General features: G+C 37.5%; 57 protein-coding genes (2 of these 57 only partly in view). 56 read left to right on the forward strand and 1 reads right to left on the reverse strand.

Annotated features, from left to right (window positions below; translation table 11 throughout):
* The 17 genes from DM800_RS15015 to spoVM form a co-directional block, all read left to right on the forward strand.
* A protein-coding gene (locus tag DM800_RS15015; protein WP_147787118.1) for a calcium-translocating P-type ATPase, SERCA-type crosses the window boundary here: on the forward strand, window positions 1-2357 show its 3' portion. It extends 367 nt beyond the left edge of the window; the window shows 2357 of its 2724 coding nt (coding positions 368-2724); its start codon lies beyond the left edge, outside the window; it ends in the stop codon at window positions 2355-2357.
* A 99-nt stretch (window positions 2358-2456) separates the two neighbouring features.
* Window positions 2457-3332: a YicC/YloC family endoribonuclease gene (locus DM800_RS15020; RefSeq protein ID WP_000563111.1), complete on the forward strand. Its 876-nt coding sequence runs from the start codon at window positions 2457-2459 to the stop codon at window positions 3330-3332.
* A 67-nt stretch (window positions 3333-3399) separates the two neighbouring features.
* Window positions 3400-3663: an extracellular matrix/biofilm regulator RemA gene (gene remA / locus DM800_RS15025; protein ID WP_001251456.1), complete on the forward strand. Its 264-nt coding sequence runs from the start codon at window positions 3400-3402 to the stop codon at window positions 3661-3663.
* A gap of 13 nt (window positions 3664-3676) precedes the next feature.
* A complete protein-coding gene (gmk, locus tag DM800_RS15030) occupies window positions 3677-4294 on the forward strand; it encodes a guanylate kinase (RefSeq protein ID WP_001257740.1) in 618 nt (205 codons plus the stop codon).
* Between the two features lie 2 nt (window positions 4295-4296).
* On the forward strand, window positions 4297-4509 hold the full coding sequence (gene rpoZ, locus DM800_RS15035; protein WP_000933965.1) for a DNA-directed RNA polymerase subunit omega: 213 nt from the start codon (window positions 4297-4299) through the stop codon (window positions 4507-4509).
* A 172-nt stretch (window positions 4510-4681) separates the two neighbouring features.
* Window positions 4682-5887 carry a bifunctional phosphopantothenoylcysteine decarboxylase/phosphopantothenate--cysteine ligase CoaBC gene (coaBC, locus tag DM800_RS15040; RefSeq protein WP_088064294.1) on the forward strand — a complete coding sequence of 402 codons (1206 nt, stop codon included), beginning with the start codon at window positions 4682-4684 and terminating at the stop codon, window positions 5885-5887.
* Window positions 5884-8289: a primosomal protein N' gene (gene priA / locus DM800_RS15045; RefSeq protein WP_088064293.1), complete on the forward strand. Its 2406-nt coding sequence runs from the start codon at window positions 5884-5886 to the stop codon at window positions 8287-8289. Before coaBC ends, priA begins: the two co-directional genes overlap by 4 nt.
* Window positions 8290-8300: 11 nt before the next feature.
* A complete protein-coding gene (def, locus tag DM800_RS15050; protein ID WP_000279468.1) occupies window positions 8301-8771 on the forward strand; it encodes a peptide deformylase in 471 nt (156 codons plus the stop codon).
* Window positions 8772-8794: 23 nt separating this feature from the next.
* Window positions 8795-9739, forward strand: a complete 945-nt coding sequence (gene fmt / locus DM800_RS15055) for a methionyl-tRNA formyltransferase (protein ID WP_000598793.1) — start codon at window positions 8795-8797, stop codon at window positions 9737-9739.
* Window positions 9736-11070, forward strand: a complete 1335-nt coding sequence (rsmB, locus tag DM800_RS15060) for a 16S rRNA (cytosine(967)-C(5))-methyltransferase RsmB (RefSeq protein WP_001249653.1) — start codon at window positions 9736-9738, stop codon at window positions 11068-11070. The genes fmt and rsmB overlap by 4 nt, the downstream gene beginning before the upstream one ends.
* A 4-nt stretch (window positions 11071-11074) precedes the next feature.
* Window positions 11075-12163, forward strand: a complete 1089-nt coding sequence (gene rlmN, locus DM800_RS15065; protein ID WP_000450539.1) for a dual-specificity RNA methyltransferase RlmN — start codon at window positions 11075-11077, stop codon at window positions 12161-12163.
* A gap of 4 nt (window positions 12164-12167) precedes the next feature.
* Window positions 12168-12920, forward strand: a complete 753-nt coding sequence (locus tag DM800_RS15070) for a Stp1/IreP family PP2C-type Ser/Thr phosphatase (protein WP_000648694.1) — start codon at window positions 12168-12170, stop codon at window positions 12918-12920.
* Window positions 12921-12928: 8 nt separating this feature from the next.
* On the forward strand, window positions 12929-14902 hold the full coding sequence (prkC, locus tag DM800_RS15075) for a serine/threonine protein kinase PrkC (protein ID WP_088064291.1): 1974 nt from the start codon (window positions 12929-12931) through the stop codon (window positions 14900-14902).
* Between the two features lie 268 nt (window positions 14903-15170).
* Window positions 15171-16052 carry a ribosome small subunit-dependent GTPase A gene (rsgA, locus tag DM800_RS15080; protein WP_001113945.1) on the forward strand — a complete coding sequence of 294 codons (882 nt, stop codon included), beginning with the start codon at window positions 15171-15173 and terminating at the stop codon, window positions 16050-16052.
* 2 nt (window positions 16053-16054) lie between these two features.
* The gene (rpe, locus tag DM800_RS15085; protein ID WP_000589963.1) at window positions 16055-16699 is read left to right on the forward strand and encodes a ribulose-phosphate 3-epimerase; all 645 of its coding nucleotides are present in this window, start codon (window positions 16055-16057) and stop codon (window positions 16697-16699) included.
* A gap of 99 nt (window positions 16700-16798) precedes the next feature.
* Window positions 16799-17479, forward strand: a complete 681-nt coding sequence (locus DM800_RS15090; protein WP_147787119.1) for a thiamine diphosphokinase — start codon at window positions 16799-16801, stop codon at window positions 17477-17479.
* A 66-nt stretch (window positions 17480-17545) separates the two neighbouring features.
* Entirely contained in the window at window positions 17546-17626 is an 81-nt protein-coding gene (spoVM, locus tag DM800_RS15095; protein WP_001213599.1) for a stage V sporulation protein SpoVM, read from the forward strand.
* A gap of 73 nt (window positions 17627-17699) precedes the next feature.
* Here the strand turns inward: spoVM and rpmB are convergent, their stop codons facing one another.
* Entirely contained in the window at window positions 17700-17888 is a 189-nt protein-coding gene (rpmB, locus tag DM800_RS15100; RefSeq protein ID WP_000124776.1) for a 50S ribosomal protein L28, read from the reverse strand.
* A gap of 375 nt (window positions 17889-18263) precedes the next feature.
* On the opposite strand from rpmB, the gene DM800_RS15105 reads away from it, so the two are divergent.
* The 39 genes from DM800_RS15105 to DM800_RS15295 form a co-directional block, all read left to right on the forward strand.
* Entirely contained in the window at window positions 18264-18626 is a 363-nt protein-coding gene (locus tag DM800_RS15105) for an Asp23/Gls24 family envelope stress response protein (RefSeq protein ID WP_000021109.1), read from the forward strand.
* Window positions 18627-18648: 22 nt separating this feature from the next.
* Window positions 18649-20325 (forward strand): DAK2 domain-containing protein, encoded by a 1677-nt coding sequence (locus tag DM800_RS15110; RefSeq protein WP_000027123.1) that lies wholly within the window; start codon window positions 18649-18651, stop codon window positions 20323-20325.
* Window positions 20326-20608: 283 nt separating this feature from the next.
* Window positions 20609-22657 (forward strand): ATP-dependent DNA helicase RecG, encoded by a 2049-nt coding sequence (gene recG / locus DM800_RS15115; RefSeq protein ID WP_001006889.1) that lies wholly within the window; start codon window positions 20609-20611, stop codon window positions 22655-22657.
* A gap of 88 nt (window positions 22658-22745) precedes the next feature.
* Window positions 22746-23339 carry a transcription factor FapR gene (gene fapR / locus DM800_RS15120; RefSeq protein WP_048546022.1) on the forward strand — a complete coding sequence of 198 codons (594 nt, stop codon included), beginning with the start codon at window positions 22746-22748 and terminating at the stop codon, window positions 23337-23339.
* Complete coding sequence (plsX, locus tag DM800_RS15125) at window positions 23336-24328, forward strand: phosphate acyltransferase PlsX (protein WP_000684108.1); 993 nt, start codon at window positions 23336-23338, stop codon at window positions 24326-24328. The genes fapR and plsX overlap by 4 nt, the downstream gene beginning before the upstream one ends.
* Window positions 24329-24342: 14 nt before the next feature.
* Window positions 24343-25287 (forward strand): ACP S-malonyltransferase, encoded by a 945-nt coding sequence (gene fabD, locus DM800_RS15130; protein WP_048546019.1) that lies wholly within the window; start codon window positions 24343-24345, stop codon window positions 25285-25287.
* Window positions 25287-26027 (forward strand): 3-oxoacyl-[acyl-carrier-protein] reductase, encoded by a 741-nt coding sequence (gene fabG, locus DM800_RS15135; RefSeq protein ID WP_147787120.1) that lies wholly within the window; start codon window positions 25287-25289, stop codon window positions 26025-26027. The genes fabD and fabG overlap by 1 nt, the downstream gene beginning before the upstream one ends.
* Before the next feature lie 69 nt (window positions 26028-26096).
* The gene (gene acpP, locus DM800_RS15140) at window positions 26097-26330 is read left to right on the forward strand and encodes an acyl carrier protein (RefSeq protein ID WP_000786062.1); all 234 of its coding nucleotides are present in this window, start codon (window positions 26097-26099) and stop codon (window positions 26328-26330) included.
* Between the two features lie 59 nt (window positions 26331-26389).
* Entirely contained in the window at window positions 26390-27127 is a 738-nt protein-coding gene (rncS, locus tag DM800_RS15145; protein ID WP_001146867.1) for a ribonuclease III, read from the forward strand.
* A gap of 147 nt (window positions 27128-27274) precedes the next feature.
* The gene (gene smc / locus DM800_RS15150) at window positions 27275-30844 is read left to right on the forward strand and encodes a chromosome segregation protein SMC (protein ID WP_000478993.1); all 3570 of its coding nucleotides are present in this window, start codon (window positions 27275-27277) and stop codon (window positions 30842-30844) included.
* A gap of 15 nt (window positions 30845-30859) precedes the next feature.
* A complete protein-coding gene (gene ftsY / locus DM800_RS15155; RefSeq protein ID WP_000007644.1) occupies window positions 30860-31849 on the forward strand; it encodes a signal recognition particle-docking protein FtsY in 990 nt (329 codons plus the stop codon).
* Between the two features lie 133 nt (window positions 31850-31982).
* On the forward strand, window positions 31983-32315 hold the full coding sequence (locus DM800_RS15160; RefSeq protein ID WP_000891061.1) for a putative DNA-binding protein: 333 nt from the start codon (window positions 31983-31985) through the stop codon (window positions 32313-32315).
* Window positions 32316-32327: 12 nt separating this feature from the next.
* A complete protein-coding gene (gene ffh / locus DM800_RS15165; RefSeq protein WP_000863466.1) occupies window positions 32328-33677 on the forward strand; it encodes a signal recognition particle protein in 1350 nt (449 codons plus the stop codon).
* 100 nt (window positions 33678-33777) lie between these two features.
* Window positions 33778-34050, forward strand: coding sequence for a 30S ribosomal protein S16 (gene rpsP, locus DM800_RS15170; RefSeq protein ID WP_000268750.1), 273 nt, complete (start codon window positions 33778-33780; stop codon window positions 34048-34050).
* Between the two features lie 14 nt (window positions 34051-34064).
* The gene (locus tag DM800_RS15175; RefSeq protein ID WP_000737397.1) at window positions 34065-34292 is read left to right on the forward strand and encodes a KH domain-containing protein; all 228 of its coding nucleotides are present in this window, start codon (window positions 34065-34067) and stop codon (window positions 34290-34292) included.
* Window positions 34293-34413: 121 nt separating this feature from the next.
* Complete coding sequence (gene rimM, locus DM800_RS15180; RefSeq protein ID WP_000170282.1) at window positions 34414-34929, forward strand: ribosome maturation factor RimM; 516 nt, start codon at window positions 34414-34416, stop codon at window positions 34927-34929.
* Window positions 34929-35663, forward strand: coding sequence for a tRNA (guanosine(37)-N1)-methyltransferase TrmD (gene trmD, locus DM800_RS15185; RefSeq protein WP_000686894.1), 735 nt, complete (start codon window positions 34929-34931; stop codon window positions 35661-35663). Before rimM ends, trmD begins: the two co-directional genes overlap by 1 nt.
* Window positions 35664-35809: 146 nt before the next feature.
* Window positions 35810-36154, forward strand: coding sequence for a 50S ribosomal protein L19 (gene rplS / locus DM800_RS15190; protein ID WP_001186518.1), 345 nt, complete (start codon window positions 35810-35812; stop codon window positions 36152-36154).
* A 101-nt stretch (window positions 36155-36255) separates the two neighbouring features.
* Window positions 36256-36807: a signal peptidase I gene (gene lepB, locus DM800_RS15195; protein WP_087981660.1), complete on the forward strand. Its 552-nt coding sequence runs from the start codon at window positions 36256-36258 to the stop codon at window positions 36805-36807.
* Window positions 36808-36827: 20 nt separating this feature from the next.
* Complete coding sequence (gene ylqF, locus DM800_RS15200) at window positions 36828-37718, forward strand: ribosome biogenesis GTPase YlqF (protein ID WP_048546006.1); 891 nt, start codon at window positions 36828-36830, stop codon at window positions 37716-37718.
* 52 nt (window positions 37719-37770) lie between these two features.
* Window positions 37771-38544, forward strand: coding sequence for a ribonuclease HII (locus DM800_RS15205; RefSeq protein ID WP_048546004.1), 774 nt, complete (start codon window positions 37771-37773; stop codon window positions 38542-38544).
* A gap of 194 nt (window positions 38545-38738) precedes the next feature.
* On the forward strand, window positions 38739-39899 hold the full coding sequence (sucC, locus tag DM800_RS15210; protein ID WP_001020778.1) for an ADP-forming succinate--CoA ligase subunit beta: 1161 nt from the start codon (window positions 38739-38741) through the stop codon (window positions 39897-39899).
* Window positions 39900-39918: 19 nt separating this feature from the next.
* The gene (gene sucD / locus DM800_RS15215; protein WP_000115178.1) at window positions 39919-40821 is read left to right on the forward strand and encodes a succinate--CoA ligase subunit alpha; all 903 of its coding nucleotides are present in this window, start codon (window positions 39919-39921) and stop codon (window positions 40819-40821) included.
* Between the two features lie 87 nt (window positions 40822-40908).
* Entirely contained in the window at window positions 40909-41778 is an 870-nt protein-coding gene (gene dprA / locus DM800_RS15220; protein ID WP_048546002.1) for a DNA-processing protein DprA, read from the forward strand.
* 144 nt (window positions 41779-41922) lie between these two features.
* Window positions 41923-44001, forward strand: coding sequence for a type I DNA topoisomerase (gene topA / locus DM800_RS15225; protein WP_001286953.1), 2079 nt, complete (start codon window positions 41923-41925; stop codon window positions 43999-44001).
* A gap of 48 nt (window positions 44002-44049) precedes the next feature.
* A complete protein-coding gene (trmFO, locus tag DM800_RS15230) occupies window positions 44050-45354 on the forward strand; it encodes an FADH(2)-oxidizing methylenetetrahydrofolate--tRNA-(uracil(54)-C(5))-methyltransferase TrmFO (protein WP_147787121.1) in 1305 nt (434 codons plus the stop codon).
* Between the two features lie 65 nt (window positions 45355-45419).
* Window positions 45420-46319, forward strand: coding sequence for a tyrosine recombinase XerC (gene xerC, locus DM800_RS15235; protein ID WP_001101235.1), 900 nt, complete (start codon window positions 45420-45422; stop codon window positions 46317-46319).
* 42 nt (window positions 46320-46361) lie between these two features.
* Window positions 46362-46904: an ATP-dependent protease proteolytic subunit HslV gene (gene hslV / locus DM800_RS15240; RefSeq protein ID WP_000526271.1), complete on the forward strand. Its 543-nt coding sequence runs from the start codon at window positions 46362-46364 to the stop codon at window positions 46902-46904.
* Window positions 46905-46926: 22 nt separating this feature from the next.
* Window positions 46927-48318 (forward strand): ATP-dependent protease ATPase subunit HslU, encoded by a 1392-nt coding sequence (gene hslU / locus DM800_RS15245; protein WP_060488429.1) that lies wholly within the window; start codon window positions 46927-46929, stop codon window positions 48316-48318.
* A 77-nt stretch (window positions 48319-48395) separates the two neighbouring features.
* A complete protein-coding gene (gene codY / locus DM800_RS15250; protein WP_000421290.1) occupies window positions 48396-49175 on the forward strand; it encodes a GTP-sensing pleiotropic transcriptional regulator CodY in 780 nt (259 codons plus the stop codon).
* Window positions 49176-49525: 350 nt separating this feature from the next.
* Complete coding sequence (gene rpsB / locus DM800_RS15255; RefSeq protein WP_048546000.1) at window positions 49526-50227, forward strand: 30S ribosomal protein S2; 702 nt, start codon at window positions 49526-49528, stop codon at window positions 50225-50227.
* Between the two features lie 104 nt (window positions 50228-50331).
* A complete protein-coding gene (tsf, locus tag DM800_RS15260; RefSeq protein WP_048545999.1) occupies window positions 50332-51219 on the forward strand; it encodes a translation elongation factor Ts in 888 nt (295 codons plus the stop codon).
* Window positions 51220-51285: 66 nt separating this feature from the next.
* On the forward strand, window positions 51286-52008 hold the full coding sequence (gene pyrH / locus DM800_RS15265) for a UMP kinase (protein WP_000042666.1): 723 nt from the start codon (window positions 51286-51288) through the stop codon (window positions 52006-52008).
* 2 nt (window positions 52009-52010) lie between these two features.
* Window positions 52011-52568 (forward strand): ribosome recycling factor, encoded by a 558-nt coding sequence (gene frr, locus DM800_RS15270; RefSeq protein ID WP_000531506.1) that lies wholly within the window; start codon window positions 52011-52013, stop codon window positions 52566-52568.
* 85 nt (window positions 52569-52653) lie between these two features.
* Entirely contained in the window at window positions 52654-53430 is a 777-nt protein-coding gene (gene uppS / locus DM800_RS15275) for an isoprenyl transferase (RefSeq protein WP_000971311.1), read from the forward strand.
* Between the two features lie 17 nt (window positions 53431-53447).
* Entirely contained in the window at window positions 53448-54239 is a 792-nt protein-coding gene (gene cdsA, locus DM800_RS15280) for a phosphatidate cytidylyltransferase (protein ID WP_048545995.1), read from the forward strand.
* 23 nt (window positions 54240-54262) lie between these two features.
* On the forward strand, window positions 54263-55405 hold the full coding sequence (dxr, locus tag DM800_RS15285; RefSeq protein ID WP_000790363.1) for a 1-deoxy-D-xylulose-5-phosphate reductoisomerase: 1143 nt from the start codon (window positions 54263-54265) through the stop codon (window positions 55403-55405).
* 16 nt (window positions 55406-55421) lie between these two features.
* On the forward strand, window positions 55422-56678 hold the full coding sequence (rseP, locus tag DM800_RS15290; protein WP_001090238.1) for an RIP metalloprotease RseP: 1257 nt from the start codon (window positions 55422-55424) through the stop codon (window positions 56676-56678).
* 109 nt (window positions 56679-56787) lie between these two features.
* Window positions 56788-57671, forward strand: partial view of a proline--tRNA ligase gene (locus DM800_RS15295; RefSeq protein ID WP_147787122.1) — the 5' portion only. 817 nt of this gene lie beyond the right edge of the window; 884 of the gene's 1701 nt are visible here — the first part of the coding sequence; its start codon is at window positions 56788-56790; its stop codon lies beyond the right edge, outside the window.

Here is a 57671-nt window from a genome sequence, read left to right on the forward strand (position 1 = left end):
ATTGGGTAAAAGCACCGTCTAAAGCACTTGTTTTAGGTGATATCATTAAATTTTCTAGTGGTGATCGTATTGGGGCGGATGTACGTCTTGTTGAGGCATCAAGTTTATATATCGAAGAATCAGCTTTGACAGGAGAGTCAGTACCGGTGCAGAAGAAGGTAGAAGCTCTGCAGGGGCAAGATGTTTCAATTGGTGATCAAAAAAATATGGCTTTTATGGGTACGATGATTACACGAGGAGCTGGAACAGGGGTCGTTGTAGCAACTGGTATGAATACAGCGATGGGCCAAATTGCAAATATGTTACAAAATGCAGAGCAAATGGAAACACCACTGCAAAGAAGATTAGAGCAACTCGGGAAAATATTAATTATTGTGGCTCTTATTTTGACAGCGCTTGTCGTATTAGCCGGTGTGTATCAAGGGAATGAAGTGTATCATATGTTTTTAGCAGGCGTGTCGCTAGCTGTTGCTGCTATTCCTGAAGGATTACCAGCAATTGTTACAGTAGCTTTATCGCTTGGTGTACAGCGTATGATTAAAAAGAGAGCAATTGTAAGGAAGTTACCAGCGGTAGAAACGTTAGGATGCGCTTCTGTTATATGCTCTGATAAAACAGGAACAATGACGCAAAACAAAATGATGGTAACACATATGTGGTCAGGTGGGGAATTATGGAAAGTTACGGGTCAAGGATATGAACCTAATGGCTCTTTTTTGAAAGGTGAAAAAGAATGCGATCCAGCTAAAACAAAAGCACTGTATCAACTACTAACATTTGGTTCACTTTGTAATAACGCAAATATTATTCAAAAGAAAAAGGCGTATGTATTAGATGGAGATCCAACTGAGGGAGCACTTGTAGCTGCAGCAATGAAAGCGGGGATAATGCGTGAGGCACTGAAAGGGAAATTTGAAATTATTCGTGAATTTCCATTCGATTCAACTCGAAAAATGATGAGTGTTATTGTGCGAGATAGAGAGGGGAAAAAGTTTCTTGTTACGAAGGGAGCACCAGATGTCCTCCTGCAAATGAGTCAAACGATTTTATGGGGGGATAAGCAACAACCGTTAAGTGAGTTGTATAGAAAAGAAGTACAGGCGGCTATTCATAGTTTAGGTAGTCAAGCGCTCCGAACAATTGCAGTTGCATTTAAGCCATTAAAAGTAACAGATTCTATTGAACATGAAAGAGACGTTGAAAAAGATTTTATGTTGGTCGGGATACAGGGAATGATTGATCCGCCAAGACCAGAGGTAGAACAGGCTGTAAAAGAGTGCAGAGAAGCTGGTATTCGAACAGTGATGATTACAGGAGATCATAAAGTGACAGCAATGGCAATTGCGGAACAATTAGGGGTTTTACCACCTGGTGGACGTGTTGTTGAAGGAGTAGAACTCGCGAATATGGATGTAGAGGAACTAGAAAGTGTTGTAGAAGATACGTATGTATTTGCTCGAGTATCACCTGAACATAAATTGAAGATTGTTAAGGCGTTGCAAAATAAAGGGCATATAGTAGCGATGACAGGTGATGGAGTAAACGATGCTCCGGCTATAAAAACAGCGGATATTGGGATAGCGATGGGAATTACAGGGACAGACGTTGCGAAAGAAGCTTCTTCTCTTGTTTTGCTAGATGATAATTTTGCTACGATTAAATCAGCAATTAAAGAAGGTAGAAATATATACGAGAATATACGTAAGTTTATTCGTTATTTATTAGCATCGAACGTAGGAGAAATTTTAGTCATGTTATTTGCAATGTTACTTGCATTACCGCTGCCGATGGTTCCCATTCAAATTTTATGGGTGAACTTAGTGACTGACGGATTACCGGCGATGGCATTAGGATTGGATAAGGCGGAAGGAGACGTTATGAAGAGAACGCCGCGTCATCCGAAAGAAGGGGTATTTGCTAGAGGGCTTGCCTGGAAAATTATAAGCCGTGGCTTTCTAATTGGAGCAGTGACGTTAGTGGCGTTTATTATTGCATATAATCAACATCCAAATGAACTGAAATATGCACAAACTGTGGCGTTTGCGACGTTGGTACTTGCACAACTTATTCATGTATTTGATTGCCGGAGTGAACATTCTATCTTCCACCGTAATCCGTTTGGGAACGTGTATTTAGTAGGAGCGGTTATTATTTCTTTACTGTTAATGTTAGTGGTTATATATTACCCACCGCTACAACCGATCTTTAGTACAATGCCAATACAAGCGAGAGATTGGTTGTTAATTGGAGGTTTGTCATCAATTCCGACCTTCTTGTTAGTAGGTTCTTTATTAACAGGGAAAAAGGGGAAGAAGGAAAAGCCAGTATTATATAAGAAGGGATTAAACTTGAAATAGTCAATGATATGAAAATGTGATATAATTTACAGAAGGTAGTAGAGCCTTGTCTCTATTACCTTTTTCATTGAGTTATTTCATGGCTTGGATGTGATAAAAATGATTTGTAGTATGACAGGATTTGGAAGATCGAAAGTAGAAAATGATACTTTTCAAATTACAGTAGAAATGAAATCGGTGAACCACCGTTTCCTAGAGATGAGTATTCGACTTCCGAAGCAAATGATGATATTTGAAGAAAAAATTCGTAAAATAATTGCAGAACAAGTTCGGCGTGGACGCATTGAAGTGTCTATTAGTATAACGGGTGAAGGGCTTGTTGAAAGAAAATTAAGTGTGAATTGGTCGCTTCTTGAGCAGTACCAATCGATTATGGAAGATATAAAAGGAAAATTTCAATTACAAGATTCTATTACACTTCAGCAATTAATGGAAATGCCAGAAGTAACAGCGATTGAAGAAGTAGAAAATGTAAATGAACAATTTGAGAACGGTTTATATGAGGCTGTTCGCCAAGCTGCTCATATGTTAAAAACGATGAGAGATGGCGAAGGAGAACGATTACATAAAGATATAGCGTATCGTTTACAAGAGATTCACAATTGTGTAAATGCAATTATTCCGCATGTACCGATTGTTACACAAAAATATCGTGAACGATTAGAAAATCGCTTAAAAGAATTACATAATCAAGATCTAGATGAACAAAGATTGTTAACAGAAGTCGCAATCTTTGCAGAGCGTTGTGATATTCACGAAGAGTTAGTTCGTTTGCAAAGTCATTTAGAGCAATTTCGTGAAACACTGCAGATTGAAGAGCCTGTTGGAAGGAAAATGGATTTCATCGTGCAAGAGATGCATAGAGAAATTAATACGATTGGTTCTAAGGCAAATGACTTAACAATTTCAAAATATGTTGTAGAAATGAAAAATAACCTTGAAAAAATTCGTGAACAAGTACAAAATATTGAGTAGCTTTCAAAAAATATATAAAGTTATACGTGGTGGAGAAATCGGATAGACTTACTAGGAGGCGCAAACTATGGCCATGCGGTTTTTAAATATTGGATACGGAAATATTGTATCTGCTCATCGAATTATTGCTATTGTAAGTCCGGAGTCAGCTCCTATTAAACGAACAGTACAGGAAGCACGCGAACATAATGCTTTGCTTGATGCTACGTATGGGAGAAAAACAAGGGCGGTTATTGTTATGGATGATGGGCATGTGGTATTAAGTCCAATTCAGCCAGAGACGATTGCACATCGTTTGAATAATAAAGAAGATTTAAGTGAGGAAGGGTAGGTTTTACATATTTATGAGAAGTAGAAGAGGATTGCTCATCGTTCTTTCAGGACCTTCTGGGGTTGGTAAAGGAACGGTTCGAAAAGAGCTGTTTAGTCATGAGGATACACGTTTTCAGTACTCCATTTCAGTAACGACACGTAAGCCACGTGAAGGTGAAGTAGATGGTGTGGATTATTTCTTTAAAGAGAGAGAAGAATTTGAGGAAATGATTCGTAATGAAAAATTACTTGAGTGGGCTGAGTTTGTAGGTAATTATTACGGAACACCGATTGACTATGTTGAAAAAACATTACAAGAAGGAAAAGATGTATTCTTAGAAATTGAAGTGCAAGGAGCAATTCAAGTTAAGAAAGCTTTCCCAGAAGGTGTATTTATTTTCTTAGCACCTCCAAGTTTATCTGAACTAAAGAACCGTATTGTCGGCCGTGGTACAGAAACTGAAGATGTTATTGAAAATCGTTTAACGGTAGCGAAAGAAGAAATCGAAATGATGGACGCTTACGACTATGTTGTAGAAAACGATCAAGTTGAATTAGCTTGTGAAAGAATTAAAGCAATTGTGGTTGGTGAACATTGCCGCCGCGAAAGAGTAGCAAAATATTATAAAGAAATGACGGAGGGTCTATAATTATGTTAAATCCATCAATTGATTCATTATTAACAAAAATCGATTCTAAATATACACTTGTAACAGTAGCTGCAAAACGTGCGCGTGAAATGCAACTTGCTGATAACTGTGTTATCGAGCAACCTGTTTCTCATAAATGTGTAGGTAAATCATTAGAAGAAATCGATGCAGAAGTATTAAAATATGTACCAAGCGAAGGCAAAATCATCGATTAAGACATTCTTTTCGACAAATTAAAACATAGACTTTATAATTTTCTATGTAACGGTAACAACCTATTTACAAGTAGGTTGTTATTTTTTTACGATAGGGAAGAAATATTGGTACTGATGAGCTGGGAATTCTGTTTCAGTATTATAAGTTTGAAAAAGAAAGAGGACGAGCCATATGCTAAAAGGGAAAAAGATACTTCTATGTGTAACAGGAGGCATTGCGGTCTTTAAAGCGGCTGCGTTAACTAGTAAATTGACACAAGCTGGTGCTATTGTAAAAGTAATGATGAGTGGGTCGGCAATGAAGTTTGTTACGCCTCTTACATTTCAAGCACTTTCTCGCCATGATGTATATACAGATACATTCGATGAGAAAGACTCGGCTGTTATTGCACATATCGATTTAGCAGATTGGGCAGATGTAGTACTTGTTGCACCTGCTACTGCCAATTGTATTGGGAAGTTAGCTGGTGGTATTGCAGACGATATGATTACAACTACTTTGTTAGCTACTACAGCCCCAGTGTGGATTGCACCTGCTATGAATGTGCATATGTATGAAAACAAAATTGTACAAAAAAATATGATGACGTTGAAAACGTTAGGATATACATTTATTGAGCCTGGAGAAGGTTTTTTAGCGTGTGGTTATGTTGCGAAGGGAAGACTAGAAGAACCGGAAGCAATTATTGCACGGTTAGAAGAGGCTTTTTCCGAACAAAAACCGTTGCAAGGAAAAAAAATATTAATAACTGCTGGCCCAACTCGTGAAAAGATTGATCCAGTGCGTTTTATGACCAATTTTTCTTCTGGGAAAATGGGATATGCAATTGCGGAAGTGGCAGCGAACTTAGGTGCTGATGTCATACTTGTTTCGGGACCGACAGCATTAAACCCACCATTACATGTAAATACGGTACAAGTGGAATCTGCACAAGATATGTTAGAAGTAGTTCTGCAACAGTATCAAAACGTAGATGTTGTCATTAAAACAGCAGCAGTTGCAGATTATCGCCCGAAATATGTTCATGATAATAAAATGAAAAAGAAAAATGGAGATGCTGTAATCGAACTCGAGAGAACAGTAGATATTTTAAAAACGTTAGGTGAGATGAAGGATCAACAGTTACTTATCGGTTTTGCGGCTGAAACGACAAAGGTAGAAGAATACGCAACAAAAAAATTACGTGAGAAAAATGCGAATATGATTGTTGCGAACGATGTAAAGGCACAAGGAGCTGGATTTGGTACAGATACAAACATTGTAACAATGTATAGAAAAGATGGAGAAGTTATCGAGTTACCACTTTTAACGAAGAAAGAGGTTGCTCGTGAAATATTAAAGCAAATTGAAATGATGTTAGAAGATGATCGTCTATGAAATTTGCAAGTGTAATTGTTGATGTACCTGCACGTCAGACAGATCGACCATTTGATTATATTATCCCTAAAAAGTGGGAAGATATTGTCCAGACAGGCATGCGTGTAGTAGTTCCATTTGGCCCAAGGAAATTGCAAGGCTTTATTATTGGGATCAAAGATTCGGCTGAAGTAGAAAGTAAGAAGCTAAAGACAATCCATGAAATATTAGATGTAACACCAGTTTTAAACGAGGAATTATTAAAGCTTGGATATTGGCTTACAAGCGAAACGTTATGTTATATGATTTCAGCCTTTCAAGTCATGCTTCCAACGGCGATAAAAGCTACGTATAAAAAGCGTCTACAACTTCGTAAACAAGAAGTAGTAGCACCTGAACTACTGTTTTTATTTCAGGACAAAGAAGCGATAGATTGGGAAGCTATTGAGACGCAGCCGCATCTATACCGCACGATTCAACAAGAAATTAAAAATGGCACGATTGAAGTTGTTTATCAGGTAAAAGATAAAGTGCAAAAGAAGAAACAAAGAGTCGTTCAACCGGAGTTGTCAGAAGATAAATTGGAATTAGCAGCATTTGAACTGAAAAGTAAAAAACAACAAGATGTACTCTATTATTTTGTGGAAAATTATAAAAGTGTGCCGTTGAAAGTGATAACAGAAGAGTTGCAAATAACAGACGCTCCGATTAAAGCACTTGTTAAAAAGGGGCTAATTTCAGAAAAGTATGTGGAAGTGTACCGAAATCCGTATGACGATGATGATTTTGAACAAACGAAACCATTCCCACTTACGGAGGAACAAAAGCAAGTTATTGCACCGATTTTATCATCAATTACAAATGAAACTTACAATCCATTTTTACTATATGGTGTTACAGGAAGCGGAAAAACAGAAGTATATTTACAATCTATAGCAGCGGTGCTCGCGAAAGGGAAAGAAGCTATTGTACTTGTTCCTGAAATTGCACTAACGCCTCAAATGGTAGATCGTTTTAAAGGCAGATTTGGCTCGCAAGTTGCGGTTCTTCATAGTGCGCTGTCTGTTGGAGAAAAATATGATGAATGGCGTAAGATTTTAAGAAAAGAAGTGAAAGTTGTAGTTGGTGCACGTTCAGCTGTATTTGCTCCTTTTGAAAATTTAGGGATTATTATTATTGATGAGGAGCATGAATCGAGCTATAAGCAAGAAGATAATCCGAGGTATCATGCAAGGGATGTAGCTGTCTGGAGGGGGCAATATCATAAATGTCCTATCGTTCTTGGTAGTGCAACACCGACACTTGAATCGTTTGCAAGAGCGAAAAAAGGTGTGTATGAATTACTAACGATGGAAAAACGTATGAATAAACAAGCGTTACCAACAGTAGAGATTGTTGATATGCGTGAGGAACTTCGTGACGGGAATCGTTCCATGTTTTCGAAGGCATTGCATGAAAAAATAGCAGATCGATTAGAAAAGAAAGAACAGATGGTGCTCTTTTTAAATAGAAGAGGTCATTCTACATTTGTTATGTGCCGTGATTGTGGGTATGTTGTACAATGTCCGCATTGTGATATCTCGCTGACATATCATAAAATGAACCATCGTTTAAAATGTCATTACTGCAGTCACGAAGAGAATATGCCGACTGCGTGTCCTGCTTGTCAAAGTACATATATTCGTTTCTTTGGTACAGGTACACAAAAGGTAGAAGAAGAAATTACAAAACTATTTCCAGAGGCACGAGTTATTCGAATGGATGTAGATACGACAAGTCGCAAAGGAATGCATGAAAAATTATTAAAGGCGTTCGGGGAAGAAAAAGCAGATATACTACTTGGAACACAAATGATTGCGAAAGGATTAGATTTTCCTAAAGTAACGCTTGTCGGGGTTTTAACTGCAGATACGATGCTTCACTTGCCTGATTTTCGAGCGAGTGAAAAGACGTATCAGTTATTGACGCAAGTAAGTGGAAGAGCAGGCAGACATGAATTGCCAGGGGAAGTTATAATTCAAACGTATACGCCAGAACATTATAGTATAGAGTTAGCAAAGAACCAACAATATGATGTGTTTTTTGACCAAGAAATGCAAATGAGACGAACAAGACAATATCCACCTTATTACTATGTTGTACTTGTAACAGTATCTCATCCAGAATTATTAAAGGCAGTGCAAGTGACGGAAAAAATTGTCGGTCATTTACGGGCGCACTGCACAGAGCAAACGATGGTGTTAGGACCGGTTGCTTCAGCAATTCCAAGGATAAAAGATAGATATCGTTATCAATGCATGATAAAATACAAACGGGAACCAAACTTAAAGAACGTGCTCAAAATGGTAAATGAACATTATCAGGCAGAAATGCAAAAAGAGCTACAAATCTCAATTGATTTTAATCCAACAATGTTAATGTAGCGGAGGGAAATATGGCAGTTTTAGAAATAGTAAAGCATCCAAATGAAGTGTTAGAAACACCATGCGAAAGAGTAATTAACTTTGATAAAAAGTTAGTGAAATTGTTGAAAGATATGCATGAAACAATGTTAATTGCGGACGGAGTCGGTTTAGCTGCGCCTCAAGTAGGTGTAAGCTTGCAAGTTGCGGTAGTTGATATCGGTGATGATACGGGGAAAATCGAGTTAATCAATCCATCGATACTAGAAAAACGTGGTGAACAAGTAGGTCCCGAAGGCTGTCTAAGCTTCCCGGGACTTTATGGTGAAGTGGAACGTGCGGATTATATTAAAGTACGTGCTCAAAATCGCCGAGGTAAAGTATTTTTACTAGAAGCAGAAGGATTTTTAGCACGTGCAATTCAACATGAAATCGATCATTTACACGGTGTGTTATTTACATCGAAAGTGACAAGATATTATGAGGAAAACGAATTAGAATAGGTATTAAAAGGAGCGGTTTTTGAATGATAAAAGTAGTATTTATGGGAACACCGGACTTTTCAGTGCCGGTGCTTCGTCGTCTTATCGAAGATGGCTATGATGTAATAGGTGTTGTGACGCAGCCTGATCGTCCGGTAGGTAGAAAAAAAGTATTAACACCTACGCCTGTTAAAGTTGAAGCAGAAAAACATGGTATTCCGGTGTTACAACCGTTAAGAATTCGTGAAAAAGACGAATATGAACAAGTCTTGGCATTAGAGCCTGATTTAATTGTAACAGCTGCTTTCGGTCAGATTGTACCAAATGAAATTTTAGAAGCACCGAAGTATGGATGTATTAACGTCCACGCGTCTTTACTACCTGAACTTCGTGGTGGTGCACCAATCCATTATGCAATTATGGAAGGTAAAGAAAAAACGGGTATTACAATTATGTATATGGTAGAGAAATTGGATGCTGGTGATATCTTAACACAAGTAGAAGTCGAGATTGAAGAGCGTGAAACGACAGGCTCTTTATTCGATAAGTTAAGTGAAGCAGGGGCACACCTTCTATCTAAAACAGTACCTTTATTAATTCAAGGTAAGTTAGAACCAATTAAACAAAACGAAGAAGAAGTAACGTTTGCATATAATATAAAACGTGAGCAAGAGAAAATTGATTGGACAAAAACAGGTGAAGAAGTATACAATCACATTCGCGGATTGAATCCATGGCCAGTCGCTTATACGACTTTGGCAGGACAAGTTATTAAAGTATGGTGGGGAGAGAAGGTCTCTATTACAGAGAAAGCTGAACCAGGTACAATAGTAGCTCTTGAAGAAGATGGATTTGTTGTTGCAACAGGGAATGAGACAGGTGTTAAAATCACTGAATTGCAACCTTCTGGTAAAAAACGTATGAGTTGTTCGCAATTTTTACGTGGCACAAAACCTGAAATTGGAACGAAGTTAGGAGAAAATGCATGAGACAAAATGTTCGTGAGTTAGCTCTTGATGGCTTAATTCAAGTAGAAAAAAGTGGTGCATACAGTAACTTACTTTTAAATAATCTAATTGAAAAAAATGCAATTGATAGAAAAGATATTGGTTTGTTAACTGAAATTGTATATGGAACGATTCAACGTCGTGACACATTAGATTATTATTTACAGCCTTTTTTAAAAAAGAAGGTTGAGGCGTGGGTAAGAGTATTACTTCGCTTATCTTTATATCAAATGATTTATTTAGACCGAGTGCCAGAAAGAGCGGCTATTCATGAAGCAGTTGAAATTGCAAAGCGTCGCGGGCATAAAGGGATTGCTGGTATGGTAAACGGGGTATTACGTTCGATTCAGAGAGAAGGGGTACCTTCTGTAGATGAAATCAAGGATCCAATAGAACGTTTGGCAATTGCAACAAGTCATCCAATGTGGCTTGTGCAAGACTGGGCTTCTGAATATGGTTTAGAGACAGCAGAGAAAATGTGTGAAGTGAACATGTTACCCCCGGTACCAACAGCGCGTGTAAATGTTGATAAAATAACAGTAGAAGAAGCAATAGAGTTGTTGGCTGGTGAAGGTATAGAAGCGAAGCGCGGCGATTTATCAGAGGATGCAATTCAAATTGAAAGAGGGAATGTAGCGCATACAGATGCGTTCAAAAAAGGTTTTCTTTCTATTCAAGATGAAAGTTCTATGCTTGTAGCACGCGCTTTAGAACCGAATGAGGGAGATGAAGTTCTTGATAGTTGTGCTGCTCCGGGCGGAAAGACAACGCACATTGCAGAGCGATTAAAAGGAACAGGTCAAGTTATGTCTCTTGATTTACATGCACACAAAGTACGTTTAATTAAACAACAAGCGGAGAGACTTGGTCTAGAAAATGTCGAAACAAAAGCACTAGATGCTAGAAAAGTGCAAGAACACTTTGCGAATGAAACATTTGATAAAATATTAGTAGATGCACCATGTTCTGGATTTGGTGTGATTAGACGTAAACCTGATATTAAGTTAGGTAAAAATAAAGGCGATAGTGAAAGATTATCGACGATTCAACTTGCAATACTAGAAAAAATAGCACCGTTATTAAAACAAGGTGGTCGCCTTGTTTATAGTACGTGCACAATAGAAAAAATAGAAAATGAACAAGTAATAAAGCAATTTTTACAAGAGCATCCTGAATTTGAATGGGATACTACGATAAAAGATCGCATGCCAGAAAAGTTAAATCCGTATATTGATGAAGGTCAAGTGCGAATTTTACCGCATTATTTTGCAACAGATGGCTTTTATATTGCTTGTTTAAGGAAGAAGGTGTAGCATCGTGGAAACGACTGTGAGAAAACAAAAGAAAAATCTAGAAACGAAGAAACCATCAATTTATTCTTTACAACTTCATGAAATGCAAGATTGGTTAAAGGAACAAGGAGAACCTAAATTCCGTGCAGGACAAATCTTTGATTGGCTATATAAAAAACGTGTAAAAAATTATGACGACATGTCGAATCTTTCTAAAGGATTACGCGATAAATTGTCGAATTCCTTTGATATTACTACTTTAAATACATTAGTAAAACAAACATCTTCTGATGGAACAATTAAATTTTTATTCCAATTATATGATGGTTATTCTATTGAAACAGTGTTAATGCGACACGAATATGGAAATTCTATTTGTGTAACAACACAGGTTGGATGCCGTATTGGTTGTACGTTCTGTGCATCTACACTTGGTGGGTTAAAACGAAACTTAGAGGCTGGAGAGATTGTAGCGCAAGTAGTAGAAGTGCAACGTGCACTTGATGAAACAGAAGAACGTGTAAGTTCGCTTGTTGTTATGGGAATTGGAGAGCCGTTTGATAATTACGACAACTTAATGTCATTCTTACGCATTGTAAACCATGAAAAAGGAATTCATATTGGTGCAAGACATATGACAGTTTCAACAAGTGGAATTGTTCCAAAAATTTATAAGTTCGCTGAAGAAGATATGCAAATTAATTTTGCGATTTCATTGCATTCTGCAAATACAGAGTTACGTTCAAAATTAATGCCGATTAACCGTGCTTATAAGCTACCAGACTTAATGGAAGCTGTTAAATACTATGTAAATAGAACAGGGCGTCGTATTACGTTTGAATATGGCTTATTTGGAGGAGAAAATGACCAAGTTGAGCAAGCTGAAGAACTTGCTGCGCTTTTAAAAGGTGTAAAATGTCATGTAAACTTAATTCCGGTAAACTACGTACCTGAACGTGATTATGTACGTACGCCACGTGAACAAATTTTCTTATTTGAAAAAACGTTAAAAGATCGTGGAGTGAATGTAACAATTCGCCGTGAACAAGGTCATGATATTGATGCAGCCTGCGGTCAGTTACGTGCGAAGGAGCGTAAAGAAGAGACGAGGTGACGAGATGAAAGCCGTGTTTCTATCAGATAAAGGAAAAGTTCGTCAACATAATGAAGATAGTGCGGGAGTTTTTCACAATTTAGATGGAAATATTTTAGCGGTAGTAGCAGATGGAATGGGAGGTCATCGAGCTGGTGATGTAGCTAGCTCGATGACCATTCAATTATTTCATGATTATTGGAAGCAAACGCATAATATGAATGAACCAAAAAAAGTAGAAGAGTGGTTACATACGAGTGTTGGGATTATTAATGAGCGTATATATGAGTACTCTAAGCAACATGTAGAATGTAATGGTATGGGAACAACACTTATAATAGCGATTTGTACGCCAAACTTTGTGACAATAGGTCATATAGGAGATAGTCGTTGTTATATGGTATCAGAGGGAGAAATCTCGCTTGTAACGGAAGATCACTCACTTGTAAATGAACTTGTAAGACATGGTGAAATTTCAAAAGAAGACGCAGAATATCACCCGAAAAAGAATGTTTTGTTAAGGGCATTAGGAACAGAAGAAAAAGTCGGATTAGATGTTAAAACATTGGTGCTTGAGGAAGATGATCAGTTACTTCTTTGCTCGGATGGGTTATCTAACAAAGTTTCTATTGCTGATATGCAACAAATTTTACAGTTAAATGAACAGCTTGAAACTAAGGGACAACGTCTCATTCAATTGGCGAATGATCGTGGCGGGGAAGATAATATCACCCTTGTTCTTATTGATTATGCGGGTTCGACAAACGAAAGTAGGTGAAGTGCAACGTGCTGATTGGAAAACGCTTAAATGACCGTTATAAGCTGCTGAAAATGATTGGTGGTGGTGGAATGGCCAATGTGTATTTAGCTCATGATGATATACTTGGCCGAGATGTAGCGGTAAAAATATTAAGACTCGACTATTCAAATAATGAAGAGTTTATTAAACGTTTCCATCGAGAAGCGCAGTCTGTTACAACGTTGTCGCATCCAAATATTGTGAATATGTATGATGTCGGAGAAGAAGATGGTATATATTATCTTGTAATGGAGTATGTACCAGGACAAACATTGAAGCAATACATAATTGAGCGAGGGATGTTACCTATAGGAGAAGCTCTTGATATTATGGAGCAGTTAACATCCGCCATGGCACATGCCCATCATTTTGAAATTGTGCACCGTGATATTAAACCGCACAATATTTTAATTCGAGCTGATGGAGTAATAAAAGTAACAGATTTTGGAATTGCGACAGCTACAAGTGCAACAACAATTACACATACAAATTCGGTACTCGGTTCGGTACATTACTTATCACCAGAACAAGCACGCGGCGGGATAGCAAATAAACAATCAGATATTTATTCCCTAGGAATCGTTATGTTTGAGTTGTTAACAGGAAGACAACCGTTTTCTGGCGAATCTGCTGTTGCTATAGCTTTAAAACATTTACAAAGTGAAATTCCGTCTCCAAAGAGATGGAATGAAAATATTCCGCAAAGTGTTGAAAATATTATATTAAAGGCAACTGCGAAAGATCCGTTTCACCGATATCAATCTGCCAATGCGATGAAACGAGATATTGAAACTGCGCTATATCCAGAGAGGATAAATGAGCAGCCATTTTACATACCGGAAGATATGGAAGCGACAAAAGCGATTCCGATTATTCAACAAGAACAATTATTCGAAAATGTAACTGATGAAACAATTGTTTTAAAAGGAAGTAAAGTGGATGAACAGAAAAGAAAAGAAGAAACGGAATTATATAAGAAGAAAAAACGAAGTAATAAATGGATTAAAGTTTTAATTACGACATTTTTACTTTTAGCAATTGGAATAACGTTAGCGCTTACTGTTATTCCGGGATTCTTTATTCCAAAAGATGTAAAAGTCCCTGATGTGGCTGGTATGAAGTATACGACAGCAGTAAATACATTAGTTGAAAAGGGTTTTGAGGTTACGGAACCTAATATTGTATATACAGATGATGTTGAAACCGGTGATGTGATAAAAACAGACCCTGTGGCAGGTAGAGTCGTGAAAGAAAACTCTAAAATTACTATCTATCAATCAGGTGGAAAAAAGAAAAGTAAGATGAGTGATCTCACAGGAAAAGATTTTGAGAGTATAAGGAATGAATTAGAAGAAAAATATAAGCAAGTTACAATAAATTATATTGAAAATGATAGGCCAAAAGGTGAAATCGTAGAGCAAATTCCGACGCCTGATCAAATGGTAGTAGAGGCGGAACAAGAACTGAAAATTTGGGTAAGTAAAGGTCCTTATCAAATTAGACCAGGTGATTTTTCAGGATGGACTGAAAATAGCGTAAATGGTTATTTGAATGAGAGAAAACTAACTCCAGATATAAAACGAGAGTATTCCGATACTGTTGATAAAGGACTTGTAATTTCGCAATCTCCAAAACCAGGAACGCCGTTAAAAGAAGGAGATAAAGTGACGATTATCATCTCAGAGGGGCCTAAGCCGAAAGTAACGAAAACAGTGAAAGTGGATAATATTTCTATTCCGTATGAGTCTTCTATAATTGGTGAGAAAAAACCGCAAACAATAGAAATTTATAAAGAAGATATGCAACAAAAAATGGATAGACCAATTGAAACTAGAACAATTTCAGAGTCGGCAACTATTTCTTTAGAATTTGTAATTCAAGAAGGTACAAAAGGACACTATAAAATTGTACGAGATGGTGTAACAATTATCGACAAAGAAGTACCATACCCAACTCAATAATAATGACTTCCATTTTCTTTCTAGAGGGGATGGAATGTATTACTCTTGCCTGTTATGCTGTCTACATATAGTGGACTGTATAACAGGCAAAAATATATGATTCAAAAAGCTATAAAAGTGATACTGTTATAAATAATATTTTAAATTTGATGGTAGATTAAATATATTAACTTGTATATATGACGGGTTTTGAAATAAGTATTTAAAGAATTTTAAACCATTTAATATTAATGACAGCTTCACTTTATACAAAATAAAGGAGAATTATATGCCAGAAGGAAAAATTGTAAAAGCTCTAAGTGGATTTTATTATGTGCAGCATGAAGAAGGGATTACACAATGCCGTGGGCGTGGTGTGTTCAGAAAAAATAAAATTACGCCACTGGTAGGAGACCAAGTTGTCTTTCAAGCAGATAATCCAACTGAAGGATATGTGCTTGAAGTATTTGATCGGAAAAATGAACTTGTTAGGCCTCCTATTGCTAATGTTGATCAAGCGATTCTCGTTTTCTCTGCAGTAGAACCAGATTTTAATCCGGGACTATTAGATCGATTTTTAGTGCTGATTGAATATCATAACATTAAGCCGATTATTTGCATTAGTAAGATGGATTTAGTGGATGAAAAAATGAGAGAGACTGTTGAATCTTATGCAAATGACTATCGTGAGATGGGATATGATGTATTATTTACTTCTATAAATACATCGGAAAGTATTGATATTTTAAAACCATTCTTAGAAGGGTGTATTTCTGTCGTTGCAGGGCAATCTGGTGTTGGGAAATCTTCTATGCTTAACGTTTTACGTCCAGAGTTAGAACTGAAAACGAATGATATTTCCTCGCATTTAGGACGCGGGAAACATACGACAAGACACGTGGAATTAATTGCGGTTGGAAGCGGACTAGTTGCAGATACACCTGGTTTTAGTTCACTGGATTTCATAGATATAGAGGTAGAAGATCTTACATATTGTTTTCCAGAGTTGAAAGAAGCGAGCCAATACTGTAAATTTAGAGGGTGTACACATCTTTCTGAACCGAAATGTGCTGTGAAGACAGCAGTTGAAGAAGGGAAGATTACAGAATATCGTTATAAAAATTACAAACAATTCGTAGAAGAAATTAGAGAGAGAAAGCCGAGGTATTAGTTATGATTAAAATTGCACCATCGATCTTATCAGCAGATTTTTCAAAATTAGGGGAAGAGATTAAAGATGTAGAAAAAGGTGGAGCGGATTACATTCACGTCGATGTAATGGATGGACATTTCGTACCAAATATTACGATTGGACCATTAATTGTAGAAGCTATCCGTCCAATTACATCTTTACCATTAGATGTACATTTAATGATTGAAAATCCTGATAACTATATCCCGACTTTCGCAAAAGCGGGAGCAGATATTATTACTGTTCATGTAGAGGCGTGCCCTCATTTGCATCGTACAATTCAGCTAATTAAGTCTCATGGCATTAAAGCGGGAGTTGTATTAAATCCGCATACGCCAGTTTCGACGATTGAGCATGTATTAGAAGATATCGATATGGTATTGCTTATGACAGTAAACCCTGGATTTGGTGGACAGAAATTTATCCATTCTGTATTACCGAAAATTAAACAAGTGGCAGAAATGGTTAAAGAGCGCAATCTAGAAGTAGAAATTGAAGTTGATGGTGGTGTAAACACTGAAACAGCACGACTTTGTGTTGAAGCAGGAGCAAATGTACTTGTAGCTGGATCAGCAGTATACAATCAAAAAGACCGTGGTGAAGCAATTCGTGTCATTCGTGGATAATGAATGAACGAGTCTTTATCCTAGTGAAACTGCTAGTGTAGTAAGTTTTCACTATTTATAAAGGATAGAGAAAAAATATGTAAAAAGGCAATCTACCGAATGGCAGATTGCCTTTTTACAATAGAAGGGGAAGGAAACATGATTATTCATATTTTAGCGGGTGGACCTGCGGAATATTGTGCAGATTTTTCTCGATATGAAAATGAGAAAGTAGTGTGGGCGGCAGTTGATAGAGGAGTATATCGTCTATTAAAAGGAGGGATTACTCCAGCTGTTGCATTTGGAGATTACGATTCAGTTACTGAAGAGGAATTAGTATGGATGGGCCAGCAAACAAATGACTTACATATTGTTCCTCGTGAAAAAGATCAAACAGATTTAGAAATTGCGATTAACTGGGCGTTAGAACAAAATCCGACATTGATTCGTATTTTTGGTGCCACCGGTGGAAGGCTGGATCACGGTTTAGCAAATATACAGATGCTTTTAAGAGGGTTAGAAGTAGAGATAGAAATGTGTATTGTAGACAATAAAAATGAAATAAGCGTGAAAAAAGTGGGTACACATATAATTGAAGAAAATAAAAATTTCCCTTATGTATCTTTTGTGCCGGTTACTGAAATAGTAGAAGGGATTACATTACTTGGTTTTAAGTATCCTCTAACTAATAAAACAATAGAATGGGGATCAACACTTTGTATTAGTAATGAACTCGTTGAGGAAAAAGGTACTTTTTCATTTACTTCTGGCATATTAATGGTGATAAGAAGCACTGATTAAAGAAACAATTTTGCTCCTTACATCATATAGTGAACAAGTGGAGTAATGGGGATTAGGAGGGAAACCATGAGATTTTATACAATTAAGTTACCTAAATTTCTTGGTGGAATTGTTCGTGCCATGTTAAATACCTTCAAAAAAGATTAAAAAAAGCACCTATTACCGGTGCTTTTTCCATTGTCATAGTAAAAAAAGAGCCTAGCGGCTCTTTTTTTTATTATTAAACACGTTCGATTTTGCCAGATTTTAATGCTCTAGCAGAAACGTAAACACGTTGAACTTTTCCGTCGATGCGTACGCGAACTTTTTGAAGGTTAGCGCCCCATTTACGTTTTGTAGCGTTCATTGCGTGAGAACGAGAGTTACCAGAACGAGCTTTTCTTCCAGTGATAGCACAAACACGAGCCATTTATATTTCCCTCCCTTGATACCTTACCATACGTAATTTTTCAATGTTAGTCTTTTTTGCGATGCTAAAAACACTACTATAATTTAACACAACTAAAAAGAGAATGCAACACCGTAGAAAAAAGAAATCAAGAAAAATTACTTGACACCATATGTCGATGATGAAAAGTTGAAATCAAGAAAAATTGCTTGACATATTATAGTGGTACATGTTGTATAATAACAATGGACTATTTTGCTCATCATAAAAAATGTGATTTAAAACATAAAATATGAGAGTGAAAAGAAAGAACGATGGAATTTTCTTTAAAAAGATTATATGATAGTAACTAAAGTAGTCTAGCTCACTTTCACCATTTATGAAGGGGGAAACGAGATGTCAATTGAAATTAAAACGAAGTATGGTCAAATTGATATTAGTACAGATGTAATTGCAACAATTGCTGGAGGTGCCGCAGTAGATTGCTACGGTATCGTAGGTATGGCATCAAAAAATCAGTTAAAAGATGGTTTAACAGACATTTTACGAAAAGAAAACTTCACTAGAGGTGTTATTGTTCGTAAAGATGAAGATGAAGTACATATTGATATGTATATTATTGTGAGCTATGGTACGAAAATTTCAGAAGTAGCACATAACGTGCAGACGAAAGTGAAATATACATTAGATCAAACTGTAGGACTAGCAGTAGATTCTGTAAACATCTACGTACAAGGAGTTAAAGTAATAAACTTGTAATGTGCATTAAGGAGGAAAATCTGTGTCAATTCAAAAAATTGATGGGAAACGTTTATCACAAATGATCATGCAAGGAGCGAATAATTTAACAAATAATGTTCAGCTTGTTGATGCATTAAACGTATTTCCGGTTCCAGATGGCGATACCGGTACAAACATGAACTTATCAATGACTTCAGGCGCACGTGAAGTGAAAGCAAATCCTTCACAGCATGCTGGTAAAGTCGGCGTAAGTTTAGCCAAAGGATTATTAATGGGAGCACGTGGTAACTCTGGAGTTATTTTATCTCAGTTGTTCCGTGGTTTCTCTAAATCCATTGAACAAAAAGAAGAATTAACAACAGTTGATTTTGCTGCAGCTTTAGATGCTGGGGTAGAAGCGGCTTACAAAGCGGTTATGAAACCGATTGAAGGAACGATTTTAACGGTTGCAAGAGAAACGGGTAAATATGCAGTGACAGTTGCGAAAAAACAGCGCGACTTTGTTTTGTTTATGGAAGACGTTGTGAAAGAAGCGAATGCATCGTTAAATCGTACGCCGGATTTATTACCTGTATTAAAACAAGTTGGCGTTGTAGATAGCGGTGGTAAAGGTCTTGTTGTTGTATACGAAGGATTTTTAGCTGACTTAAAAGGAGAAACGATTTCTTCTAATGTGTCTGCCCAACCATCTATGAATGACATGGTACGCGCAGAACATCACCGTAGTGTACAAAGCCAATTGAGTACAGAAGATATTAAGTATGGATATTGTACGGAATTCATGGTGAAATTAGAGCCTGAAAAAATGAAAGAACATAATTTCTCTGAACAAAAATTCCGTGAAGATATTAGTGTGTACGGAGATTCACTACTTGTTGTATCAGATGATGAGGTTGTTAAGGTTCATATTCATGCGGAACATCCTGGAGATCCTATGAATTATGGACAACGCTATGGTAGTTTAATTAAGATTAAAGTAGAAAATATGCGTGAACAGCATACTGCTTTATTAGATGAGCCTACTATGATGCCTGAGCCAACTAGCCAGTCTAAAGAGAAACAACCGTACGGTATCGTAACTGTTGCTATGGGATCTGGTATCAAAACTTTATTTGAGAGCATTGGCGCGACGAAAGTTATCGAAGGTGGCCAAACGATGAATCCAAGTACGGAGGATATTGTGAAGGCGATTGAAGAAGCGAATGCTGAAAAAATCATTATTTTACCGAACAACGGAAATATCGTGATGGCAGCAGAACAAGCAGCGTCAGTTGTGGATCAAGAAGTGATTGTAATTCGTTCAAAAACAGTTCCTCAAGGTATGGCTGCAATGTTAGCATTTAATCCAGTTGGAACGTTAGAAGAGAACGAAGAAAACATGAAAGAAGCTTTATCTCATGTGAAAACCGGTCAAATTACGTATGCTGTACGTGATACGGAAATTGATGGTGTAGCGATTCAAAAAGATGATTTCATGTGTATTGCAGATGGAAAAATTGTATCAACAAATGCTGCAAAAGTAGGAGCTGCAAAGCAATTACTAGAAGCACTTATTGATGAAGATTCTGAAATTGTAACGATTCTACAAGGTGAAGATGCAACTGACGAAGAAGTAGCTGAGTTAGTTGCATTTGTAGAAGAGAATTTTGAAGATGCAGAAGTAGAAGTACATGCTGGAAACCAACCGGTGTATTCGTTCATCTTCTCTGTAGAATAAGAAGAAATTCGTTTTGAAAATAAATGGATTACTTACTTGCTAATGGATAAGAAGTAGTAATATGAAGTTTATTACTAGTTTTTATTCAAAAGGCTAGCATATTGAAGATAAAAAAGAGCCTTGCTGCTAATAGTGAGGCTCTTTTCTTTCGTATTGTTTATGAGGGATTTGAGTAGTTTCTCTAAGAATGCCTATGATAGAATATATAGGGTGAAAGAGAGCGATTACAGATGTCAATAGTATGAATGAATCAAAGAAAATAATGTGACGGAGCGTGAGAATCTTGAATGAAGTTGTACAAGTTCCTGTTACGGATGTAAAGGGAATCGGAGGAGAAACATCTGAATTACTACACGAGATGGGGATTTATACAGTTTCTCATCTATTAGAACATTTTCCGTACCGTTATGAAGATTATGCGATGAAAGATCTTGCTGAAGTAAAGCACGATGAACGTGTAACAGTTGAGGGAAAGGTTCATAGTGCTCCTTTACTGCAATATTATGGGAAGAAGAAGTCGCGTCTTACGGTTCGTGTCCTCGTCGGTCGTTATTTAATTACAGCTGTATGCTTTAATAGGCCGTACTATAAGCAGAAGTTAAATTTAAATGAAACAGTAACGATTACTGGTAAATGGGATCAGCACCGTCAAACGATTGCGGTATCAGAGCTTCATTTTGGACCAGTTGTACGTCAACAAGAAGTAGAGCCTGTATACTCAGTGAAAGGGAAACTTACAGTAAAACAGATGCGCCGTTTTATTGCCCAAGCGTTCAAGGAGTATGGAGAATCTATAGTTGAAGTGTTACCTGATGGATTGCTAAGTCGATATAAATTATTGCCGCGTTATGAAGCGCTTCGGGCGTTGCATTTTCCAGCAGGACAGGAAGATTTAAAACAAGCACGTCGCCGTTTTGTATATGAGGAGTTTTTCTTATTTCAGCTAAAAATGCAAACATTACGGAAAATGGAGAGGGAAAATTCGAAAGGGACGAAAAAAGAAATTCCTTCAGCAGAATTGCAAGAGTTTATTGATGCACTTCCGTTTCCATTAACTGGTGCACAGCGTCGGGTAGTAGATGAAATTATGAAAGATATGACATCTCCTTATCGGATGAATCGTCTGTTGCAAGGTGATGTAGGTTCTGGGAAAACAGTCGTTGCAGCGATTGGCCTTTATGCAGCGAAGTTAGCACATTATCAAGGTGCTTTAATGGTTCCTACAGAAATTTTAGCAGAGCAACATTATCAATCGCTTGCAGAGACGTTCTCGCACTTTGGTATGAATGTTGAATTGTTAACCAGTTCTGTTAAAGGTGTAAGGCGTCGAGAGATTTTGGCAAAATTAGAACAAGGAGAAATAGATATCCTTGTTGGAACACATGCTTTAATTCAAGATGAAGTTATCTTTCATAGGTTAGGTCTCGTTATTACTGATGAACAACATCGATTTGGTGTAGCGCAGCGACGAGTTTTAAGGGAGAAAGGTGAAAGTCCGGATGTTTTATTTATGACGGCGACGCCAATTCCGCGTACGTTAGCAATTACTGCATTTGGAGAGATGGATGTTTCTATAATCGATGAGATGCCAGCTGGTAGAAAGGTAATTGAAACATACTGGGCAAAACATGATATGTTAGATCGAGTTCTCGGTTTTGTGGAGAAGGAGATAAAAAAAGGAAGACAAGCATATGTTATTTGTCCCCTTATTGAAGAATCTGAGAAACTTGATGTACAAAATGCGATTGACTTACATAGTATGCTGACTCATCATTATCAAGGGAAATGTCAAGTCGGATTAATGCATGGCAGACTCTCATCTCAAGAAAAAGAAGAGATAATGGGACAATTTAGTGAAAATAAAGTGCAAATTCTTGTGTCGACAACAGTTGTTGAAGTAGGTGTGAACGTACCGAATGCGACTGTAATGGTTATTTATGATGCAGAGCGTTTCGGTTTATCGCAGCTCCATCAGCTCAGGGGACGTGTTGGGCGTGGTAGTGAACAATCATATTGTTTATTAATCGCGGATCCAAAATCGGAAACGGGAAAAGAGCGAATGCGTATTATGACCGAAACGAATGATGGATTTGTATTGTCAGAAAAAGATTTAGAGTTAAGAGGTCCTGGAGATTTCTTTGGAAGTAAGCAAAGTGGTTTACCAGAATTCAAGGTTGCTGATATGGTACATGATTATCGAGCGTTAGAAACAGCTAGACAAGATGCGGCGTTACTAGTAGAATCAGAAGCGTTTTGGCATAATGATCAGTATGCTTCGCTGCGTACTTATCTTGACGGGACAGGTGTGTTCCAAGGAGAGAAGCTCGATTAAAGGGAGGCAACGAAAGTTTTTGTTGCATTCTACTTTTAATGATTATATACTACTGTTAGTACCTAGTCATAAAAATGGATGGTGCGGTATGAAAAAAAGAAGAAGTAAAAAAGAAAGACAACAATTATTACAACAAACAATAGAAACGAATCCTTTTATTACGGATGAAGATTTAGCAGAAAAATTTCAAGTGAGTATACAAACCGTACGTCTTGACCGTATGGAATTATCTATTCCTGAATTAAGAGAAAGAATTAAACATGTAGCTACAAAGCAACATGAAGAAGATGTGAAATCTTTACCGTTAGAAGAGGTTGTCGGAGAAATTATCGATATAGAATTAGATAGACATGCGATTTCTATCTTTGAAGTGAAGGTAGAACACGTATTTAAAAGAAATCAGATTGCCCGTGGGCATCATTTGTTTGCACAAGCAAACTCACTAGCTGTTGCGGTTATTGATGAAGAATTAGCTTTAACTGCAAAGTCTACCATTCGATACATTCGTCCTGTAAAATTAGGAGAGCGTGTTGTTGCAAAAGCGCGCGTTGAAGATGTAGAGAATGATAAAGGACGGACCGTTGTCAAAGTGCGTAGCTTTGTTGGAGAAGAACTTGTTTTTACAGGCACTTTTGAAATGTATCGATCTAGTAATTATAGTGAGGAAGGTAACAACTTATGAAAATCGCAATAGATGCAATGGGCGGCGATCATGCTCCAAAGGCTGTCGTATTAGGAGCAATGAAAGCTATTAAGGAATATTCTGATTTACATATTACGTTAGTAGGGAAAGAAGAGGAAATTCGTCAATACTTAACGAGTGAAGAACGAATTACTATACTTCATACAGATGAAAAAATAGAATCGACAGATGAACCAGTAAGAGCCGTTCGTCGAAAAAAACAAGCCTCAATGGTACTAGCAGCGCAGCAAGTGAAAGACGGCGTAGCGGATGCTTGTATATCAGCTGGTAGTACAGGAGCTTTAATGGCGGCTGGATTGTTCGTTGTAGGTCGTATGGAAGGAATTGAGCGACCAGCTTTATCCCCTACAATGCCGACGGTTGATGGAGAAGGTTTTGTTATGTTAGATGTTGGAGCGAACGTTGATGCAAAACCAATTCATTTATATCAATATGCAGTAATGGGATCTGTATACGCTGAGAAAGTAAGAGGAATTAAAAATCCTCGCGTTGGACTTTTGAATGTTGGAACAGAGGATGGCAAAGGGAACGAGCTTTCAAAACAAGTCTTTGCAATGCTTAAGGATGCCCCAATTAATTTCGTTGGGAACGTTGAATCAAGAGATTTATTGCAAGGTGTAGCAGATGTTGTTGTATGTGATGGTTTTACAGGGAATGTAGCGCTAAAATCATTAGAAGGAACAGCACTTGCGTTATTTTCTATGTTAAAAGAGCAGTTAATGAGTTCGTTTACGAGCAAATTAGCAGCAGCGGTATTAAAGCCAAAACTTATGGTATTAAAAGATAAAATGGATTATTCGGAGTATGGAGGAGCGGCATTATTTGGATTGAAAGCTCCAGTCATTAAGGCTCACGGTTCTTCCAATGACCAATCAATATTTAGTGCGATTCGTCAAACGAGAGAAATGGTAGCGAAAGAAGTTATTCCTACTATTTCAAGCGTAATGGAGAAAGAGCCACTCCAATAAGAGGAGGATTTGAAATGGGAAAACTAGCATTTCTTTTTCCGGGCCAAGGTTCACAGGCAGTTGGAATGGGTAAACAGTTAGCGGAGAATAATAAAGAGGTTGCAAATGTGTTTGCGAAAGCAGATGAGGTGTTGCAAGATTCACTTTCAGAAGTGATTTTTGAAGGGCCGCAGGAAAAGCTTACGTTAACGACAAATGCGCAGCCGGCCTTATTAACAACGAGTTTTGCTATTTTGACAGCTTTGAAAGAGTATGATATTACACCAGACTTTGTTGCAGGGCATAGTTTAGGTGAATATAGCGCTCTTGTAGCAGCGGGTGCAATAACTTTTGAAGACGCTGTATATGCTGTAAGAAAACGTGGGGAATATATGGAAGAAGCTGTTCCTGGTGGAGAAGGTGCAATGGCGGCTATTTTAGGTGCTGATCCACATATGCTGAAACAAGTTACAGAAGAAGTAACAAGTGAAGGATATGCAGTGCAAATCGCTAATATGAATAGTACGAAGCAAATTGTGATTTCTGGAACAAAGCAAGGAGTTGAGATTGCTTCTCAAAGAGCGAAAGAAAATGGTGCAAAGAGAGCAATTCCGCTTAAGGTAAGTGGACCGTTCCACTCTTCGCTTATGAAGCCAGCAGCGGAGAAGTTCCAAAGTGTCTTAAAAGAAATTACAATTCAAGATACGAATATTCCTGTTATCGCAAATGTAACAGCAGACGTTATTACAAGTGGTGCACTTATTCAAGAAAAGCTAATTGAACAGCTCTATTCGCCTGTCTTATGGTACCCGTCCATTGAAAACATGGTGAATCAAGGGGTAGATACATTTATTGAGATTGGACCTGGGAAAGTACTTGCTGGGCTTATGAAGTCAATTGATTCATCAGTGAAAGCATATGCGATATACGATGAAGAGACATTAAAAGATACCATTTCAAATTTGAGAGGAGAAAACTGATGTTAAAAGGGAAAGTAGCATTAGTAACTGGCGCTTCACGTGGAATTGGTCGTGCGATTGCGATGGATTTAGCGAAACAAGGGGCAAATGTTGTAGTAAATTATGCTGGTAATGAGCAAAAGGCGAATGAAGTAGTTGATGAAATAAAGAAATTAGGTTCGGATGCAATTGCAGTAAGAGCAGATGTTGCAAATGCTGAAGACGTTACAAATATGGTGAAACAAACTGTAGATACATTTGGACAAGTTGATATTCTTGTAAATAATGCAGGTGTAACAAAAGATAATTTATTAATGCGTATGAAAGAAGAAGAATGGGATACAGTTATTAATACAAACCTAAAAGGTGTATTCTTATGTACGAAGGCAGTATCTCGATACATGATGCGCCAGCGTCATGGACGTATTATTAATATTGCTTCTGTTGTTGGGGTGACAGGTAATCCAGGACAAGCAAACTATGTTGCTGCTAAAGCGGGTGTAATTGGATTAACAAAAACATCAGCAAAAGAATTAGCGAGCCGTAATATTACTGTAAATGCAATTGCTCCAGGTTTTATTGCGACTGATATGACGGATATATTAGATGAAAATATAAAAGCCGAAATGTTAAAGTTAATTCCTGCAGCTCAGTTTGGTGAAGCGCAAGATATCGCAAATACTGTAACGTTTTTTGCTTCTGATCAAAGCAAATATATTACAGGGCAAACGTTAAATGTTGATGGCGGAATGGTAATGTAATAAAAGAATTGATTTCAACTAGTTTTTTTGGCCAATATTTAATATAATATTTGAGGGGAGGTGAATGGAATGGCAGATGTTTTAGAGCGTGTAACAAAAATCATCGTTGATCGTTTAGGTGTAGAAGAAACTGAAGTAGTACCAGCTGCGAGCTTTAAAGAAGATTTAGGCGCAGACTCCCTAGATGTAGTAGAACTTGTAATGCAATTGGAAGATGAATTCGAAATGGAAATTTCTGATGAAGATGCTGAAAAGATTGCTACTGTTGGCGATGCTGTGACTTACATAGAGAGTCATCTATAATGCTTAAGTGAAGTCCCGTTTTTTTAGCGGGGCTTCTCGGCTTATATCTGGAGGGACTTATGCCGTACCGAAAACATAGAGAAAAAAAATACGAAACAAAATATCGTGAAGCGTTTAAAGTATTTCAAGAAGAGATAGGTATTACGTTTTCAGATGAAAAATTATTGATTCAAGCATTTACGCATTCATCGTATGTGAATGAGCATCGAAAAAAACCGCATGAAGACAATGAGCGTCTCGAATTCCTTGGAGATGCAGTATTGGAACTTACTGTGTCACAGTATCTGTTTCAAAAATATCCGACAATGAGCGAAGGAGAGTTAACGAAACTACGTGCAGCTATTGTATGTGAACCATCTCTTGTTCGTTTTGCAAACGAGTTGTCATTTGGTAGCCTTGTTTTATTAGGAAAAGGTGAGGAAATGACAGGTGGACGTGAACGACCAGCTTTATTAGCGGATGTCTTTGAAGCGTTTATTGGTGCCCTTTATCTTGATCAAGGGTTAGAAACAGTATGGGGCTTCTTAAAAGAAATTGTATACCCTAAAATTAATGAAGGTGCTTTTTCTCATGTGATGGATTATAAGAGTCAATTACAAGAGTTGATTCAGCGTGATGGTAGTGGCAATATTGAGTATCAAATTTTGCAGGAAAAAGGACCGGCCCACAATCGAGAATTTGTGTCACGTGTTACGTTAAATAACGTGGCTTTAGGTCTTGGTAGTGGCAAGTCGAAAAAAGAAGCAGAGCAACAAGCTGCTGCAGAAGCATTGAAAAAATTAAAAGAACAACTATAAGGAATCCCCCTTTGAATGAGGGGGATTCCTTATGCATAGAATGAAACTTTCTTTTTGTTTGTGAATAAAGGGAAGGGAAATCCGTATAATAGCTTGTTTTTGTATAGACAACAGTTATAACAACGGAGAATAGGAGGAAGGCCTTTCGTGTTTTTAAAAAGATTAGAAATAGCAGGGTTTAAGTCTTTTGCTGAGCGTGTATCTGTTGATTTTGTCCCAGGTGTAACTTCCGTAGTAGGACCTAATGGAAGTGGGAAAAGTAATATTACTGATGCGATTCGCTGGGTACTTGGTGAACAATCTGCAAAATCATTACGTGGTGCAAAGATGGAGGATATTATTTTTGCAGGCAGTGATACGAGAAGAGCAGTTAATGTTGCTGAAGTAACAATAACTTTAAATAATGAAGATCAACGTTTACCGATTGAATATAATGAGGTGTGTGTAACGCGTCGTGTATCTCGTTCTGGTGATAGTGATTTTTATATTAATAAACAATCATGTAGATTGAAAGATATTATCGATTTATTTATGGACTCTGGTATGGGAAGAGAAGCTTTTTCGATTATTAGCCAGGGGAAAGTTGAAGAGATTTTAAGTAGTAAATCAGAAGAACGTCGTGGTGTATTTGAAGAAGCTGCGGGAGTGCTGAAATACAAACTTCGTAAAAAGAAAGCTGAAGTGAAATTAGCAGACACACAAGAAAACTTAAATCGTGTACAAGATATCATTCACGAATTAAGTAGTCAAGTAGAACCTTTAGAAAGACAAGCTTCTATTGCGAAAGATTATCTCGAGAAAAAAGAAGAATTAGAGAAAGTAGAAGCGGCGCTTATTGTACATGAAATTGAAGAATTACATGAGAAATGGGAAGCGCTTCGAAATCAGTTTGGGCATAATAAAAACGAAGAAGCTAAAATGTCAACGCATTTACAAAAAGGTGAAGAAGAGCTTGAGGAATTACGAGGACAATTACAAGCAGTAGATGAGTCTGTAGATTCCTTACAAGAAGTGCTACTTCTTTCTAGTAAAGAGCTAGAAAAGTTAGAAGGACAGCGTGAGTTATTAAAAGAGAGAAAACAAAATGCAACGACGCATTGTGCACAACTCGAACAGTTAATTGTTGAATTAACAGAGAAAGCTACAAGTTATGATGGTGAAATTGAATCCAGTACAGAAGTGTTGATGCAATTTGTAAATCAAGTAAAAGAGTTGGAGACGAAATTGCATGATAATGAGCTACTGCTTGCAACTTTTGCTGACAATTTAGAGGAACAAATTGAGAATTTAAAAGGTGACTATATTGAACTTTTAAATCAACAAGCTAGTCATCGTAATGAGTTATCTATGATTGAAGAACAATCTAAACAACAAAACTCAAAAAATGAACGCCTCGATGAAGAAAATGCGAAATATGTAGAAATACGCATGGAAATTACAGCGAAAAAGACGAAACTTGTGGAAAGTTATGAACAAGTGAAAGAAAAAGTAGCTGGTATCCTTTCGAATATACAAAAGACAGAAGCGGCACTTGGGAAATGCAAGACGCAGTATAGTGAAAATGAAACAAAACTGTATCAAGCGTATCAATTTGTACAACAGGCACGTTCTCGAAAAGAAATGCTAGAAGAGATGCAAGAGGATTACTCTGGTTTCTATCAAGGGGTACGTGAAGTATTAAAAGCTAGAGAAGATAGGTTGCAAGGTATCGAGGGTGCTGTTGCAGAACTGCTAACGGTACCGAAAGAATATGAAATTGCAATGGAAATTGCTCTAGGTGCAGCAATGCAGCATATTGTCGTACAAAAAGAAGAACATGCTCGTAATGCAATTACGTTTTTAAAACAAAATAAACATGGACGAGCAACGTTTTTACCACAAGCTGTTATTAAAAGTAGATCGTTATCATTTGAACAATTACGTATTGTAAATCAACACCCATCGTTTGTAGGTGTGGCGGCAGAACTTGTGCAATATAACAATAAATATGAAAATGTAGTTTCAAATTTATTAGGTACTGTTATTGTTGCGAAAGATTTACGTGGGGCGAATGAGTTGGCGAAACAATTGCAATACCGTTATCGCATTGTAACAATCGAAGGTGATGTAGTGAACCCTGGTGGTTCTATGACTGGTGGAGCGGTAAAACAGGCGAAATCTTCTTTATTAGGACGTCAACGTGAGCTAGAAGAGTGGACGAACAAGTTAACTGATATGGAAGAAAAAACGACAAAGTTAGAAAACTTTGTTAAAGCAGTAAAGCAAGAGATCCAAGAAAAAGAAGTGAAAATACGGGAACTAAGGCAAAGTGTAGAAGCAGAGCGTGTAGATGAACAGAAATTAAGAGAAGAAATTAGTCGCTTAGAATTAGAAGAACATCGTATTAATGATCGTTTATCTATTTACGATTTAGAGATTGAAGGATTCTTACAAGATCAAGTGAAAATACAAGGACGTAAAGAAGAGCTAGAAAAGATTTTAGCAACGCTTCAAGCGGAGATTACGGAATTAGATAGCAAAATTGTCGCTTTAACAAAACAAAAAAGTGAGCAGCATTCTTCGAAGGAAAAAGTGCAAAAAGAAATGACTGAGTTAAAAGTGTTGGCGGCTGAAAAGCAACAACGCTTATCTAATCAAAAAGAAAAAGTTGAACGATTGACGAAGGAAAAAGAAGAAACGGATGCAACGCTTGTCAAAACGAAAGAGGATTTAGCATTCTTAAAACAAGAAATGACATCTAATTCAAGTGGTGAAGAACAGATTACGAATATGATTGAGAAGAAAGCATATGATCGTAATCAAACTTCAGAGTTAATTCGCTCTCGTCGTGAACAACGCGTATCGTTACAAGAGAGAGTAGAACATTTAGAACGTAATCTGAAAGAAACAACAGGTAAACATAAATACATTCTTGAGATGCTGAAAAATCAAGAAGTAAAAATAAACCGACTTGATGTAGAGTTAGAAAATAGATTACAACATTTACGTGAAACATATACGATTTCATTTGAAGCAGCAAAACTGAAGTATACAATGATGATGCCTGCAGAGGATGCACGTAAAAAAGTGAAACTAATTAAATTATCCATCGAAGAGCTAGGCACAGTGAACTTAGGGGCAATTGAAGAGTATGAGCGTGTAGCAGAGCGTCATACATTCTTACTAGAGCAAAAAGATGACCTAGAAGAAGCGAAAGCGACATTGCACCAACTTATTACCGAAATGGATGAAGAAATGAAAAAACGTTTTTCTACTACGTTTGAAGGAATTCGAATGGAGTTTCAATCGGTATTCTCTGAATTATTTGGAGGCGGTAGAGCGGATTTAGTCATGACGAATCCAGAGGACTTATTAAATACTGGTATTGATATTGTAGCGCAACCGCCAGGGAAGAAACTGCAAAACTTAGGTTTACTTTCTGGTGGGGAGCGTGCTTTAACAGCAATTGCGCTGTTATTCGGTATTTTAAAAGTGCGCCCAGTCCCATTCTGTGTATTAGATGAGGTAGAGGCGGCTCTTGATGAGGCGAATGTTGCCCGTTTTGCGCAGTATTTAAAGAGATTTAGTGATGAGACACAGTTTATTGTTATTACACATAGAAAAGGTACAATGGAAGAGTCTGACGTATTGTACGGTGTAACAATGCAAGAGTCAGGGGTATCTAAACTTGTTTCGGTTCGTTTGGATGATGGAGAAGAACTAGTTGCAAGTAATTAGGAAGGATGGGACAGTATGAGTTTTTTTAAAAAATTAAAAGAAAAAATTTCAAAACAAACAGATACGGTAACAGAGAAATTTAAACATGGATTAGAAAAAACGAGAAATTCGTTTGCAGATAAAGTAAATGATTTAGTTTATCGTTATCGTAAAGTAGATGAAGATTTCTTTGAGGAATTAGAAGAAATTTTAATTGGTGCAGATGTCGGAGTTTCGACGGTAATGGAATTAATTGATCAATTGAAAGAAGAAGTGCAACGTCGTAACATCCAAGATCCAAAAGAAGTACAAGCTGTTATTTCAGAAAAGTTAGTAGGAATTTACAAAGGCGACAGTGAGTTTAGTAACGAAATTAATATGCAAGAGGATCAATTAACAGTTGTTTTATTTGTCGGTGTTAACGGCGTAGGGAAAACGACGACGATTGGTAAACTAGCACATAAATTCAAATCAGAAGGTAAGTCTGTCCTATTGGCGGCAGGAGATACATTCCGCGCAGGAGCGATTGAACAATTAGAAGTATGGGGCGATCGCGTTGGTGTAGAAGTGATTAAACAAGGGTCGGGATCTGATCCAGCGGCGGTTATGTATGACGCTGTACAAGCCGCGAAAGCACGTAAAGTAGACGTATTACTATGTGACACAGCAGGACGCTTACAAAATAAAGTAAACTTAATGAAAGAGTTAGAGAAAGTGAAGCGTGTAATTGAGCGTGAAGTACCGGGGGCTCCTCACGAAGTATTACTTGTTATTGATGCAACAACAGGACAAAACGGTTTAAGTCAAGCGAAGACATTCCGTGAAGCAACGAATGTTACTGGTATTGTTTTAACGAAGTTAGATGGAACTGCTAAAGGTGGTATTGTATTAGCGATTCGTAACGAAATGGATGTACCGGTGAAATTCGTTGGATTAGGAGAGCAAATGGATGACTTGCAGCAGTTTGATCCAGAACAATATGTGTATGGTTTATTTGCGAACTTAGTAGAAACAGAAGAAGTGTAAGTGAAAGAAGCGGTATTTTCCGCTTCTTTTTCTATAAAAATATGTGATGTTAAGAAAAAAACTTGACACTCTTTTGTACTCCATGTAAACTAATTCATGTAAAGGGAAATCACTTAACAAAGGATGATCCAACATGCTCGAGAAAACAACGAGAATGAACTATTTATTTGATTTTTATCAATCGTTGTTAACGCAAAAACAAAGAAGTTATATGTCGCTTTATTATCTAGATGATTTATCTCTTGGTGAAATTGCGGAAGAATTTGATGTAAGTCGCCAAGCCGTGTATGATAACATTAAACGGACTGAAGCGATGCTTGAAGAATATGAAGATAAATTAGTATTACTTCAAAAGTTTCAAGAGCGACAGCGACTTGTTGCAAAGCTAAAACAGCTAATCAGCGAAGAAGAGCATGTGAATGAAGAAATGAAACAAGTTGTTGAAGCTATCGAAAAATTAGATTAGGAGGGCGGCAATATGGCATTTGAAGGATTAGCCGACCGACTTCAACAGACAATGCAAAAAATCCGCGGCAAAGGAAAAGTTTCTGAAGCCGATGTGAAAGAAATGATGAGAGAAGTTCGTCTAGCTCTTTTAGAAGCGGACGTTAACTTTAAAGTAGTAAAAGATTTTGTAAAGCGTGTGTCTGAACGTGCTGTCGGACAAGATGTAATGACAAGTTTGACACCTGGACAACAAGTAATTAAAGTCGTACAGGAAGAACTTACAGAACTTATGGGCGGAGAGCAAAGCAAAATTGCTGTTGCTAATAGGCCACCGACTGTTATAATGATGGTTGGTCTGCAAGGTGCGGGTAAAACAACGACGACAGGTAAGCTTGCGAATTTGCTTCGTAAAAAGCATAATCGTAAACCAATGCTTGTTGCAGCGGATATTTACCGTCCAGCAGCGATTAAACAGCTTGAAACATTAGGGAAGCAATTGGACATGCCTGTATTCTCTTTAGGAGATCAAGTAAGTCCTGTTGAAATTGCGAAACAAGCGATTGCAAAAGCAAAAGAAGATCATCACGATTATGTTTTAATTGATACAGCAGGTCGCCTGCATATTGATGAAGAACTAATGGATGAATTAGCGAAAGTGAAAGAAGTTGCGAAACCGGATGAAATTTTCCTTGTTGTCGATGCGATGACGGGACAAGACGCGGTAAATGTTGCACAAAGTTTCCATGAACAGTTAGGTTTAACAGGTGTTGTATTAACAAAATTAGATGGTGATACGCGCGGTGGTGCGGCATTATCTATTAAGGCGGTAACAAATACACCGATTAAATTTGCTGGTATGGGTGAAAAACTAGATGCGATTGAAGCGTTCCATCCAGAGCGTATGGCATCCCGTATTTTAGGGATGGGAGACGTCTTAACATTAATTGAAAAAGCGCAAGCTACAGTTGATGAAGAGAAAGCAAAAGAACTTGAGCAAAAAATGCGTACGCTTTCGTTTACGCTTGACGATTTCCTAGAACAACTTGGACAAGTGCGTCAACTTGGACCGCTTGATGAATTGTTAGGAATGCTTCCTGGTGCAAATAAAATTAAAGGGCTGAAAAATGCGCAAGTTGATGAAAAACAAATTGGGCATATTGAGGCAATTATTCGTTCTATGACTAAATTAGAGCGAGAACAACCGGAAATAATCAATGCTAGTCGCAAAAAGCGCATTGCCAAAGGTAGCGGTACAACGGTACAAGAAATCAATCGTTTAATCAAGCAATTTGATGATATGAAAAAGATGATGAAAACGATGACGGGAATGCAAAAAGGTAAGAAAAAAGGACTAGGTGGATTGAAGTTTCCATTCATGTAAGGAAAAAAGATGGCTCTGTTAAGAAAAAATACTTTACAAAGCAATAGTCTTTTTGCTAATATAATTATCTGTGTGAAATAAATTCGGAGGTGCTTTATAAATGGCAGTTAAAATTCGTTTAAAACGTATGGGAGCTAAAAAAACTCCTTTCTATCGTGTAGTTGTTGCAGATTCTCGTTCTCCTCGTGACGGACGTTTCATTGAGGAAATCGGTACTTACAATCCGGTTGCTCAACCAGCTGAAGTTAAGATCAACGAAGAAGCAGCATTAAAATGGTTAGGAAATGGTGCTAAACCATCTGATACAGTTCGTAACTTATTCTCTAACCAAGGTATCATGGAGAAATTCCACTTATCTAAACAAGGTAAGTAATTGAGGCAATGACTATGAAGAAGTTAGTCGAGACGATTGTCAAACCTCTTGTCGATCATCCTGAAGATGTAAAAGTTACACAGGAACTTTACAACGGAGAGATAAAGTATCGATTAACTGTACATCCTGAGGATGTTGGAAAAGTCATTGGAAAGCAAGGGAAAGTTGCGAAAGCAATTCGAATGCTCTTGTATTCAGTGGGACATCATAATGATGAAAAAGTAACACTGGAAATTCAATAAACGTAAAAAGGGCGAGGAGTTATTTCCTCTCCCTTTTTTAACATTTAAAGAGAAGTTGCATGTTCCATATGTGAAATGGAGATGCTTAATTTATATAGAAACCAGGGGTGACATACTATTTATGACAAAATGGTTTAACGTAGGGAAAATTGTAAATACTCATGGCGTAAGAGGAGAAATACGTGTTATTTCTCGTACTGATTTTCCAGAAGAGCGATATAAAGTAGGAAACACGTTATACATAAGTAATGAGAAAAGTACAGACTACCTTCCAGTGAAAGTAACTTCTCATCGTCAACATAAGACATTTGATCTATTAACATTTGAAGGATACAACAATGTAGATGAAGCAGAGAAGTTTAAAGGTTCTTTAATAAAAGTACCAGAAGAGCAGTTAGGTGAACTAGCTGAAGGCGAATACTACTACCATGAAATTATTGGTTGCAGTGTTGTAACGGAAGAAGGAGAAGCGTTAGGAACAATAAAAGAAATTTTATCTCCTGGTGCAAATGATGTTTGGGTAATTAAACGTCCAAAAGGTCAAGATCTATTAATTCCTTATATTGATGATGTTGTACTTCAAGTTAACATTGAGAATAAATTAGTAACCATTCATGTAATGGAAGGGCTATTATAATGAAAATTGACATTTTAACATTGTTTCCAGATATGTTTACGGGTGTGTTTGGATCTTCAATTTTAAAGAAAGCGCAAGAAAAAGAAGCGGTAGAGCTTCGTGTTGTCAATTTCCGCGATTATACAACGAGTAAGCATAATAGTGTAGATGATTATCCGTATGGTGGTGGCGCTGGGATGGTATTAACCCCCCAGCCTATCTTTGATGCAGTGGAAGAGTTAACGAAGGAAACAGACCGTAAACCGAGAGTTGTCCTAATGTGTCCACAAGGAGAGCGTTTTACGCAGAAGAAGGCAGAAGAACTTGCTGAAGAAGAGCATGTTATTTTTGTGTGTGGTCATTATGAAGGGTACGATGAACGAATTCGTGAGCATCTCGTAACGGATGAAATTTCTATCGGTGACTATGTATTAACCGGCGGAGAGTTAGCCTCTATGGTTATTACGGATAGTGTCGTGCGTCTCCTCCCGGGAGTGCTAGGAAATCATGCTTCACAAGTCGAGGATTCGTTTAGTACAGGTTTATTAGAACATCCTCATTATACACGTCCAGCTGATTTTCGTGGTATGAAGGTACCGGATGTACTAATGTCAGGAAATCATAAAAATATTGATGAATGGCGACACAAAGAATCACTACGTCGTACGTACACGCGTAGACCGGATTTACTGGAAGAACGAGAATTATCTAAGCAAGAAGCGAAATGGCTAGAACAAATTAAAGAAGACAAGTAAGGGCTTGATATATTTTCTATTGCAACAGTCCTAGCAATATGCTATTATAACACTTGTGCTACTGAAATCAGTGGCCGTATTAACGATGTTCCGCTGTAATTTATTAAGACTTTATAAGAGCATCTGTTTAAAGGAGAGAATTTAATATGCAACAATTAATCGCAGAAATTACTCAAGGCCAATTAAAAACTGACCTTCCTTCATTCCGTCCTGGAGACACTTTACGTGTACACGTAAAAGTAGTTGAGGGAACTCGTGAAAGAATTCAGCTTTTCGAAGGTGTTGTAATTAAACGTCGTGGTGGCGGAATCAGTGAAACATTCACAGTTCGTAAGATTTCTTACGGTGTAGGTGTTGAGCGTACATTCCCAGTTCACACGCCAAGAATCGCGAAACTTGAAGTACTTCGTCGTGGTAAAGTACGTCGTGCTAAGTTATACTACTTACGTAACCTTCGCGGTAAAAAAGCACGTATTAAAGAAATTCGATAAGACATGTATGGGAGCTTGTAAATACACAAGCTCCCTTTTTCCAATCTATATAAAATTTTGATATAATACGAGCAGCTTACATAATCGTGGAGGGGAAATGCATGAAAAAAGAAAAGAGTTCACTTTGGGAATGGATCAAAGCAATTTTGATTGCTGTTGTATTAGCGGGTGTTATTAGACAGTTTTTCTTTGCTCCAATTCTCGTAGATGGAGTATCGATGGCGTCTACTTTACATGATCGCGATCGAATGATTGTCAATAAAATTGGTTATCACATAGGAGATCCGAAACGATTTGATATTATCGTATTCCGAGCAACGGAAGATAAAGATTATATTAAGCGCATTATCGGCCTGCCAGGCGATGAAATAGAGTATCGTAATGATAAACTATATGTTAACGGAAAGGCTTATGAGGAGCCGTATTTAGACAAGCAAAAAAAACAAATTGCTGACGGACCGCTTACATATGATTTTACTCTTGAAGAAATGACCGGGAAGAAAACTGTTCCAGAAGGTCAATTATTTGTTTTAGGCGATAATCGTCGTTTTAGTAAAGATAGCCGTTCGATTGGTACAATTGCAATGGACCAAGTGATTGGAAAAGCAAATATACTATATTGGCCGTTAAAAGATGCTCGTATTGTGAAATAAAAGAAAAAGAAGGTGGCAACATGGTAATTCAATGGTTCCCGGGACATATGGCAAAGGCTAGACGCCAAGTAACAGAAAAATTAAAGTTAATTGATGTTGTAATTGAGCTTGTAGATGCTCGATTACCTTTATCTTCTCGAAATCCAATGATTGATGAGATTATTACACATAAGCCGAGGCTTGTTGTTTTAAATAAAGCGGATATGGCAGATGATCGTTTAACAAAGCAGTGGATTGCATATTTTAAAGAAAAAGGCCAAATGGCAATTTCAATTAACGCACAAGCTGGACAAGGTATGAAGGAAATTGCAGCGGCTTGTAAAGTGTTGGTGAAAGAAAAATTTGATAAAATGGTGGCAAAAGGTATTAGACCGAGAGCAATTCGTGCATTAATTGTAGGTATACCGAATGTTGGTAAATCTACGTTAATTAATAAGTTGGCGAAGAAAAATATTGCTAAAACAGGAGATCGTCCTGGTGTAACAACAGCTCAACAATGGATTAAAGTTGGGAAGGAAATGGAACTGTTAGATACACCGGGTATTTTATGGCCTAAATTTGAAGATCAATTAGTGGGTCTTCGTTTAGCGACAACAGGCGCAATTAAAGATTCAATTTTAAATTTACAAGATGTTGCTGTTTACGCTTTACGTTTTATGGAAAAACATTATCCAGAACGTTTGAAAGATCGATATAATTTAAATGAAATTCCAGAAGATATTGTGGAGTTATTCGATGCAATTGGAAAAAATAGAGGCTGTTTAATGGGCGGCGGAATGATTGATTATGATAAAACATCTGAGCTTATACTTCGTGAGCTTCGTGGTGGGAAACTTGGGAAAATGACGTTTGAAACACCAGAAGAGTTTGCGGAGCAAGTAGAAGGTGTTGAAAAAGTAGAAGAAGTATAAGACGTGCGTTTGTACGTCTTTTCTTTTTTGTATATAAAAGGAGTGTGCGTGAATGCAAAAAGTGACTATTCAAGAAGCGGAACATTTACTGCAAAAAATTATGAGTGAAGAGGACGACCGCTTTCAAATATTAATGAAAGATGAGCGAAAAGGGGTACAAAAGCTCATTTTGAAGTGGCATAAACAAAAAGAGTTAGCGCAGAAAGAAAAAGAAAAGTTTTTCGAAATGTCCAAGTATGAGATTGCATTACGTGAAAAAGGGCTCACATTTATTGCAGGTATAGATGAAGTAGGGCGTGGGCCGCTAGCTGGGCCTGTCGTGACGGCAGCTGTTGTCCTTCCGGAAGATTTTTATATTCCAGGGTTAAATGACTCGAAAAAGCTGAGTGAGGCGAAGCGAGAGCGTTTTTATGATGAAATTAAAGCACAAGCAATTGCAATTGGAGTTGGAATTGTATCACCACAAGTTATTGATGAGATAAATATTTATCAAGCGACGAAACAAGCGATGTTAGATGCTGTTGCGAATTTATCTTGTGCACCAGAACATTTATTAATTGATGCGATGAAACTTCCTACACCAATTCCGCAAACATCCATTATTAAAGGTGATGCGAAAAGTATTTCTATTTCAGCTGCATCCATTATTGCGAAAGTAACGAGAGATCGTATGATGAAAGAGCTTGGAGAAAAGTATCCTGCATATGGATTTGAACAACATATGGGATATGGCACAAAACAACATTTAGAAGCGATTGAAGCGCATGGAGTATTAGAAGAACATCGCAAATCGTTTGCACCAATTAAAGATACGATTCAAAAATAAGCTGCGAATATGCAGCTTATTTTTTTATTTTGGTATATGAACATTATTATTTTCAAAAAAGAATAAAGCGATTTCAGTTTTCTGACACTTTATTGTAGACAGCGTGCCAATCATCTTATACAATGGCAATGTAATGTTTTTTAAACATTTAAAAACTTTTCGAGTAAAACAGGAAAACAGGGGAGGATGGGACCATGAATATCCATGAGTACCAAGGTAAGGCAGTCCTTAAAAGCTATGGGGTTAGCGTTCCGAACGGGAAGGTTGCATTTACAGTAGAAGAAGCTGTAGAAGCAGCGAAAGAATTAGGAACGGATGTATGTGTAGTAAAAGCACAAATTCACGCTGGTGGACGCGGCAAAGCTGGCGGAGTAAAAGTTGCAAAAAATTTAGATGAAGTTCGTACATATGCAGAGAGCATTTTAGGAACTACACTTGTGACACATCAAACAGGTCCTGAAGGTAAGGAAGTAAAACGCTTACTTATCGAAGAAGGTTGCGATATTAAAAAAGAATATTATGTTGGTCTAGTTTTAGATCGTGCAACTTCTCAAGTTGTTTTAATGGCATCTGAAGAAGGTGGAACAGAAATTGAAGAAGTAGCAGAGCAAACACCTGAAAAGATCTTTAAAGAATATATTGATCCAGCAGTAGGCTTACAAGGCTTCCAAGCGCGCCGAATCGCGTTTAACATCAATATTCCAAAAGAGCTTGTAGGACAAGCTGTGAAGTTTATGATGGGCTTATACCGTGCGTTTATCGAAAAAGATTGCTCTATCGCGGAGATCAATCCACTTGTTACAACAGGTGACGGTAAAGTTATGGCATTAGATGCGAAATTAAACTTTGATTCTAATGCTTTATATCGCAATAAAGACATTTTAGAACTTCGTGATCTTGATGAAGAAGATTCAAAAGAAATTGAAGCTTCTAAATATGACTTAAACTACATTCCTTTAGATGGAAATATCGGTTGTATGGTTAATGGTGCAGGTTTAGCGATGGCTACAATGGATATCATTAAACATTACCATGGCGATCCAGCTAACTTCTTAGATGTTGGTGGCGGTGCAACAGCTGAAAAAGTTACAGAAGCATTCAAAATTATCCTTTCTGACAAAAATGTAAAAGGTATCTTCGTTAACATTTTTGGTGGCATTATGAAGTGTGATGTTATCGCAGAAGGTGTTATTGAAGCGACGAAACAAGTAGGTCTTGAATTGCCTTTAGTTGTACGTCTTGAAGGTACAAACGTAGAGTTAGGTAAGAAAATTTTAAATGAGTCTGGCTTAAATATTGTTGCAGCAGAATCTATGGCAGACGGTGCACAAAAAATTGTTTCACTAGTGGGCTAATAGAAAGCGGGGGAGAAAAATGAGCGTATTAGTTAATAAAGATACAAAAGTTATTGTTCAAGGTATTACAGGTTCTCAAGGTTTATTCCACACAAAACAAATGATTGAATACGGTACGAAAATTGTCGGTGGTGTAACGCCAGGTAAAGGTGGCACTGATATTGAAGGTGTACCAGTATTTGATACTGTAGAAGATGCAGTGAAAGCAACAGGCGCAAATGCTTCAGTTGTATACGTTCCACCCGCTTTTGCGGCTGATGCAATTATGGAAGCAGTTGATGCAGAAATCGATTTAGTAGTATGTATTACTGAAGGAATTCCTGTATTAGATATGGTAAATGTAAAGAGATATATGGCGGGTAAACATACACGTTTACTTGGACCAAACTGTCCTGGTGTTATTACGCCTGATGAATGCAAAATTGGTATTATGCCAGGGTACATTCATAAAAAAGGCCATGTAGGTATCGTATCTCGCTCTGGTACATTAACGTATGAGGCTGTACATCAGTTAACACAAGAAGGTATTGGCCAATCTACTGCTGTAGGTATCGGTGGGGACCCAGTTAACGGTACGGACTTTATTGATGCGTTAAAAGCATTTAATGAAGATGAAGAAACGCATGCTGTAATTATGATTGGTGAAATCGGTGGTACAGCAGAAGAAGAGGCAGCTGAATGGGTGAAAGCTAATATGACAAAACCTGTTGTAGGCTTCATTGGTGGCCAAACAGCGCCTGCTGGCAAACGTATGGGCCATGCTGGTGCAATCATTTCTGGTGGTAAAGGAACTGCTGCAGAAAAGATTAAAACGATGGAAGCTTGTGGTATTAAAGTAGCGGAAACTCCAGCGGTTATGGGCGAAACGCTAATCTCTGTCTTAAAAGAAAAAGGTCTATTTGAGACTTGTAAAAACTACTAATCTGTTGAAAGACACCTTCTTGCTTGAAGGTGTCTTTTTACGCAATTCTTGTTTACATAATAAAAATTATGGGTAAGGAGAATTAAGATGAAAAGAGAACGATTATTACATCTTCATTATTTTTTAGCAGATCATTGGAAGGCGATGGAAAGACTACTATATGTCGATCCTGAATTGAAGGGAATATACACTTTTAATACGAAACAAATGGAATACTACACTGGAATATCCTCGAAAAAATCTTTAGAATTAGTAAATTTTCTTCAAAGTTCAAATCTCCCGCAATATATATCTTATTTAGAGAAAAATCGAATCTTCTATATGACTATATGGGACGAAGATTATCCACAATTATTACGTGAAATACAGGATCCCCCATTTGTATTATATGGAAAAGGAGAGAAGTGTTTTCTCAGTAAAGCGAATAAATTAGCGGTTATTGGAACGAGAGAACCGATTTTATATGGACATGAGAGTTTAAAATTTATTTTACACCCATTATTAGAAAGGGAATGGCTTATTGTCAGTGGGTTTGCAAGAGGGATAGATACAATGTCTCATGAAATTACAGTAAGACGGCATTGCCCGACTATTGCAATACTAGGACATGGATTATCGTATATGTATCCAAAAGAGAATAGACATTTATATGAAACGTGGAATGAATATATATTGTTATTAACAGAGTATCCGCCGCACTATGCACCGAAAAAATGGTATTTTCCAAAAAGGAACCGGATTATTAGTGGTATAAGTAAGGGTGTTTTAGTTGTAGAAGCGAAATCAAGAAGTGGAACACTTATTACTGCGGACCTTGCTTTAGAGCAAAATAGAGAGGTATTTGCACTTCCTGGACCTATATTTATAGATAGTGCATCAGGAACGAATCATCTGATTCAACAAGGAGCAAAACTAGTAAGAAATGCAGAAGATATCTTGGAAGAAGTTTTAAATTAACCTTATATTTTTATGTTTTTATTAAACAATTATTGACAAATGGTAGATAGGCACTGTATGGTATATTCATTCTTGATTGACAAAAACAAGAGAAATCAATAAGATTGATGAAGACTTGAATCCACCTCTTAAGGAGGCACTAGCATGTCAGATTACCTCGTAATCGTGGAGTCGCCTTCTAAGGCGAAGACCATTGAGAAATATTTAGGGAAAAAATACAAAGTTGTCGCGTCTATGGGACACGTTCGCGATTTACCTAAAAGCCAAATGGGGATAGAAGTAAAGAACAACTTCACCCCGAAGTATATTACCATTCGTGGTAAAGGTCCCGTCTTAAAAGATTTAAAATCAGCGGCCAAAAAAGCAAAGAAAGTCTATCTCGCGGCCGATCCAGACCGCGAAGGGGAAGCGATTGCTTGGCATTTAGCCAATACGTTAAATGTGGACGTTGAATCAGATTGCCGAGTTGTGTTTAATGAGATTACAAAAGATGCAATAAAAGAATCATTTAAACATCCTCGTGCGATTAATATGGATTTAGTAGATGCACAGCAAGCAAGGCGTATACTAGATCGTCTTGTTGGTTACAATATTAGTCCTTTATTATGGAAGAAAGTAAAAAAAGGATTAAGTGCAGGACGCGTACAATCTGTAGCAGTTCGTTTAATTATCGAACGTGAAAAAGAAATTCAAATCTTTGAGCCTGAAGAATTCTGGACAATTAAGACAGAATTTGTGAAAGGGAAAGACACATTTGAAGCAAGTTTTTACGGTGTAGATGGTGAAAAAGTTCAATTAACGAATGAAACGCAAGTGAATGAAATAATTGAACAGATGAAAGATAATGCGTTTTCAGTTGAAAATGTAACGCGAAAAGAGCGAAAACGTAATCCTGCATTACCGTTTACAACATCTTCCTTGCAACAAGAGGCAGCTCGTAAGTTAAACATGCGAGCAAAGAAAACAATGATGCTCGCGCAGCAATTGTATGAAGGGATAGATCTTGGAAAGCAAGGGACTGTAGGTCTTATTACGTATATGAGAACTGACTCAACACGTATCTCAGAAACAGCTCAAACAGAGGCGCGTACTTACATTACTGAGGCGTTTGGTGCGGAATACATAGGGACAGAAAAGAAGAAAGAAACGAAAAAGTCGAACGCGCAAGATGCGCATGAGGCAATTCGTCCTACTTCGGTAATGAGAAGGCCAGAGGAACTAAAGAGTTTCTTAAGTCGTGATCAACTTCGGTTGTATAAACTGATTTGGGAGCGATTTGTTGCAAGTCAAATGGCGTCTGCTATAATGGATACTGTGACAGCTAGACTCATTAATAACAATGTTCAGTTCCGTGCAAGTGGATCGGTTGTAAAGTTTCCAGGATTTATGAAAGTGTATGTAGAGTCGAAAGATGACGGGGCTGAAGAAAAGGATAAAATGTTGCCACCTTTAGAAGTAGGGGAAACGGTATTTTCGAAGGATTTAGAACCGAAGCAACACTTTACACAACCTCCGCCGCGCTATACAGAGGCTCGTCTAGTAAGAACACTTGAAGAGCTTGGAATTGGAAGACCGTCGACTTACGTACCGACACTTGAAACGATTCAAAAACGTGGATACGTAGGTTTGGATAATAAACGCTTCGTTCCAACTGAACTTGGTGAAATAGTAATTGAACTTATTTTAGAGTTTTTCCCAGAAATTATTAACATTGAATTTACTGCTAACATGGAGCAAAGTCTTGATGAAGTAGAAGAAGGAAATGCGAATTGGGTAAAAATTGTTGATGATTTCTACGTAGGCTTTGAACCGCGTTTAGAAAAAGCGGAAAAAGAAATGCGTGAAGTGGAAATTAAAGATGAACCAGCTGGGGAAGACTGTGAATTGTGTGATCACCCAATGGTCTTTAAAATGGGTAAATACGGGAAATTTATGGCTTGTTCGAATTTCCCAGATTGTCGTAATACAAAACCGATTGTGAAAGAAATCGGTGTTACTTGTCCGAAGTGTGATAAAGGTCAAATTATTGAACGCCGTAGTAATAAAAAGAAACGTCTTTTCTATGGATGCGGTACGTATCCAGAGTGTGACTTTGTATCTTGGGATAAACCAATTGGTCGTAAATGTCCGAAGTGCGAAGGTATGCTTGTAGAGAAGAAGTTGAAAAAAGGCGTGCAAGTACAATGTATTTCGTGTGATTATGAAGAAGAACAACAAATGTGAGCGTAACTGCTCACATTTTTTTCGGGAAGAAAAGGAAAGGTGATAAATATGACAACACAAGTAGTAAACGTCATTGGCGCAGGTCTTGCAGGAAGTGAAGCAGCTTACCAAATTGCAAAACGTGGTGTCCAAGTGAAATTATATGAAATGAGACCAGTAAGGCAAACGCCAGCTCATCACACAGATAAATTTGCAGAGTTAGTATGCAGTAACTCGCTTCGCGCAAACACATTAACAAACGCTGTTGGTGTTATTAAAGAAGAAATGCGTTTAATGGACTCTGTTATTATTCGTGCAGCTGATGAGTGCTCTGTACCAGCAGGAGGAGCTTTAGCTGTAGATCGTCATGAATTTGCGGCAAAGGTAACAGAGTATGTGAAAAAACATCCGAACGTAACTGTGATGAATGAAGAAATTACTGAAATTCCAGAAGGGCCTACTGTTATCGCGACAGGTCCACTTACGTCTCCTGATCTTGCTGCACAATTAAAAGAATTAACAGGTGAAGATTATTTTTATTTCTATGATGCTGCAGCACCGATTGTTGAGAAAGATAGCATTGATATGAATAAAGTATATTTAAAGTCTCGTTACGATAAAGGGGAAGCTGCATATTTAAACTGCCCAATGACGGAAGAGGAATTTGACCGTTTTTACGAGGCATTACTTGCTGCTGAAACAGTACCTTTAAAAGAATTTGAAAAAGAAATTTTCTTTGAAGGTTGTATGCCGGTAGAAGTTATGGCAAGTAGAGGAAGACAGACGCTAGTATTTGGACCGATGAAACCTGTTGGATTAGAAGATCCGAAAACAGGAAAAACGCCATATGCTGTTGTTCAGTTACGTCAAGATGATGCAGCAGGAACGTTATACAATATCGTAGGTTTCCAAACGCATTTAAAGTGGGGACCACAAAAAGAAGTGTTACAGTTGATTCCAGGACTGGAAAATGCAGAGATTGTACGTTATGGTGTAATGCATCGTAATACGTTTATTAATTCACCTAACTTGCTTCGTCCAACATATCAATATAAACAACGTGATGATTTATTCTTCGCTGGCCAAATGACTGGAGTAGAGGGATATGTTGAATCGGCGGCATCAGGATTACTAGCGGGTATTAACGCTGCTCGACTTGTGAAAGGTGAAGAGCCGGTTGTATTACCGCCTGTAACTGCAATGGGAAGTATGGCGAATTATATTACTGCGACAAACGCGAAAAACTTCCAGCCAATGAATGCAAACTTCGGTTTGTTTGCACCGTTAGAGAAGAAAATTAAGAGGAAAGCAGAACGAAATGAAGCATATGCAACACGCGCTTTAGAAACAATTCAAAATTTTGTAAATATTTAGTTAAATTTCTTGCAAAGGCTACTAAGTTGTGATACGATTTAGTAGCCTTTATTGAGGTGAATTGTGTGAATGTGAAGAAATTGTTACAATTATTCGTTGGATATTTACAAATTGAAAGAAATTATTCAAAATATACAATTGCAAGTTATCAAAATGATTTAGAACATTTTGTGCAATTTATGGAGCGAGAAGGCATATCCTCTTTTTTAGATGTTACATACGCGGATGTTCGTTTGTACTTAACGACGTTGCACGATGAAAAGTTAGCCCGTAAATCTGTCGCAAGAAAAGTATCAAGCTTACGAAGTTTATATCGTTTTTTGATGCGTGAAGGTTATCGGAAAGATAATCCGTTTGCACTTGCGTCACTCCCCAAAAAAGAATTGTCAATCCCAAAGTTTTTATATGCTGAAGAATTAGAGGAATTATTTGAAGTTGCTGATACGGAAACACCGCTAGGTCAAAGGAATCAAGCTTTATTAGAGTTGATGTATGCGACTGGAATCCGTGTGAGTGAATGTGTCAATTTACAACTTACCGATATTGACTTCGCGGTGGGAACAATTTTAGTAATGGGAAAAGGAAAAAAACAAAGGTATATTCCGTTCGGAAGCTATGCGCAAGATGCTTTAATTACTTATATAGAGAACGGGAGAAAACAGTTGGCTCACAAAACTGAAGAACACTCTCATATGGTATTTTTAAATGCGAAAGGCACGCCGCTAACAAGTCGAGGGGTACGCTATGTATTAAACGAACTCATTAAGAAGGCTTCACTGACAATGCGGATAAGTCCCCATATGTTAAGGCATACATTTGCTACACATATGTTAGATGAAGGGGCAGATTTACGTACTGTACAGGAGCTACTCGGTCATGAGAATTTGTCGACGACACAAATTTATACGCATGTCTCTAAAGAAAGATTGCGTTCGGTCTACATGAAGCATCACCCGCGGGCATAAATTGCTTTTAAAGCTATAAAAACATATAAAGGAGTTTTTTCTATGGGAAATTTCCACGCTACAACGATATTTGCAGTTCATCATAATGGAGAATGTGCAATGGCTGGAGATGGTCAGGTGACAATGGGAAATGCAGTTGTAATGAAACATACAGCTCGTAAAGTCCGTAAACTTTTCCAAGGGAAAGTTTTAGCTGGCTTTGCAGGTTCCGTTGCTGACGCATTTACTCTTTTTGAAATGTTTGAAGGGAAATTAGAAGAGTACAATGGGAACTTGCAGCGTGCTGCAGTTGAGATGGCAAAACAATGGCGTGGCGACAAAATGTTACGTCAGCTAGAAGCGATGCTCATTGTCATGGATAAAACAACTATGCTTCTTGTTTCAGGTACAGGAGAAGTGATTGAACCAGATGATGGGATTTTAGCGATTGGATCTGGTGGGAATTATGCGCTTTCTGCAGGTCGTGCTTTAAAGCAATATGCAAGTGAACATTTAACAGCGAAGCAAATTGCGAAAGCGAGTTTAGACATTGCTGGCGATATTTGTGTTTATACAAACCACAATATAATTGTGGAAGAATTGTAGAATCGTAAGGGAGGCATTTTATATGCATTTACATTTTACTCCGCGTCAAATTGTGGAAAAATTAGATCAATACATTATCGGTCAAAAAGATGCGAAGAAAGCGGTTGCTGTAGCTTTAAGAAATCGATATCGTCGAAGTAAATTAGCTGAAAATCTACGTGATGAAATTGCGCCTAAAAATATTTTAATGATTGGACCGACAGGTGTTGGTAAAACAGAGGTAGCACGACGAATGGCGAAACTCGTTGGAGCACCTTTTATTAAGGTTGAAGCTACCAAATTTACAGAAGTTGGATATGTAGGTAGAGATGTAGAATCGATGGTACGTGACCTTGTGGAAACGTCAGTTCGTATCGTGAAAGAAGAAATGGTAATTAAAGTACAAGACAAAGCAGAAGAACAAGCGAACCAACGTCTTGTTGAAATTTTAGTGCCGAGTCCGGAGAAACAATCTGGATTTAAAAACCCATTAGAAATGCTATTTGGCGGTGCTCAAAATTCGAATCAAACATCTGATGCACAGGAAGATGGTGAAATCGAAAAGAAACGTCAAGATGTGGAAAGAAAGCTTGCTGCAGGACTTCTTGAAGATGAAATTGTATCGATTGAAGTGACTGAGCAACAGTCTTCCATGTTCGATATGTTACAAGGAACTGGTATGGAACAAATGGGAATGAATTTCCAGGATGCATTAGGAAGTTTTATGCCGAAAAAAACAAAAAAACGTAAACTTTCTGTGAAAGAAGCAAGAAAACTCTTGACAAATGAGGAAGCACAGCGCTTAATTGATATGGATGAAGTTACACAAGAGGCTGTTTATCGTGCTGAACAGCTCGGGATTATTTTTATCGATGAAATTGACAAAATTGCTGGTAAGCAGTCGAATAGCGTAGATGTATCACGTGAAGGTGTGCAACGTGACATTTTACCAATTGTAGAAGGATCGAATGTTGCGACAAAATACGGATCAGTAAAAACGGATTATATTTTATTCGTTGCAGCTGGAGCGTTTCATATGTCTAAACCGTCGGATTTAATTCCGGAACTGCAAGGGAGATTTCCGATTCGAGTAGAATTAACAAAATTATCGACAGATGATTTTGTTAAAATATTAATCGAGCCTGACAATGCGTTAATTAAACAATATATGGCTTTATTAGCGACTGAAGGTATAGAAATTGAATTTTCAGACGAAGCTATTCGTAAGATTGCTGAGATTGCTTATCAAGTTAATCAGGATACAGATAATATTGGAGCAAGAAGACTTCATACGATTATGGAGAAACTCCTTGAAGATTTATCGTTTGAAGCATCTGAAATTACGTTAGAGAAAATAACGATAACACCTCAATACGTTGAGGAGAAATTAGCAACGATTGCTAAAAATAAAGATGTGAGCCAGTTTATTTTGTAATAGTGTCATCAGGTGACTCGCCCTAGTTTCCAAGTGATGAAAAAATATGTAAGTAACATGTAGGAGGAACTTTTGAAATGGAATTATTAGCAAAAACAAGAAAATTAAATGCGTTATTACAGAGCGCAGCAGGAAAGCCTGTAAACTTTAGAGAAATGTCTGACACAATGTGTGAAGTAATTGAAGCGAACGTATTCGTAGTAAGTCGTCGTGGTAAATTACTAGGTTATGCAATTCACCAACAAATTGAGAATGAGCGTATGAAACAAATGCTTGCAGAGCGTCAATTCCCGGAAGAGTACACGCAAAGCTTATTCAACATTACAGAAACATCTTCAAACTTAGATGTAAACAGTGCTTACACAGCATTTCCAGTAGAAAATAGAGAATTATTCGGTCAAGGTTTAACTACAATCGTACCAATCGTTGGTGGTGGTGAGCGTCTAGGCACATTAGTGTTAGCTCGTCTTGGTCAAGAGTTCTTAGACGATGATTTAATCCTTGCTGAATACAGTTCAACTGTAGTAGGTATGGAAATCTTACGTGAAAAAGCAGAAGAAATCGAAGAGGAAGCACGTAGTAAAGCTGTTGTTCAAATGGCGATTAGCTCATTATCTTACAGTGAGTTAGAAGCAATCGAGCATATCTTCGAAGAATTAAATGGAACAGAAGGTTTACTTGTTGCAAGTAAAATTGCTGATCGCGTAGGAATTACTCGCTCTGTAATCGTAAATGCACTACGTAAATTAGAAAGTGCTGGTGTTATTGAGTCTCGCTCTTTAGGTATGAAAGGAACATACATTAAAGTGCTAAACGACAAGTTTCTACAGGAACTTGCTAAATTAAAAACAAACTAATTTATAAAACTCTCCTCGTTTTTTGAGGAGAGTTTTTTGTGTGTAAAAGATTAATGGTGTCTGTAAAAAGCGTCATAATCGTGTTCTTTGGAAAAGCTATGAGTTGAATTTCACTTTTTTGCTTAAAAGAAATGCAGGTTGGTAATACTAGAATTCGAGTGTGAACAAAGAAAGTTTTACATTGTTCGCATTTTCGACTTGATTGTAATATTTCAGTATGATATAGTAAGCAGTGGTGTCAGTACAAAGTACACACGTTTGCTGATTTAAGTGTTGGTGCTACGTTTGTAGTTTCGCTTAGAGATGAAGTAAACGGAGGATATCAAAAACCATTTAGGAGGAACTATATTATGTCAGTAATTTCTATGAAGCAATTGCTTGAAGCTGGTGTTCATTTCGGACATCAAACTCGTCGTTGGAACCCAAAAATGAAGCGTTACATTTTCACAGAGCGTAACGGTATCTACATCATCGACTTACAAAAAACTGTGAAAAAAGTTGAGGAAGCTTACAGAACGATGCGCGACATCGCTGCTGAAGGTGGAGACATTTTATTCGTAGGTACTAAAAAACAAGCACAAGAAGCTATTAAAGAAGAAGCAACTCGTGCTGGTATGTACTTCGTTAACCAACGTTGGTTAGGTGGAACTTTAACAAACTTCCAAACAATCCAAAAGCGTATCAAGCGTCTTAAAGACATCGAAAGAATGCAAGAAGATGGTACTTTCGAAGTACTTCCTAAGAAAGAAGTTGTTCAACTTAAAAAAGAGTTAGAGCGTCTTGAGAAATTCTTAGGCGGTATTAAAGATATGAAAGGTCTTCCAAGTGCATTATTCATAGTAGACCCTCGTAAAGAGCGTATTGCAGTTGCTGAAGCACGCAAATTACACATTCCAATCATCGGTATCGTTGATACAAACTGTGATCCAGACGAAATCGATCACGTTATCCCAGCAAACGATGATGCAATTCGTGCTGTAAAACTTCTTACATCTAAAATGGCAGACGCGATCCTTGAAGCAAAACAAGGTGAAGAAACTGTTACTGCGTAACAAATTTGGAAAGGTGATAAGGGGTTCGGCCTTTTATCACCTTTTTTAAGGTATAAACACCTTTATAAAAGGTATAAATACATATTTTAGGAGGATGAAAAAATATGGCAATCACTGCACAAATGGTAAAAGAACTTCGTGAAAAAACAGGCGCAGGTATGATGGACTGCAAAAAAGCTTTAACTGAGACTAATGGCGACATGGAGAAAGCAATTGACTTCTTACGTGAAAAAGGTATTGCAAAAGCTGCTAAAAAAGCAGACCGCATCGCTGCTGAAGGCTTAACTTTCATCGAAACAAACGGTAACGAAGGTTTAATCTTAGAATTAAACTCTGAAACTGATTTCGTTGCGAAAAACGAAGGTTTCCAAGCATTAATTAAAGAATTAGCTGCACACTTATTAACTAACAAACCAGCTAACATTGAAGAAGCTATGGCTCAAACAATCGAAGGCGGCAAAACAGTAGAAGAGCACATCAACGAAGCAATCGCTAAAATTGGTGAAAAACTTACACTTCGTCGTTTCGAAATCGTATCAAAAACTGATGCTGATGCATTCGGCGCTTACCTACACATGGGTGGACGTATTGGTGTATTAACAGTTCTTGAAGGTTCTACTGACGAAGCTGCTGCTAAAGATGTAGCAATGCACATCGCAGCAGTTAACCCTAAATACATCGACCGCGATGCTGTAACAGCTGAAGAAGTTGAGCATGAGCGTCAAGTATTGACACAACAAGCTTTAAACGAAGGCAAGCCTGAAAAAATCGTTGCAAAAATGGTTGAAGGCCGTCTAGGCAAATTCTTCGAAGAAATTTGCTTACTTGACCAAGCATTCGTTAAAAACCCTGATATGAAAGTTCGTCAGTTCGTTGAGTCTAAAGGCGGAACATTAAAAGGATTCGTTCGCTACGCTGTTGGTGAAGGTATCGAAAAACGCGAAGACAACTTTGCTGAAGAAGTAATGAACCAAGTAAAAGGTAGCAACTAATAAAGATTAGGGAACACATTGTGTTCCCTTTTTTAAAATAAAGATGTAAGCAATTGGAGGTTCATTATGAGTAAACCGAAATATAATCGTGTCGTATTAAAGCTAAGCGGAGAAGCGTTAGCTGGCGAACAAGGATTTGGAATTAACCCGTCTGTTATTAAATCAGTTGCGGAACAAGTGAAAGAAATTGCAGAACTTGATGTAGAGGTTGCTGTTGTTGTTGGTGGCGGAAACATTTGGCGTGGAAAAATCGGAAGTGAAATGGGAATGGATCGTGCTGGAGCAGATTACATGGGTATGTTAGCAACAGTTATGAACTCATTAGCTCTTCAAGATAGCCTAGAGAACATTGGAATTCAAACTCGTGTTCAAACTTCAATCGAAATGCGTCAAGTAGCAGAGCCTTACATTCGTCGTAAAGCAATTCGTCATCTAGAGAAAAAACGTGTTGTGATCTTTGCAGCAGGTACAGGTAACCCATATTTCTCTACAGATACAACGGCAGCACTACGTGCAGCGGAAATCGAAGCAGACGTTATCTTAATGGCGAAAAACAATGTAGATGGCGTATATAATGCAGATCCATCTCTTGACCCAACAGCTACGAAATACGAAACACTTACTTACTTAGATGTATTAAAAGAAGGTTTAGGTGTAATGGATTCAACAGCTTCTTCTTTATGTATGGACAATGATATTCCATTAATTGTATTCTCGGTTATGGAAAAAGGTAACATTAAACGTGCCGTTTTAGGCGAAAATATCGGAACAGTTGTAAGGGGGAAATAAATATGGGACAACAAGTATTGAAGTCTTCAAATGAAAAAATGGAAAAAGCAGTTGCTGCTTACTCTCGTGAATTGGCAACAGTTCGCGCAGGTCGTGCAAGCTCGTCTGTATTAGATAAGGTACAAGTTGATTACTATGGTGCACCAACACCTGTTGTGCAATTAGCGAACATTACAGTTCCAGAAGCACGTTTACTTGTAATTCAACCTTATGATAAAACTTCTATCGGTGATATTGAAAAAGCAATCTTAAAAGCAGATTTAGGCTTAAATCCTTCTAATGATGGAACTGTAATTCGTATTGCATTCCCTGCATTAACAGAAGAGCGTCGTCGCGATCTTGTAAAAGTTGTGAAAAAATATGCTGAAGAAGCAAAAGTTGCTGTTCGTAACGTACGTCGTGACAGTAACGATGATCTTAAGAAGCTTGAAAAAGCTGGCGATATTACAGAAGATGATTTAAGAGGATATACTGAAGATATCCAAAAAGAAACAGATAAATATATTGCAAAAGTTGACGAAATCGCAAAAAACAAAGAAAAAGAAATCATGGAAGTGTAATAGCGATACCTTCGCAAATATGACCCTCTTCTTAAGGGGGTCTTTTTACACTTTTAGGCATACGTCTGCTTGCTGGAGGGTATGAATGATGTTTAAAAACTTTCCTTTTTTTAAAAGTAAAAAGGTCGCATCGTTTGATCATCTCGTTGAAAAAGTGAAAAAAGGATACATCCCAGAACATATTGCCATCATTATGGATGGTAATGGAAGATGGGCAAAGAGGAGAGCGATGCCTCGTATTGCGGGACATCATGAAGGCATGCAAGTTGTAAAGAAAATCACAAAATTTGCAAGCAAACTTAATGTGAAAGTGTTAACTCTTTATGCTTTTTCAACTGAGAACTGGAAAAGACCGAAAAAGGAAGTTGACTATTTAATGAGGCTTCCAGAAGAATTTCTAGGTACATTTTTACCAGAATTGATTGAAGAGAACGTACAAGTCCGAGTGATAGGACAACAAGATCGTCTTCCTACGCATACACGCAGAGCGATGGAAAAGGCCATGGAAGATACGAAAGAGAATACGGGATTAATTCTTAATTTCGCGTTAAACTATGGAAGTCGAGATGAGATCGTTTCTGCTGTGCAACATATGGTGAAAGATAGTGAGGAAGGAAAAATTCGTGTTGAAGATGTAAGTGAAGAAATGCTTTCTTCCTACTTAATGACGAGTTCTTTACCTGATCCAGAGTTGTTAATTCGTACGAGCGGAGAGCTACGTATTAGTAATTTCATGTTATGGCAAATTGCATATTCGGAGTTTTGGTTTACAGATGTGTATTGGCCAGATTTTACCGAGGAACATTTGCTAAATGCGATTACAGACTTTCAACATAGAGGGCGCAGATTCGGAGGCGTGTAGAAAGAGAGGGTTTGGTAGTGAAACAGAGAATTATTACTGGAGTGGTTGCTGCCGCGCTATTCATTCCCATCGTAATTTACGGTGGCGTGCCTTTTACGGTTTTAGTGTATGCACTTGCTTCTATAGGTTTATATGAATTAATTCGTATGAATAAGCTTACGCTTATTTCAATACCAACAGTTTTAGCTGCAGTATTATTATGGGTTATTTTAATTCCAAGCAGTGCATCAGAACTGTTTACTTGGATTGGATTAGGTAAATTAGAAATCACATTTGTGATTGTTTTATTACTTTTATCATATACAGTCCTTTCTAAGAATACATTTACTTTTGACCATGCTTCCTTTTTACTAATGGCAACAACATATGTTGCAATGGGATTCTTATATTTGAATGAAACGAGAATTTTAGGAATTAAATATGTGTTTTGCGCATTATTTGTTATATGGGCTACCGATTCAGGCGCATATTTCGTAGGGAAAGCATTAGGAAAAAGAAAATTATGGCCAGAAATTAGTCCGAATAAAACGATTGAAGGTTCATTAGGCGGCATCGTTTGTGGGATTGTTGTGGCACTTGTTTACAATATGTTCTTCCCAGTTGAGGCTAATGTAGGGATTTTAATTGTGTTGACAATTATCATTTCTATTTTTGGACAAATTGGTGATTTAGTACAATCTGCATTTAAACGTCATTATGGCGTAAAAGATTCAGGTACAATTTTACCTGGACATGGTGGTATATTAGATCGAACAGATAGTTGGTTATTTGTGTTACCAATTCTCTACTTCTTATTACAATACAATTAATAAATGAACGAGGGGTTGGAGTCATGAAAAACATTAGTTTATTAGGTGCAAGCGGATCAATTGGTACACAAACTTTAGATGTATTACGCTCGCACCCAGACCAATTCCGTCTCGTTGCTTTTTCTGTAGGGAAAAATATTGACTACGCAGTAAAGGTAATTCAAGAATTTTCTCCGCAAATTGTCTCTGTGCAAAGAGAGGAAGATGTTTTAAAATTACAAGCTGTCTCTGGTAATACAAAAATTGTATATGGTAGTGAAGGGCTTTTAGAAGTAGCATTACATCCAGATGCAGAGATTGTAGTAAATGCTGTTGTAGGTAGCGTAGGGTTGTTACCAACACTTCGTGCAATTGAGGCGAAAAAAACAATCGGAATTGCAAACAAAGAAACGTTAGTAACCGCAGGGCATCTTGTAATGGAAGCAGCACGAAAACATAATGTTTCGTTACTTCCAGTAGACAGTGAACATTCAGCTATTTTTCAATGCTTGAATGGTGAAAATGAAAAAAGAATTTCTCGACTAATTATTACGGCTTCTGGTGGAAGTTTCCGTGATAAAACGAGAGATGAATTGCATCATGTGACCGTAGAAGATGCGCTTCGACATCCAAACTGGTCAATGGGTTCGAAAATTACAATTGATTCTGCTACAATGATGAATAAGGGGCTAGAAGTAATTGAAGCACATTGGCTTTTTGGTATCCCTTATGAGCAAATCGATGTTGTTTTACATAAAGAAAGTATTATTCATTCTATGGTTGAATTTGAAGATCGTAGTGTGATGGCACAGCTTGGCTCACCTGATATGCGAGTACCAATTCAATACGCACTTACATATCCTGATCGATTACCTCTTTCAGACACAAAGCAGTTAAATTTATGGGAAATGGGAACATTGCATTTTGAGAAAATGAACCAAGAACGTTTCCGTTGTTTGCGTTTTGCGTATGAAGCTGGAAAAACAGGTGGAAGTATGCCAGCTGTAATGAATGCAGCAAATGAAGTAGCTGTTGAAGCGTTTTTACAAAAGAGAATTGGTTTCTTAACAGTGGAAGACCTCATTGAAAAAGCAATGAACCATCACAATGTCATTGCACGTCCGAGCTTAGAGGAAATTCTGGAAATTGATGCAACCACAAGACGGTTTGTGATGGAACAAATTTAGCAAAGGTGGTATGGAATTGAATACAGCGATTGCCTTTATATTAATTTTCGGTGCACTCGTATTTTTCCATGAGCTAGGGCATCTATATTTCGCAAAAAGAGCAGGTATTTTATGCCGTGAGTTTGCGATTGGTTTTGGTCCGAAAATATTCTCATTTGAAAAGAATGAAACGGTGTATACGATTCGATTACTGCCCCTTGGTGGCTATGTAAGAATGGCTGGCGAGGATGCAGACACAGTTGAGTTAAAGCCTGGAAAAAAGGTTGGCCTTGTATTAAATGAAAAAGACGAAGTTGCGAAATTAGTTTTTGATGGATATGAAAAGTATCCAAATGTTCGTGTCATTGAAGTCGAACAAGCTGATTTAGAGCATAATTTAACAATTTCGGGCTATGAAGAGTACGAGGAAGAGCTTCAAACATTCCGAGTGAATGAAAAGGCTCGTATTATTACTGCTGGTGAAGAAATACAAATTGCTCCGTATAATAGGCAATTCGGCTCCAAGAAATTGGGTCAACGTGCCTTAACAATCTTTGCAGGTCCTGCAATGAACTTCATTTTAGCATTTGTTATTTTTGTGATTCTTGGATTTGTACAAGGTGTTCCTGTTGACAAGCCAATGGTCGGAAAAGTAATGGAGAATAGTGCAGCCGAGCAAGCCGGATTAAAAGAAAATGATACAATTCAAGCAATCGATGGGAAAAACACAAGTACATGGAAAGATGTTGTTACCATTGTACGTGAAAACCCAAATAAAGAAATTACGTTACAAGTAAAGCGTGATAATGAACAGTTTAATGTAAAAGTAACGCCAACACTCGATAAAGAAGGAAAAGACGAAGTGGGTAGAATTGGTGTTTACTCTCCAGTAGAGAAAACAGTAATGGGTTCTATTAAATCAGGATTTGAACAAACATACCAATGGACAAAACTAATTTTTGATTCACTTGTGAAATTAGTAACTGGTCAATTCTCTATTAATGAGTTGTCAGGTCCAGTAGGAATTTATAATCTAACAGATCAAGTCGTAGATTATGGATTTACGCGTGTATTAAGTTTAGCAGCAGTTTTAAGTATTAACCTTGGTTTATTTAATTTACTACCAGTCCCTGCTTTAGACGGTGGACGTTTGTTCTTCTTCTTAATTGAAGCGTTACGAGGGAAACCAATTGACCGCCAAAAAGAAGGAATGGTTCACTTTATTGGTTTTGCATTATTAATGTTACTTATGTTAGTTGTAACTTGGAATGACATTCGTAAGTTTTTCTTGTAAAATAAAGTGAAACTTATAATGAAATAGAGCTCGTAGAATAAAATCCCTCACCTAACTCGAGGTGAGGGGTTTTACTGCGTGTAAGAGTAAAATGAAGAGGTGCGAATAAATGAAACAAAGTATGGTATTCAGTCCTACATTACGTGAAGTTCCAGCTGATGCGGAGATTAAGAGTCATCAGTTATTACTTCGTGCAGGTTTTATGCGTCAAAATGCTTCTGGTATTTATAGTTTTCTACCATTTGGATTAAAAGTACTACACAAAGTAGAACGTATCGTTCGAGAAGAAATGGAGCGCGCAGGAGCTGTAGAATTATTAATGCCAGCGATGCAAGCTGCAGAATTATGGCAAGAATCAGGCCGTTGGTATTCTTACGGATCTGAATTAATGCGTATGAAAGATCGTAACGCTCGTGAATTCGCATTAGGAGCGACACATGAAGAAGTAATTACGGATCTTGTACGTGATGAAGTGAAATCATATAAAAAATTACCGTTAACATTGTACCAAATTCAAACGAAATTCCGTGATGAACAAAGACCTCGTTTTGGTTTATTACGTGGAAGAGAGTTTCTAATGAAAGATGCATACTCTTTCCATGCTACACAAGAGAGTTTAGATGAAGTATACGATCGCTTATACAAAGCATACTCTAACATTTTTGCTCGTTGTGGCTTGAATTTCCGTGCAGTTATTGCTGACTCTGGAGCAATGGGCGGAAAAGATACGCATGAATTTATGGTATTATCTGAAGTTGGTGAAGATACAATTGCATACTCTGATACATCTAATTATGCAGCAAACATCGAAATGGCTCCTGTGGTAGCTACGTATACGAAGAGTGATGAAGCAGAAAAGGCACTTGAAAAAGTAGCAACACCAGATCAAAAAGCAATTGAAGAAGTATCTGCATTCTTAAACATTGAAGCTGACAAGTGCATTAAGTCTATGGTATATAAAGTAGATGAGAAATTAGTAGTTGTACTTGTTCG

The sequence above is a fragment of the Bacillus sp. AY18-3 genome (genome assembly GCF_008042305.1).
Classification (GTDB): Bacteria; Bacillota; Bacilli; order Bacillales; family Bacillaceae_G; genus Bacillus_A; species Bacillus_A wiedmannii.

Excerpts from the sequence above, each read along its gene's own strand:
- ftsY (WP_000007644.1), top strand. The coding sequence starts at position 30,860 with ATGAGTTTTTTTAAAAAATTAAAAGAAAAAATTTCAAAACAAACAGAT.
- sucC (WP_001020778.1), top strand. The coding sequence starts at position 38,739 with ATGAATATCCATGAGTACCAAGGTAAGGCAGTCCTTAAAAGCTATGGG.
- priA (WP_088064293.1), top strand. The coding sequence starts at position 5,884 with ATGAAATTTGCAAGTGTAATTGTTGATGTACCTGCACGTCAGACAGAT.
- pyrH (WP_000042666.1), top strand. The coding sequence starts at position 51,286 with ATGAGTAAACCGAAATATAATCGTGTCGTATTAAAGCTAAGCGGAGAA.
- DM800_RS15070 (WP_000648694.1), top strand. The coding sequence starts at position 12,168 with ATGAAAGCCGTGTTTCTATCAGATAAAGGAAAAGTTCGTCAACATAAT.
- trmFO (WP_147787121.1), top strand. The coding sequence starts at position 44,050 with ATGACAACACAAGTAGTAAACGTCATTGGCGCAGGTCTTGCAGGAAGT.
- rsgA (WP_001113945.1), top strand. The coding sequence starts at position 15,171 with ATGCCAGAAGGAAAAATTGTAAAAGCTCTAAGTGGATTTTATTATGTG.
- ffh (WP_000863466.1), top strand. The coding sequence starts at position 32,328 with ATGGCATTTGAAGGATTAGCCGACCGACTTCAACAGACAATGCAAAAA.
- hslV (WP_000526271.1), top strand. The coding sequence starts at position 46,362 with ATGGGAAATTTCCACGCTACAACGATATTTGCAGTTCATCATAATGGA.
- acpP (WP_000786062.1), top strand. The coding sequence starts at position 26,097 with ATGGCAGATGTTTTAGAGCGTGTAACAAAAATCATCGTTGATCGTTTA.
- rsmB (WP_001249653.1), top strand. The coding sequence starts at position 9,736 with ATGAGACAAAATGTTCGTGAGTTAGCTCTTGATGGCTTAATTCAAGTA.
- DM800_RS15105 (WP_000021109.1), top strand. The coding sequence starts at position 18,264 with ATGTCAATTGAAATTAAAACGAAGTATGGTCAAATTGATATTAGTACA.
- tsf (WP_048545999.1), top strand. The coding sequence starts at position 50,332 with ATGGCAATCACTGCACAAATGGTAAAAGAACTTCGTGAAAAAACAGGC.
- dprA (WP_048546002.1), top strand. The coding sequence starts at position 40,909 with ATGAAAAGAGAACGATTATTACATCTTCATTATTTTTTAGCAGATCAT.
- DM800_RS15160 (WP_000891061.1), top strand. The coding sequence starts at position 31,983 with ATGCTCGAGAAAACAACGAGAATGAACTATTTATTTGATTTTTATCAA.
- DM800_RS15090 (WP_147787119.1), top strand. The coding sequence starts at position 16,799 with ATGGCAGATTGCCTTTTTACAATAGAAGGGGAAGGAAACATGATTATT.
- DM800_RS15020 (WP_000563111.1), top strand. The coding sequence starts at position 2,457 with ATGATTTGTAGTATGACAGGATTTGGAAGATCGAAAGTAGAAAATGAT.
- rpsP (WP_000268750.1), top strand. The coding sequence starts at position 33,778 with ATGGCAGTTAAAATTCGTTTAAAACGTATGGGAGCTAAAAAAACTCCT.
- fapR (WP_048546022.1), top strand. The coding sequence starts at position 22,746 with ATGAAAAAAAGAAGAAGTAAAAAAGAAAGACAACAATTATTACAACAA.
- rpsB (WP_048546000.1), top strand. The coding sequence starts at position 49,526 with ATGTCAGTAATTTCTATGAAGCAATTGCTTGAAGCTGGTGTTCATTTC.
- spoVM (WP_001213599.1), top strand. The coding sequence starts at position 17,546 with ATGAGATTTTATACAATTAAGTTACCTAAATTTCTTGGTGGAATTGTT.
- rpoZ (WP_000933965.1), top strand. The coding sequence starts at position 4,297 with ATGTTAAATCCATCAATTGATTCATTATTAACAAAAATCGATTCTAAA.
- remA (WP_001251456.1), top strand. The coding sequence starts at position 3,400 with ATGGCCATGCGGTTTTTAAATATTGGATACGGAAATATTGTATCTGCT.
- ylqF (WP_048546006.1), top strand. The coding sequence starts at position 36,828 with ATGGTAATTCAATGGTTCCCGGGACATATGGCAAAGGCTAGACGCCAA.
- topA (WP_001286953.1), top strand. The coding sequence starts at position 41,923 with ATGTCAGATTACCTCGTAATCGTGGAGTCGCCTTCTAAGGCGAAGACC.
- DM800_RS15205 (WP_048546004.1), top strand. The coding sequence starts at position 37,771 with ATGCAAAAAGTGACTATTCAAGAAGCGGAACATTTACTGCAAAAAATT.
- rncS (WP_001146867.1), top strand. The coding sequence starts at position 26,390 with ATGCCGTACCGAAAACATAGAGAAAAAAAATACGAAACAAAATATCGT.
- coaBC (WP_088064294.1), top strand. The coding sequence starts at position 4,682 with ATGCTAAAAGGGAAAAAGATACTTCTATGTGTAACAGGAGGCATTGCG.
- frr (WP_000531506.1), top strand. The coding sequence starts at position 52,011 with ATGGGACAACAAGTATTGAAGTCTTCAAATGAAAAAATGGAAAAAGCA.
- fmt (WP_000598793.1), top strand. The coding sequence starts at position 8,795 with ATGATAAAAGTAGTATTTATGGGAACACCGGACTTTTCAGTGCCGGTG.
- fabG (WP_147787120.1), top strand. The coding sequence starts at position 25,287 with ATGTTAAAAGGGAAAGTAGCATTAGTAACTGGCGCTTCACGTGGAATT.
- lepB (WP_087981660.1), top strand. The coding sequence starts at position 36,256 with ATGAAAAAAGAAAAGAGTTCACTTTGGGAATGGATCAAAGCAATTTTG.
- hslU (WP_060488429.1), top strand. The coding sequence starts at position 46,927 with ATGCATTTACATTTTACTCCGCGTCAAATTGTGGAAAAATTAGATCAA.
- fabD (WP_048546019.1), top strand. The coding sequence starts at position 24,343 with ATGGGAAAACTAGCATTTCTTTTTCCGGGCCAAGGTTCACAGGCAGTT.
- plsX (WP_000684108.1), top strand. The coding sequence starts at position 23,336 with ATGAAAATCGCAATAGATGCAATGGGCGGCGATCATGCTCCAAAGGCT.
- rpmB (WP_000124776.1), bottom strand. The coding sequence starts at position 17,888 with ATGGCTCGTGTTTGTGCTATCACTGGAAGAAAAGCTCGTTCTGGTAAC.
- def (WP_000279468.1), top strand. The coding sequence starts at position 8,301 with ATGGCAGTTTTAGAAATAGTAAAGCATCCAAATGAAGTGTTAGAAACA.
- sucD (WP_000115178.1), top strand. The coding sequence starts at position 39,919 with ATGAGCGTATTAGTTAATAAAGATACAAAAGTTATTGTTCAAGGTATT.
- gmk (WP_001257740.1), top strand. The coding sequence starts at position 3,677 with ATGAGAAGTAGAAGAGGATTGCTCATCGTTCTTTCAGGACCTTCTGGG.
- trmD (WP_000686894.1), top strand. The coding sequence starts at position 34,929 with ATGAAAATTGACATTTTAACATTGTTTCCAGATATGTTTACGGGTGTG.
- rimM (WP_000170282.1), top strand. The coding sequence starts at position 34,414 with ATGACAAAATGGTTTAACGTAGGGAAAATTGTAAATACTCATGGCGTA.
- rplS (WP_001186518.1), top strand. The coding sequence starts at position 35,810 with ATGCAACAATTAATCGCAGAAATTACTCAAGGCCAATTAAAAACTGAC.
- codY (WP_000421290.1), top strand. The coding sequence starts at position 48,396 with ATGGAATTATTAGCAAAAACAAGAAAATTAAATGCGTTATTACAGAGC.
- rpe (WP_000589963.1), top strand. The coding sequence starts at position 16,055 with ATGATTAAAATTGCACCATCGATCTTATCAGCAGATTTTTCAAAATTA.
- uppS (WP_000971311.1), top strand. The coding sequence starts at position 52,654 with ATGATGTTTAAAAACTTTCCTTTTTTTAAAAGTAAAAAGGTCGCATCG.
- dxr (WP_000790363.1), top strand. The coding sequence starts at position 54,263 with ATGAAAAACATTAGTTTATTAGGTGCAAGCGGATCAATTGGTACACAA.
- DM800_RS15175 (WP_000737397.1), top strand. The coding sequence starts at position 34,065 with ATGAAGAAGTTAGTCGAGACGATTGTCAAACCTCTTGTCGATCATCCT.